At 63.6% G+C, this 56951-nt stretch carries 53 protein-coding genes (2 of these 53 cut by a window edge); 43 read left to right on the top strand and 10 right to left on the bottom strand.

Going from position 1 to position 56951, the window contains the following annotated elements; translation table 11 throughout:
* The 7 genes from AC1ROB_RS02050 to AC1ROB_RS02020 all read left to right on the top strand — a co-directional run.
* Window positions 1-717, top strand: partial view of an acyl-CoA carboxylase subunit beta gene (locus AC1ROB_RS02050; protein ID WP_492972421.1) — the 3' portion only. It extends 903 nt beyond the left edge of the window; the window shows 717 of its 1620 coding nt (coding positions 904-1620); the start codon falls outside the window, past its left edge; its stop codon occupies window positions 715-717.
* A gap of 13 nt (window positions 718-730) precedes the next feature.
* Window positions 731-1891: an acyl-CoA dehydrogenase family protein gene (locus AC1ROB_RS02045; RefSeq protein WP_492972422.1), complete on the top strand. Its 1161-nt coding sequence runs from the start codon at window positions 731-733 to the stop codon at window positions 1889-1891.
* Window positions 1892-3850 carry an acetyl/propionyl/methylcrotonyl-CoA carboxylase subunit alpha gene (locus tag AC1ROB_RS02040; protein WP_492972423.1) on the top strand — a complete coding sequence of 653 codons (1959 nt, stop codon included), beginning with the start codon at window positions 1892-1894 and terminating at the stop codon, window positions 3848-3850.
* 4 nt (window positions 3851-3854) lie between these two features.
* Window positions 3855-4418 carry a GNAT family N-acetyltransferase gene (locus tag AC1ROB_RS02035; protein ID WP_492972424.1) on the top strand — a complete coding sequence of 188 codons (564 nt, stop codon included), beginning with the start codon at window positions 3855-3857 and terminating at the stop codon, window positions 4416-4418.
* Between the two features lie 2 nt (window positions 4419-4420).
* Window positions 4421-5563 carry an acyl-CoA dehydrogenase family protein gene (locus AC1ROB_RS02030; protein WP_492972425.1) on the top strand — a complete coding sequence of 381 codons (1143 nt, stop codon included), beginning with the start codon at window positions 4421-4423 and terminating at the stop codon, window positions 5561-5563.
* A gap of 79 nt (window positions 5564-5642) precedes the next feature.
* Window positions 5643-5972 (top strand): DHCW motif cupin fold protein, encoded by a 330-nt coding sequence (locus AC1ROB_RS02025; protein WP_492972426.1) that lies wholly within the window; start codon window positions 5643-5645, stop codon window positions 5970-5972.
* 41 nt (window positions 5973-6013) lie between these two features.
* Window positions 6014-7252 (top strand): MFS transporter, encoded by a 1239-nt coding sequence (locus tag AC1ROB_RS02020; RefSeq protein ID WP_492972427.1) that lies wholly within the window; start codon window positions 6014-6016, stop codon window positions 7250-7252.
* A 9-nt stretch (window positions 7253-7261) separates the two neighbouring features.
* On the opposite strand, the gene AC1ROB_RS02015 is transcribed toward AC1ROB_RS02020, so the two are convergent.
* Window positions 7262-8989, bottom strand: a complete 1728-nt coding sequence (locus AC1ROB_RS02015; RefSeq protein WP_492972428.1) for a Na/Pi cotransporter family protein — start codon at window positions 8987-8989, stop codon at window positions 7262-7264.
* A gap of 505 nt (window positions 8990-9494) precedes the next feature.
* Here AC1ROB_RS02015 and AC1ROB_RS02010 point away from each other — a divergent pair.
* Together AC1ROB_RS02010 and AC1ROB_RS02005 are read left to right on the top strand one after the other, a co-directional pair.
* Window positions 9495-10235: a carboxymuconolactone decarboxylase family protein gene (locus AC1ROB_RS02010; RefSeq protein ID WP_492972429.1), complete on the top strand. Its 741-nt coding sequence runs from the start codon at window positions 9495-9497 to the stop codon at window positions 10233-10235.
* Entirely contained in the window at window positions 10236-11282 is a 1047-nt protein-coding gene (locus AC1ROB_RS02005) for an alpha/beta hydrolase (RefSeq protein ID WP_492972430.1), read from the top strand.
* 29 nt (window positions 11283-11311) lie between these two features.
* Here the strand turns inward: AC1ROB_RS02005 and AC1ROB_RS02000 are convergent, their stop codons facing one another.
* On the bottom strand, window positions 11312-12211 hold the full coding sequence (locus AC1ROB_RS02000) for a LysR family transcriptional regulator (RefSeq protein WP_492972432.1): 900 nt from the start codon (window positions 12209-12211) through the stop codon (window positions 11312-11314).
* Window positions 12212-12325: 114 nt separating this feature from the next.
* On the opposite strand from AC1ROB_RS02000, the gene AC1ROB_RS01995 reads away from it, so the two are divergent.
* From AC1ROB_RS01995 to AC1ROB_RS01975, 5 genes are all read left to right on the top strand, one after another.
* Window positions 12326-12811 (top strand): (R)-mandelonitrile lyase, encoded by a 486-nt coding sequence (locus tag AC1ROB_RS01995; RefSeq protein ID WP_492972433.1) that lies wholly within the window; start codon window positions 12326-12328, stop codon window positions 12809-12811.
* Window positions 12812-13585: 774 nt separating this feature from the next.
* The gene (locus AC1ROB_RS01990; protein ID WP_492972434.1) at window positions 13586-14482 is read left to right on the top strand and encodes a beta-keto acid cleavage family enzyme; all 897 of its coding nucleotides are present in this window, start codon (window positions 13586-13588) and stop codon (window positions 14480-14482) included.
* Between the two features lie 52 nt (window positions 14483-14534).
* Window positions 14535-15503: a Bug family tripartite tricarboxylate transporter substrate binding protein gene (locus AC1ROB_RS01985; RefSeq protein ID WP_492972435.1), complete on the top strand. Its 969-nt coding sequence runs from the start codon at window positions 14535-14537 to the stop codon at window positions 15501-15503.
* Window positions 15504-15567: 64 nt separating this feature from the next.
* Window positions 15568-16329 (top strand): SDR family NAD(P)-dependent oxidoreductase, encoded by a 762-nt coding sequence (locus AC1ROB_RS01980; protein WP_492972436.1) that lies wholly within the window; start codon window positions 15568-15570, stop codon window positions 16327-16329.
* Between the two features lie 13 nt (window positions 16330-16342).
* Window positions 16343-17761: an aldehyde dehydrogenase family protein gene (locus AC1ROB_RS01975; protein ID WP_492972437.1), complete on the top strand. Its 1419-nt coding sequence runs from the start codon at window positions 16343-16345 to the stop codon at window positions 17759-17761.
* Between the two features lie 104 nt (window positions 17762-17865).
* Here the strand turns inward: AC1ROB_RS01975 and AC1ROB_RS01970 are convergent, their stop codons facing one another.
* Entirely contained in the window at window positions 17866-18933 is a 1068-nt protein-coding gene (locus AC1ROB_RS01970) for an alpha/beta hydrolase (protein WP_492972438.1), read from the bottom strand.
* 180 nt (window positions 18934-19113) lie between these two features.
* Here AC1ROB_RS01970 and AC1ROB_RS01965 point away from each other — a divergent pair, with 180 nt between their 5' ends.
* The 5 genes from AC1ROB_RS01965 to AC1ROB_RS01945 all read left to right on the top strand — a co-directional run bounded on the left by AC1ROB_RS01965 (window position 19114) and on the right by AC1ROB_RS01945 (window position 23352).
* Window positions 19114-19899, top strand: coding sequence for a DNA-binding transcriptional regulator (locus AC1ROB_RS01965; protein WP_492972439.1), 786 nt, complete (start codon window positions 19114-19116; stop codon window positions 19897-19899).
* A gap of 105 nt (window positions 19900-20004) precedes the next feature.
* The gene (locus AC1ROB_RS01960) at window positions 20005-20913 is read left to right on the top strand and encodes a cupin domain-containing protein (RefSeq protein WP_492972440.1); all 909 of its coding nucleotides are present in this window, start codon (window positions 20005-20007) and stop codon (window positions 20911-20913) included.
* A gap of 20 nt (window positions 20914-20933) precedes the next feature.
* Window positions 20934-21698, top strand: a complete 765-nt coding sequence (locus AC1ROB_RS01955) for an HpcH/HpaI aldolase family protein (RefSeq protein ID WP_492972441.1) — start codon at window positions 20934-20936, stop codon at window positions 21696-21698.
* 5 nt (window positions 21699-21703) lie between these two features.
* On the top strand, window positions 21704-22348 hold the full coding sequence (locus AC1ROB_RS01950) for a flavin reductase family protein (protein ID WP_492972827.1): 645 nt from the start codon (window positions 21704-21706) through the stop codon (window positions 22346-22348).
* Between the two features lie 32 nt (window positions 22349-22380).
* A complete protein-coding gene (locus AC1ROB_RS01945; protein ID WP_492972442.1) occupies window positions 22381-23352 on the top strand; it encodes a DUF6282 family protein in 972 nt (323 codons plus the stop codon).
* A gap of 6 nt (window positions 23353-23358) precedes the next feature.
* Here AC1ROB_RS01945 and AC1ROB_RS01940 read toward each other — a convergent pair whose 3' ends face one another.
* Window positions 23359-24606: a BaiN/RdsA family NAD(P)/FAD-dependent oxidoreductase gene (locus tag AC1ROB_RS01940; RefSeq protein WP_492972443.1), complete on the bottom strand. Its 1248-nt coding sequence runs from the start codon at window positions 24604-24606 to the stop codon at window positions 23359-23361.
* A 53-nt stretch (window positions 24607-24659) separates the two neighbouring features.
* Window positions 24660-25274, bottom strand: coding sequence for a cyclic nucleotide-binding domain-containing protein (locus AC1ROB_RS01935; protein ID WP_493031369.1), 615 nt, complete (start codon window positions 25272-25274; stop codon window positions 24660-24662).
* A 272-nt stretch (window positions 25275-25546) separates the two neighbouring features.
* On the opposite strand from AC1ROB_RS01935, the gene AC1ROB_RS01930 reads away from it, so the two are divergent.
* Window positions 25547-26134 (top strand): TetR/AcrR family transcriptional regulator, encoded by a 588-nt coding sequence (locus tag AC1ROB_RS01930; protein ID WP_492972445.1) that lies wholly within the window; start codon window positions 25547-25549, stop codon window positions 26132-26134.
* A 6-nt stretch (window positions 26135-26140) separates the two neighbouring features.
* Here the strand turns inward: AC1ROB_RS01930 and AC1ROB_RS01925 are convergent, their stop codons facing one another.
* Complete coding sequence (locus tag AC1ROB_RS01925) at window positions 26141-27088, bottom strand: fatty acid desaturase (RefSeq protein ID WP_492972446.1); 948 nt, start codon at window positions 27086-27088, stop codon at window positions 26141-26143.
* A 207-nt stretch (window positions 27089-27295) separates the two neighbouring features.
* Between AC1ROB_RS01925 and AC1ROB_RS01920 the strand changes: the two genes are divergently transcribed.
* The 8 genes from AC1ROB_RS01920 to AC1ROB_RS01885 all read left to right on the top strand — a co-directional run bounded on the left by AC1ROB_RS01920 (window position 27296) and on the right by AC1ROB_RS01885 (window position 36322).
* Entirely contained in the window at window positions 27296-27913 is a 618-nt protein-coding gene (locus AC1ROB_RS01920) for a response regulator transcription factor (RefSeq protein ID WP_492972447.1), read from the top strand.
* Window positions 27914-28027: 114 nt separating this feature from the next.
* A complete protein-coding gene (locus AC1ROB_RS01915; protein WP_492972448.1) occupies window positions 28028-28396 on the top strand; it encodes a response regulator transcription factor in 369 nt (122 codons plus the stop codon).
* A 78-nt stretch (window positions 28397-28474) separates the two neighbouring features.
* Window positions 28475-30538 (top strand): PAS domain-containing sensor histidine kinase, encoded by a 2064-nt coding sequence (locus tag AC1ROB_RS01910; protein ID WP_492972449.1) that lies wholly within the window; start codon window positions 28475-28477, stop codon window positions 30536-30538.
* A 196-nt stretch (window positions 30539-30734) separates the two neighbouring features.
* Complete coding sequence (locus tag AC1ROB_RS01905) at window positions 30735-31730, top strand: alpha/beta fold hydrolase (RefSeq protein ID WP_492972450.1); 996 nt, start codon at window positions 30735-30737, stop codon at window positions 31728-31730.
* A 76-nt stretch (window positions 31731-31806) separates the two neighbouring features.
* Window positions 31807-32502, top strand: a complete 696-nt coding sequence (locus AC1ROB_RS01900) for a dienelactone hydrolase family protein (protein WP_492972451.1) — start codon at window positions 31807-31809, stop codon at window positions 32500-32502.
* 121 nt (window positions 32503-32623) lie between these two features.
* Entirely contained in the window at window positions 32624-34090 is a 1467-nt protein-coding gene (locus tag AC1ROB_RS01895; protein ID WP_492972452.1) for a catalase, read from the top strand.
* A 161-nt stretch (window positions 34091-34251) separates the two neighbouring features.
* Complete coding sequence (locus AC1ROB_RS01890; protein WP_492972453.1) at window positions 34252-34680, top strand: response regulator; 429 nt, start codon at window positions 34252-34254, stop codon at window positions 34678-34680.
* Window positions 34681-34750: 70 nt separating this feature from the next.
* Window positions 34751-36322, top strand: coding sequence for a sensor histidine kinase (locus AC1ROB_RS01885; RefSeq protein ID WP_492972454.1), 1572 nt, complete (start codon window positions 34751-34753; stop codon window positions 36320-36322).
* A 10-nt stretch (window positions 36323-36332) separates the two neighbouring features.
* Here AC1ROB_RS01885 and AC1ROB_RS01880 read toward each other — a convergent pair whose 3' ends face one another.
* Together AC1ROB_RS01880 and AC1ROB_RS01875 are read right to left on the bottom strand one after the other, a co-directional pair.
* A complete protein-coding gene (locus AC1ROB_RS01880; RefSeq protein ID WP_492972828.1) occupies window positions 36333-36419 on the bottom strand; it encodes a small membrane protein YohP in 87 nt (28 codons plus the stop codon).
* A gap of 59 nt (window positions 36420-36478) precedes the next feature.
* Window positions 36479-37387 carry a LysR family transcriptional regulator gene (locus AC1ROB_RS01875; RefSeq protein ID WP_492972455.1) on the bottom strand — a complete coding sequence of 303 codons (909 nt, stop codon included), beginning with the start codon at window positions 37385-37387 and terminating at the stop codon, window positions 36479-36481.
* A 114-nt stretch (window positions 37388-37501) separates the two neighbouring features.
* Between AC1ROB_RS01875 and AC1ROB_RS01870 the strand changes: the two genes are divergently transcribed.
* Entirely contained in the window at window positions 37502-39646 is a 2145-nt protein-coding gene (locus AC1ROB_RS01870) for a malate synthase G (RefSeq protein ID WP_492972456.1), read from the top strand.
* 20 nt (window positions 39647-39666) lie between these two features.
* Here the strand turns inward: AC1ROB_RS01870 and AC1ROB_RS01865 are convergent, their stop codons facing one another.
* Window positions 39667-40605 carry a LysR substrate-binding domain-containing protein gene (locus AC1ROB_RS01865; protein WP_492972457.1) on the bottom strand — a complete coding sequence of 313 codons (939 nt, stop codon included), beginning with the start codon at window positions 40603-40605 and terminating at the stop codon, window positions 39667-39669.
* A gap of 122 nt (window positions 40606-40727) precedes the next feature.
* Here AC1ROB_RS01865 and speB point away from each other — a divergent pair, with 122 nt between their 5' ends.
* From speB to AC1ROB_RS01800, 13 genes are all read left to right on the top strand, one after another.
* The gene (gene speB, locus AC1ROB_RS01860) at window positions 40728-41780 is read left to right on the top strand and encodes an agmatinase (RefSeq protein ID WP_492972458.1); all 1053 of its coding nucleotides are present in this window, start codon (window positions 40728-40730) and stop codon (window positions 41778-41780) included.
* Entirely contained in the window at window positions 41777-43213 is a 1437-nt protein-coding gene (gene argH, locus AC1ROB_RS01855; protein WP_492972459.1) for an argininosuccinate lyase, read from the top strand. The genes speB and argH overlap by 4 nt, the downstream gene beginning before the upstream one ends.
* A 54-nt stretch (window positions 43214-43267) precedes the next feature.
* Window positions 43268-44167: an amino acid ABC transporter permease gene (locus AC1ROB_RS01850; protein ID WP_492972460.1), complete on the top strand. Its 900-nt coding sequence runs from the start codon at window positions 43268-43270 to the stop codon at window positions 44165-44167.
* Window positions 44164-44946: an amino acid ABC transporter ATP-binding protein gene (locus tag AC1ROB_RS01845; RefSeq protein WP_492972461.1), complete on the top strand. Its 783-nt coding sequence runs from the start codon at window positions 44164-44166 to the stop codon at window positions 44944-44946. The genes AC1ROB_RS01850 and AC1ROB_RS01845 overlap by 4 nt, the downstream gene beginning before the upstream one ends.
* 23 nt (window positions 44947-44969) lie before the next feature.
* Window positions 44970-45797 (top strand): ABC transporter substrate-binding protein, encoded by an 828-nt coding sequence (locus AC1ROB_RS01840; RefSeq protein WP_492972462.1) that lies wholly within the window; start codon window positions 44970-44972, stop codon window positions 45795-45797.
* A gap of 6 nt (window positions 45798-45803) precedes the next feature.
* A complete protein-coding gene (locus tag AC1ROB_RS01835) occupies window positions 45804-46403 on the top strand; it encodes a DJ-1/PfpI family protein (RefSeq protein WP_492972463.1) in 600 nt (199 codons plus the stop codon).
* A 65-nt stretch (window positions 46404-46468) separates the two neighbouring features.
* The gene (locus AC1ROB_RS01830) at window positions 46469-47779 is read left to right on the top strand and encodes an Hsp70 family protein (RefSeq protein WP_492972464.1); all 1311 of its coding nucleotides are present in this window, start codon (window positions 46469-46471) and stop codon (window positions 47777-47779) included.
* A gap of 163 nt (window positions 47780-47942) precedes the next feature.
* A complete protein-coding gene (locus AC1ROB_RS01825; protein ID WP_492972465.1) occupies window positions 47943-49577 on the top strand; it encodes an ABC transporter substrate-binding protein in 1635 nt (544 codons plus the stop codon).
* Between the two features lie 65 nt (window positions 49578-49642).
* A complete protein-coding gene (locus tag AC1ROB_RS01820) occupies window positions 49643-50695 on the top strand; it encodes an ABC transporter ATP-binding protein (protein ID WP_492972466.1) in 1053 nt (350 codons plus the stop codon).
* Window positions 50692-51699 carry an ABC transporter ATP-binding protein gene (locus AC1ROB_RS01815; protein WP_492972467.1) on the top strand — a complete coding sequence of 336 codons (1008 nt, stop codon included), beginning with the start codon at window positions 50692-50694 and terminating at the stop codon, window positions 51697-51699. Before AC1ROB_RS01820 ends, AC1ROB_RS01815 begins: the two co-directional genes overlap by 4 nt.
* 18 nt (window positions 51700-51717) lie before the next feature.
* Entirely contained in the window at window positions 51718-52647 is a 930-nt protein-coding gene (locus tag AC1ROB_RS01810) for an ABC transporter permease (RefSeq protein ID WP_492972468.1), read from the top strand.
* Window positions 52648-52656: 9 nt separating this feature from the next.
* Window positions 52657-53550, top strand: a complete 894-nt coding sequence (locus AC1ROB_RS01805) for an ABC transporter permease (RefSeq protein WP_492972469.1) — start codon at window positions 52657-52659, stop codon at window positions 53548-53550.
* A 16-nt stretch (window positions 53551-53566) separates the two neighbouring features.
* On the top strand, window positions 53567-55102 hold the full coding sequence (locus tag AC1ROB_RS01800; protein ID WP_492972470.1) for an alkaline phosphatase family protein: 1536 nt from the start codon (window positions 53567-53569) through the stop codon (window positions 55100-55102).
* 96 nt (window positions 55103-55198) lie between these two features.
* On the opposite strand, the gene AC1ROB_RS01795 is transcribed toward AC1ROB_RS01800, so the two are convergent.
* Window positions 55199-55771, bottom strand: a complete 573-nt coding sequence (locus AC1ROB_RS01795; RefSeq protein WP_492972471.1) for a PilZ domain-containing protein — start codon at window positions 55769-55771, stop codon at window positions 55199-55201.
* Between the two features lie 207 nt (window positions 55772-55978).
* On the opposite strand from AC1ROB_RS01795, the gene AC1ROB_RS01790 reads away from it, so the two are divergent.
* On the top strand, window positions 55979-56951 hold the 5' portion of the coding sequence (locus AC1ROB_RS01790) for a pentapeptide repeat-containing protein (protein ID WP_492972472.1). 233 nt of this gene lie beyond the right edge of the window; the window shows 973 of its 1206 coding nt (coding positions 1-973); its start codon is at window positions 55979-55981; the stop codon falls past the right edge of the window.

Below are 56951 nucleotides of genomic sequence, written 5' to 3'. Positions count from 1 at the left end.
TATGATGTGCGTGAGGTGATCGCGCGCCTGGTCGATGCCAGCGACTTCACCGATTTCAAGGCGTCCTACGGCGTTCATACCGTCTGCGGCCAAGCCAGCATCGAGGGCGAGGCCATCGGCCTGATCGGCAATAACGGCCCCATCGATACCGAAGGCGCCGTGAAGGCGGCGCAGTTCATCCAGCTCTGCGACCAGGCCGATATGCCGATCGTGTTCCTGCAGAACACCACCGGCTACATGGTGGGCAAGGAGGCCGAGCGCGGCGGCATCGTCAAGCACGGCTCAAAGATGATCCAGGCGGTGACCAATGCGCGCGTGCCAAAGCTGACGCTGCATATCGGCGCCAGTTTCGGGGCGGGCAATTACGGCATGTGCGGCCGGGCCTACGATCCGCGCTTCATCTTCGCCTGGCCCAACAATCGCATCGCCGTGATGGGGCCGGAACAGGCCGCCGGCGTGCTGGGCATTGTGGCGGAAGAAAAATTCCGCCGCGCCGGGGCCGAGCCCGATATGGCGGCGCTGGAGAAAATGAAAGCCAAGGTGGTGGCCAAGATGGAAGCGGAATCGACCGCTTATTTCGCCACCGCGCGGCTGTGGGACGACGGCCTGATCGATCCGCGCGACAGCCGTCGCGTGCTCGCGCTGTGCCTCGATATCTGTCGTGACGCGGATGCCCGCGTCACCAAGCCGAATACCTTCGGCATCGCCCGCATGTGAGGAGGATCTAGCCATGGAATTCACCCAGGAACATGAAGGTCTGCGCCGCAACCTGATCAAGTTCATCGACGCGGAGGTCAATCCCCATGTCGAGGAATGGGAGCGTGATGGCGCCTTTCCGGCCCATGAGCTGTTCAAGAAGATGGGCAATCTCGGATTCCTCGGTATCAACAAGCCGGTGGAATATGGCGGCCTCGGCCTCGATTACTCCTACCAGCTGGTGATGATCGAAGCGCTCGGCCATATGAATTGCGGCGGTGTGCCGATGGGCATCGGCGTGCAGACCGATATGGGTACGCCGGCGCTCAGCCGCTTCGGCTCGGATGAATTGCGGAAAGAGTTTCTCGCGCCGGCGATTGCCGGTGACCAGGTGGTCTGCCTCGGCGTGTCGGAAGTCGGCGCCGGTTCCGATGTGGCCGGCATCAAGACCACGGCCAGAAAAGACGGCGGCGATTACGTCATCAACGGCGGCAAGATGTGGACCACCAATGGCACCCAGGCCGACTGGATGTGCCTGCTCGCCAATACCGGCGAGGGCCCGATCCATCAGAACAAGTCGCTGCTCTGCCTGCCGATGAAGACCAAGGGCGTGTCGATCGCCCGCAAGCTCGACAAGATGGGCATGCGCAGCTCGGATACCGCGCAGGTCTATCTTGATGACGTGCGCATCCCGCAGCGCTATCTGATCGGCCAGGAAGGCCATGGCTTCGTCTACCAGATGCAGCAGTTCCAGGAGGAGCGGCTGTGGTGCGCCTTCTCCTCGCTGTTGGCCTTCGACCGCCATATCGACGAGACGATTGAGTATACCCGCCAGCGCAAGGCCTTCGGCCAGTCCATCCTCGACAACCAAGTGGTGCATTTCCGCCTGGCCGAGCTGCGCACCGAGGTTGAGCTGCTGCGTTCGATCAGCTATCGCGCCGCCGATCTCATGCTCAAGGGTGAGGACGTCACCATGCTGGCCTCGATGGCCAAGCTGAAGGCCGGCCGGCTGGCGCGCGAGATCACTGATGCCTGCCTGCAGTATTTCGGCGGCATGGGCTTCATGAACGAAACGCCGATCAGCCGCGCCTATCGCGACAGCCGGCTGGCCTCCATCGGCGGCGGCGCCGACGAGGTGATGCTGGGGATCATCTCGAAATACATGGGCATTCTGCCGGGCAAGAAGAAGTCGTAAGTGGCGTCTTTCACCACCATCCTGATCGCCAATCGCGGCGAGATCGCCTGCCGGGTGATCCGTTCGGCCCGTGCGCTCGGGTATCGCACGGTGGCGGTCTATTCCGAGGCCGATGCCGGTGCGCTGCACACGCAGATGGCCGATGCGGCAGTCTGCATCGGCTCCTCTGATGCGAAGCAGAGCTATCTCAATATCGATGCGATCCTGGCCGCGGCAAAGCAGAGTGGTGCGCAGGCCGTGCATCCGGGCTATGGCTTCCTGTCGGAGAATGCGGAGTTCGCCAAAACCTGCGCCGATGCCGGGCTGGTCTTCATCGGGCCGCCAGCCGCAGCCATTGCCGCCATGGGCAACAAGGCGGCGGCGAAGCAGCGCATGATCGCGGCCAATGTCCCCTGCGTGCCGGGCTATCAGGGCGCGGATCAAAGCGATGCCGCGCTGGTCGCGGAAGCGGCAAAGATCGGCCTGCCGGTGATGGTGAAAGCAGCGGCCGGCGGTGGCGGACGCGGCATGCGTCTGGTAACGGACAAGGCCGACCTGCCCCATGCGATTGCCACCGCGCGTGCCGAAGCGGAAAACGCTTTCGGTTCCGGCGAGCTGATCCTGGAAAAAGCCGTGGTCGACGGCCGCCATGTCGAAATCCAGGTCTTTGCCGATACTAAAGGAAACACGATCCATCTGGGCGAGCGCGATTGCAGCGTGCAGCGCAGGCATCAGAAAGTTATCGAGGAAGCGCCCTCGCCGGCCGTGGATGCGGCCCTGAGGGAAAAGATGGGCGCCGCTGCGGTGGCGGCAGCGAAGGCGATTGGCTATGTCGGCGCCGGCACGGTGGAATTCCTGCTCGATGCCGACGGCCAGAGCTTCTACTTCCTGGAAATGAACACGCGGCTGCAGGTCGAGCATCCGGTCACCGAGATGGTGACGGGACTCGATCTTGTCGCCTTGCAGATTCAGGTCGCGGCCGGCCGGCCGCTGCCGCTGACACAGGCAGACGTGACATTCAACGGCCATGCCATCGAGGTGAGGCTTTATGCCGAGGCGCCCCATGCCGGCTTCCTGCCGCAGGCTGGGCAGTTGCTGCGCTGGCAGCCACCGGAAGGCGAGGGCCTGCGCACCGACCATGGCCTGCATGGCGATGGCCAGGCGATCACGCCGTTTTACGATCCGATGATCGCCAAGGTGATCGCCCATGGCGACAGCCGCGAGGAGGCCCGTCGCCGTCTGATCGCGGCGCTGGACCATACGGTGGTGCTGGGACTGGAGACCAACCGGGCCTTCCTGATCGACCTGCTGGCGCATCCGGTCTTTGCTGCCGGCGCAGCGACCACGCGGTTCATTCCGCAACATTTTGCAACCATCGCCGCGCCACAGCCCGATGAAACGCTGTTGCGTGCAGCCGCCCTGCTGTGGTTCGAGCGCTCGGCCGCTGCCAACGGTCATGATCCGGCAAAGGCCTGGTCCTCCACCGGCGCCTTTGACTGGCCGGTGCTGCTTGGCTGGGGCGAGAGCAGGCGCAGGCTCAGCGTCGGTGTGGCGGGGCCGGAGCGGTATCGTGTGGACGGCGTCGCCTGCACGATTACGCAACGAGAGTCGGGGACGATCCGTATTGGCGCCGAAGGCATAGAGCGCAGTATTGCCTTCGCTTTTGCCGGCGATGATCTGCACCTGTGTTGCGATGCGGCATCGCTGGCCTGCCGTGACCTGACCTGGGTGCCGCCGGCCGGAAACGAGGCGGCAGCCGAACGTGAGCTGCGGGCGCCGATGAACGGCAAGATCGTGGCCGTGCTGGCGGTCGAGGGCGAGAGGGTTGCGCGCGGCCAGCGTCTGGTGATCATGGAAGCCATGAAAATGCAGCATGAAATGGTGGCCCGCATCGACGGCCTGGTAGAGCGCCTGCCGGTCAAGGTGGGCGACCAGGTGGCGACACGGCAGTTGCTGGCCGCGCTGACGGCCGCGGATTAGCTCGATGAGCAAGATGGATGTCCTGCCGGCACGGGTGCGCCCTCTCTGCGAGGATGATGCCCCGTCTTATCGCGCCTGCCTCGATCAGGTGGCGCGCGAACGCCTGTTCATCGCCTTCACAGAGGCGCCGTCGGAACACGAGGCGCGTTTCTACATCAAGGCCATGTTGCAGCGGCAGCTGCCCTTCGTGGTGGCGGTCGATCCCATCGATACCGTGGTCGGCTGGTGCAACATCCATGTGGCGCCTGACAATCCGAACCGGCCTGGTTTCGGCCATGTCGGCATCCTCGGCATGGGCCTGGTCGAGCAGTATCGCGGCAAGGGCCTGGGTACCCAGATGATGCAGGCCTGTTTCGACTGGTCGGGCCGCGTCGGCCTCGAACGGATCGAGCTGCAGGTCTATGCCTCCAACACCGGCGCCATCGGGCTGTATCGCAAGTTCGGCTTCACCACCGAAGGCGTGAAGACCCGGGCCCGCAAGCTGGACGGCCATTACGACGATATCGTGCTCATGGCGCGTCTGCGGCCGCCCTCGGCCTCTCCTGCGGATAATGGCGGCGGGCGCTGACCATGCTGATGGCCTCGCCCTATTACACGGCCGATCATGAGGCCTTCCGCGACCAGCTCCGCCGTTTCGTGACGAAGGAGATCGCGCCTTTCGTCGATCAGTGGGACGAGGCCGGGGAATTTCCGCGCGCGCTCTATAAAAAAGCCGCCGGCGTCGGCATGCTGCAGCTTAATTTCCCCGAAGAGTATGGCGGCATCACCGCTGACCGTTTTTACGCGGTGATCCTCGGCCAGGAGCTGGCGCGCGCCGGCTCGGGCGGCGTGGCGGCGTCGCTGATGAGCCATACCATCGGCGCCCCGCCGATTGCCAAACTCGGGTCGGAGCATCTCAAGCGCCGGGTGCTGCCGGCGGTGCTGGCCGGCGAGAAGATTTCGGCGCTGGCGATCACCGAGCCTTCGGGGGGCTCTGATGTCGCCAACCTGAAGACCACGGCAAAGAAAGACGGCGACCATTACGTGGTGCGCGGCGAGAAAACCTTCATCACCTCCGGCATGCGTGCCGATTTCTACACCGTGGCGGTGCGTACCGGCGAGGCCGGCATGGGCGGCATCTCGCTGCTGCTGATCGAGCGCGACACACCGGGATTCAGCCGCACGCCGCTGAAAAAGATGGGCTGGTGGGCCTCGGATACCGCGACGCTGCATTTTGACGACTGCCGCGTGTCGGTCGAGAACCTTATCGGCGCGGAGAACCAAGGCTTCCGCGGAATCATGCTGAATTTCAACGACGAGCGGCTGGGACTTTCGGCCAGCGCCATCGGCTTCGCTCGCACGGCTTACGACGAGGCGCTGGACTATGCGCGCCAGCGCGAGGCCTTCGGCAAACGCCTGATCGGCCATCAGGTGCTGCGGCACAAGCTGGTCGACATGGCGCAGCGGATCGAGGCAAGCCAGGCGTTCCTCGAGCGCGTGGCCTGGGCGCTCGACCAGGGCGAAAGCCCGATTGCCGAATTGTGCATGCTGAAGAACCAGGCGACCCAGACCATGGCCTTCTGCGCCTCGGAAGCCGTGCAGATCCTCGGCGGCGCCGGCTTCATGCGCGGCGCCAAGTCCGAGCGCATCTATAGAGAAGTCAAAGTGAACGCCATCGGCGGCGGCACCGAGGAAATCATGAAGGACCTGGCGAGCCGGCAACTGGGCTGGTGATTGTCGCCCGACAATTCTGCGCTGGATTTCCGTGGAATGCAGGACTAGAAGCGGATTGATCCCGCCACGGAGCGTCCCCATGCAGATGTCCCAGATTCCCTTCGGCACCACCGACTGGTCGAAGATCGAGCCCACCCATCACAAGGGCGAAACCGGCAGCGCCACCTGGCGCACGCAGACCTTCGGCGGCATCCGGGTGCGCCGCGTCGATTACACGCCGGGCTACCTGGCCGACCACTGGTGCGTGAAGGGTCATATCCTCTTCGTGCTGGAAGGCGAGCTGGAGACCGAGCTTGAAGACGGCCGTGTTTTCACCATGACGGCCGGGCAGTCCTACCAGGTGGCTGACAATGCCGAGCCGCACCGCTCGCGCACCGCCACGGGAGCAAAGCTGTTCATCGTCGACTAGTCCGCGTCACTTTTCAGTCCAGGGCAGGAAACGTAAAAACAATGACCGTACAGACGGCGACCGCCGACGATATCGAATCCTCCTATGCCTGGATGCGTCTCGTCGTCGCCATGGTGATCGGCACCATCGGCGGCGTCGGCATGTGGTCGCCCGTCGTCGTTGTGCCGGCCGTACAGGCGGATTTCGGCATCACCCGCGCCGAGGCCGCGCTGCCTTACACGCTGACCATGATCGGCTTTGTCTTCGGCAGCATCCTGGCCGGACGGCTGGCCGACAAGCGCGGCATCATCTGGCCGGTGGTGCTGGCGACCTTGACCATGTCGGCGGGATATGTTGCCGCTGCGCAGGCGCCGAGCTTCCTGGTCTTCGCCGTGATCTGCGGCCTGATGGGCCTGATGGGCAGCGCGGCCTTCTTCGCACCGCTGCTGGCCGACACCTCGCTGTGGTTCGACAGGCGGAGAGGTCTGGCGATCGCGCTCTGCGCCAGCGGCAACTATGTCGCCGGCACGATCTGGCCGCCGGTGCTGGAGCATTTCATTTCCACCATCGGCTGGCGCGACACGCATTTCTATGTCGGCCTGTTCTGCCTGGTCACGCTGCTGCCGCTGGCGCTGCTGCTGCGCCGCCGGCCGCCGGCGCTGAAGGTGGCGACGGCTGCCGCCACGGCCGGCTTCGTGCGGCCGCTCGGCCTGCGGCCCAACATGCTGCAGGGCCTGATCATTCTCATGGGGCTGGGCTGCTGCGTCGCCATGTCGATGCCGCAGGTGCATATCGTCGCCTATTGCGTCGATTTGGGTTACGGCCCGGCGCGCGGCGCCGAGATGCTGTCGCTGATGCTGGGCTTCGGCATCGTCAGCCGTCTGGCGTCCGGCTGGATTTGCGACAAGATCGGCGGGCTGGCAACCCTGCTGCTCGGTTCGACCCTGCAGATGATCGCGCTGTCGCTCTACCTGCCGTTCGACGGGCTGATGTCGCTCTATGTGATTTCGGCGGTGTTCGGCCTGGTGCAAGGTGGCATCGTGCCGAGCTATGCCTTCATCGTGCGCGAGCTGTTTCCCGCTGGCCAGGCCGGCCTGCGCGTCAGCCTGGCGATTTCCTCGACGCTCGCCGGCATGGCGCTGGGCGGCTGGATGTCGGGCAAGATCTACGACTTCACCGGCTCGTACCAGGCAGCCCTGGTCAACGGGATCGGCTGGAACCTGGTGAATGTGCTGCTTGCCGCCTGGCTGCTGTGGCGGCTGACGCGGCAGCGGCCAACATCCATGGCCGCCGCCGCATAAACCGTCCGGTCAGGCCAGGCTGGCGCGGCCGGCCGATTTCGCCGTTTCGGTCGAGCTGCGATCCAGCCGCTCTTCGGCGCGCAGCCGCGTTGCCGACAGCTCGCCCGACTGTTCCAGGATCGGATAGGCCACCGCGGTCAGGTGGCTGTTGATGCGCTTGAGATCGCGGATCAGGTCGAGATGGATGGCGCTGGTCTCGATGCTTTCCGAGCGGCCGTCGCGGATGCGCTGGTAGTGATGCTCGGCGGCGATCTGCTCGGCCTCGCGCAGGTCGGCCTTTTCCTTCAGCAGCTGGCGCGCCAGTTTCACGTCGCCCGACATGAACAGGTTGCAGGCCATCTGCAGGTTGGCAGCGACGCGATGATGGAAGTCGGTCAGTTCGGCCAGGCCTTCCTTCGAGAAGGTCAGCTTGTTCTTGATCTTTTTCTGCGCCAGATCCATCAGGTTCTTGTCGATGATGTCGCCGATATGCTCCAGATTCGTCGTGAAGGTCAGCACCTCCACGTAACGCCGGCTCTCGGCCTCATCCAGGCCATGCTTGCTCAGCTCGGTAAGATACAGCTTGATCGCCTCATAGAGGCCATCCACCGCGTCGTCGGCCTGCTCCACGGCCTTTTTCAGCTTGGCATCGTCCTTGGTGAACACCGTCATGGTGTCGTCCAGCATGCGCGCCACAGCATCGCTTAAACGCAGCGTCTCGCGCGCCGCGCCGGCCAGGGCCGCAGTCGGCGTATCGAGTGCGGAATGATCCAGGTAACGCGGCTTGCTGCCGTCATCGACGGTGGGCAGGTCGGGCATGATGCGCCTGGCCAGCCGGTCCAGCGGTGTGGTCAGCGGCAGGAAGACCAGGGCGATGGCGATATTGAAGGCGGTATGGGCGTTCACCGCCATGCGCGCCGGATCGGCTCCGAAGACGCTCAGCCATTGCGGCAGCTGGGCGATGAAGGGCAGCACGGCCACGGTGGCGAGCACTCGGGTGATCAGATTGGCAAGCTGGGCGCGGCGGGCGGCGGGCGGTTCGCCACTGGAGGCCAGCAGCGGCGAGATCGCCGTGCCGAGATTGGCGCCGACGATCAGGGCGATCGCCAGACTGCCATCGACGGTGCCGGCTTTAGCCATGGCGGCGGCCAGCAACACGGTGGCGAGGCTGGCATGGCTGATCCAGGTCAGGATCGCGAACAGGATGATGGCGAGGATCGGTTCGCGCTCCAGCGGCGACATCACGATGCTGAGGCCGGGTGAATCGCGCAGCGGCGCGGAAGCGCCGATGATCATCTCCAGCGACAGCAGCATCAGGCCGAGGCCGATCAGCAGGCGGCCGCCATGGCGCAGCATGCCGCCTTCCGACGACAGGAAACCGATGACGCCGAAGACGATGCAGAGCGGCCCGAGCCAGTGCAGGTCGAGCGAGAGATACTGCGCGGTGATCGAGGTGCCGATGCCGGCGCCGAGCAGCACGGCAATCGCCGCCCCGCCGACGATCAGGCCGCGGCCGGCAAAGGAGGAAACGATCATCGCGGTGGCGGTGCTCGACTGCAGCAATGCCGTGACGCCGATGCCGGCGAGGAAGGCATGGACGCGGTTGCGCATGGCGCCGCTCAGGTAGCGGCGGAGCGAGGCGCCGAAGGCGCGCGTCATGCCGGTGCGCACCATGCGCACGCCCCAGAGCAGCAGCGCCACGCCGGCGGCCAGATTGAGGAGGAGTTCGGTCGCGCCTGGAGTGGTGGCAGGGTTCATTGCGCGGCCCCCCGGATATGGCGCGACGGGGAGACGGAGGGCGCGCCAGCGTCCAGCGCGGGAGAATCGGGATCGGGGTCCGGATCGCGGAAAATCGCCATTTTTACTGATACCTTAAGAGCCAAATCGGATTGTTACAGTTTAATTACACCTAGATGACACTAGGGCCAAGCGGTTAATCCCGGGTGTGCAGATCTTCTGAACTGAGTGTCGGGACACCCATATCCCGTAACAAGGCACCCATTTCCTGCAACGCTTTGACACGATAAGTGCAAAAGCGAAGTGGGGGACCTTAAGAGTCGGATATGGCTTTTTTTGGGGCGCGAATGAGATGCCCGTTTATTGCTGTCCGACAGATTGCACCAGCCTGCCTGCGGGGCACTTAATTTATAAGCAATACCTATAAGTCCTATAAGATTACCACCAATATTTTTGGATATAACTTCCTCGTAAAATCAGTGCCTGGACGTAAAACCTGCGTCCGCTGCTTTTAGAGGAATTGGACATGAAGACTCTTGTCGCGACACTCATCGCCGCCGTGCTGTTTGCCGCGCCTGTGAGCCATGCCGAGACCCGAACCGCCACCCCGGCCATCGGAGACTATGCCCAACGCACCTTGGTCAACGACCTGTGGAAGCGCCCGGGTCTCAGTCTGCGTGACCGCAGCATCGTCACTGTTGCTGCCCTTGTCGCGCGCAATCAGACGGCGGAACTGGCTCACTATATCAAGGGTGCACTCGACAATGGCGTGAAGCCCGGTGAAATTTCCGGACTTATCACGCATCTCGCTTTCTATTCAGGATGGGGGAATGCAGCTGGCGCATCGGCGATCGCCACTGCCGTCTTCAAAGAGCGGAAGATTCCGGCCAGCCAGATCCCACCGGCGCAGGTCAAATACATCGATCTTGACCAGAAGATAGAGGCGGATCGCGCAGCACAGGTCGTCCGCGTGATGGGCAGCGATTTCCCGGGGCTGGCCGACTACACCAATGGTGTCCTTTTCAATGATGTCTGGCGCCGTCCGGACCTTGAGCCGCGCGACCGCAGTCTTGTGACGGTCAGCGCCCTGATCGCGAACGGAAACTCCATTCAACTCGTCTCGCACTTGAACAGGGCGATGGACAGCGGCCTGACGGAAGAGCAGGCCAAAGAGGTTATTACCCATCTTGCATTCTACGCTGGCTGGCCGAATGCGGTGTCCGTCCTGCCGGTGGTCCGCGACATCTTTGCAAAGCGGCCGAAGTAAATGCTGGGTCGTCTGATGCTACTTGCGGGCTTGGCCGCGTCTTTCGGCGCGGGCGCCCAGCCGCTCACTATTGTGGAACAAGGCAGTTTTGCCGTCGGCGGAACGGTCATTACCGCGCCGGGTACTTTCGATTCCCGCACTCCGACGCCAGCGGGCCAGACCTATCATGGCGACCACGCCTATGTGTTCTATCAAAAGCCCGTCGGCGCGCGCCGGTTGCCGCTGGTCATGTGGCACGGCGCCGGACAGTTCTCAAAGACCTGGGAGACCACGGCAGATGGCCGCGAGGGATTCCAGACCATCTTCCTGCGTCGGCGTTTCAGCGTCTATCTGCTTGACCAGCCCCGTCGCGGCAACGCCGGGCGAAGCACGGTCGCAGCGACCATAAACCCCGCGCCCGATGAGCAGACCTGGTTCAACATTTTCCGCATTGGCATCTGGCCCGCTTATTTCGATAACGTGCAGTTCGACCGGCAACCGGAGACCCTGAATCAGTATTTCCGGTCAATGACGCCGAACACCGGGCCATTCGATGTTGGTGTCATCACAGATGCTGTTTCAGCTCTATTCAACAAGATTGGTCCAGGCGTGCTCGTCACGCACTCCCAAAGCGGCGGCCCGGGCTGGACGACGGTGATCAAAAACCAGAATATCCGTGCGGTCGTGGCATATGAGCCAGGCAGCAATTTCGTTTTCCCCGAAGGTGAAGTCCCGGCATCGATGCCGAGTGCTGCCGGGCCACTGGATGGTGTCGGAATCCCGCTTCAGGATTTCATGAAGCTGACCAGAATTCCCATCGTCATCTACTATGGCGACAACATCCCGGGCCAGCCGTCGCTGAATATGGGTCAGGACAATTGGCGCGTCAGGCTGGCGATGGCGAGGCTTTGGCGGGACGCCGTGAACAAGCGCGGCGGAGACGTCACGCTCATACATTTGCCGGAGATCGGCATTCGCGGAAATACGCATTTCCCCTTCTCCGACACGAATAATATCCAGATTGCCGACCTGATGTCGAAGTTCCTGCAAGACAAAGGGCTGGACTGAAGTCACTGCCCGGCGACGTCTGTGCGGGGCTATTTCCGTTCCCGATACCGCAACGCCTCAACGAGAAGCGCGAAGGCGGGCGAGGACTGGCGACGGCTTGGGTAGTAGAGGTGGAAACCCGGCCAGACCGGGCACCAGTCCTCCAACACGCGCTTGAGCTGCCCCTTGGCGATATACTGCTCGACCAGGTTCTCCGGCGCATAAGCCACGCCCAAGCCACCTGCGGCGGCTTTGACACACTGGAAGATGCCGTTGAAGGTGGCCTGGCCTTCGACGCGGACTTTCAACTCGCGGCCATTCTTCTCGAACTCCCATGGCCAGACGCCGCCCAGCGTGGGCAGCAGGATGTTGATGCAGTTGTGGCCGACGAGATCCTGCGGCGTCTTTGGAGTCGGGTTCTTCTCGAAATACGCCTTGGATGCGACGACAGCGAAGCGGACATCGGGACCGATGCGGACCGCAATCATGTCCTTGGCGACCTGCTCACCGAGCCGGACACCCGCGTCGTAGCGCTCGCTGACGATATTGGTGAGGCCATGATCAATCATGAGCTCGACTTTAATATCGGGATACTTGGGAAGAAACCTCTCGAGCTTCGGCCTGATCAGCACATCGGCAGGATGTTCGCCCGTGGTGATGCGAATGGTGCCTGCGGGCTTCTCGCGCAGGTCACGCAGTGAATTCAGTTCGGCCTCGATTTCGTCCAACCGGGGTGCGGCGGTGTTGAATAGGCGCTCGCCAGCGTCCGTCAGCGCAACGCTTCGTGTGGTGCGCGTCAACAGACGGACCCCGAGACGTTCTTCCAATGCACGCACTGTGTAACTGAGGGCCGCTTGCGACACGCCCAGCTTTCCTGCCGCCTTGGTGAAGCTCTGCTCCCGGGCCACTGCCAGGAATGCAAACAGGTCGTTCACGTTGCCGCGTGGCATTCATAAGGCCTCTTTATGGGTGCATACGAATTATACCATCTAATCCTGGCGCGGCGCTTCTCTAAATTTACGGGGAAGCTATAGCCCCCTAGCAGCCGTTCAGGATTCTGAAAAATGAACAGACTTGCAGCCGCCATCATGTCGTTCGGAATGCTTGCGACGCTCACGGCGGCCGAATCTGCTGTGGCCGATGATATTCAGCCGGTCACAGTCACCCGAAATGGCAGCACACCCTCCGCCAAAGGCCCCGAGGCAAACTTCACCGGATCGGTTCGTGTCGATTCTCGCTTTCAGGCAAAGGACCCTGCACGCGTTGGTGGCGGACTGGTCACCTTCGAGCCTGGCGCCCGCACGGCCTGGCATACTCATCCACTCGGGCAGACCCTGATCGTCACATCCGGCGTCGGTCTGGTGCAGCACTGGGGTGGCCCAATCCAGGAAATCCGCCCGGGCGATGTCGTCTGGATTCCGCCAGGAACCAAGCATTGGCATGGCGCCTCCGCGACCCATGCGATGGCCCATTTTGCCATTGCGGAGTCTCTGAACGGTACCGCCGTTGAATGGCTGGAAAAGGTCTCAGACGAGCAATATCGCCAATGAGCACAGCCCGATCTTGTAGCCGCAGAACACGATGCTATGAGAGAGAATATCCAACGGTCATCGGTAAATGAACTTCTCAACATGCTTGGCCATCAGGAACGCACTAGGCAAAGCCGAAATTCTCAAGCTCGAAATCTACCACCGAATGGAGGATACAAATTCTGGATAGAGTTAGAATCATCTCCCGAGATTTTGGGCAGATGAACTGTCATTTTTTGCGATTTCAGGCTTTATAATGCTTTGAGCAATTTCAACGACTTACTTTGCAAATTTGTGCAGAGCTAAAAACATCTCAGACAGATTTGGGCCCTCACCTGCACAATGTGCACAAGAGAGGCTGGCGAGGTGTCATTGAGAAATGACACGTAATGCGGAAATCTGTTCGGAACTGGGCTGTCATCGGCCAGTGGCCGCGGATGCCTGCTCCGGGGGGCGGTCATGCGGTGGGATCGGCGCCGCTGTTTTGGGTGCAAGACCCCGACAGACATAAGGCATTGCCGCCCCGCCTCGGCCAAAGCGGCGGAAGACCGAAGCAGCGAAGGCTCCTGCCGGCGTGGCGCGGGAATGCCTGGCATCGCCGGACGGGCGCGTTGCCCATGTTTCCGATCACCTCTGTGGCTCGACAGGAATCTGGCCCGGGTCACAGGCATTCCGTATTGCGGAATGGCAGCACATTGCCCAGCCACTGCCGCCGCTTCCATTGTAGAACCCGGAGCAAGGGATGCCGTCGAAAGAGGGCAACAGGATACGCCCAGGGGGGAGTGAGGCCAGCCGATGCAATCGCGCGTCATCATCACGTGTGCCGTGACCGGCAACCAGACCACGCCGGAGATGACACCGCATCTGCCGATCACGCCTGAACAGATTGCCGAAGCCTGCCTGGGTGCGGCCGAGGCCGGCGCCGCCAGTGTGCATATCCATGTGCGCGACCCGCAGACCGGTCGCCCCTCCATGGCGCTCGACTATTATCGCGACGTGATGAATCGCATCCGCGCCAGGGACAAACAGCTCATTATCAATCTCACCACCGGACCGGGCGGCCGTTTCGTGCCGGACGCAGATGACCCCAAGGTCGCCGCGCCCGGTACCACGCTGATGCGACCCGAAGACCGGGTGGAGCATATTGCGCGCCTCAAGCCGGATATCGCCACCCTCGATCTCAACACCATGAATTCGGGCAAGCAGGTCGTCATCAATACGCCAGACAACGTCCGCCGCATGGCTGCGGTGATTAACAGTGCGGGCGTGAAGCCGGAGATTGAACTCTTCGACTCTGGTGACATCGCGCTCTGCCGCGACCTGGTCAGCGACGGCACCCTGAAGGGTCCGGTCCTGTGCTCGGTGGTCATGGGCGTGAAATACGGTTTCCAGCCGTCGCCGGAAACGGTGCTGTATGCGCGCAGCCAGCTTCCGCCCGGCACCCAGTGGACCGCGTTCGGCACTGGCCGCTCGTCCTTTCCGATGGTGGCGCAATCCTATCTGGCCGGTGGCCATGTTCGCGTCGGGCTGGAGGATGCGGTCTATCTCGAAAAGGGCGTGCTGGCCGAATCCAATGCCGCCATGGTGGAGAAGGCACGCGACATCGTCGAGTTTCTGGGCGGAGAAATCGCAACCGCGCGGCAGGCGCGCGAAATGCTGGCTCTGCCGATATACGAAAAAACAATGGCCTGACGGACTCAAACAACACGTGCAGGAAAACCTGCGCAGAAAATCGGAGGAAACCATGCGTCTGTTCTCTCTTGCCCTCTTCGGCCTCGGGCTTGCCCTTGCTCCCTGTCATGGCGCCGTTGCGCAGGGATGGCCGGATCGTCCGGTCACCCTGATCGTGCCATTCCCGGCAGGCTCCGCGATCGATTTCCTCGCCCGAGCCACCGGCAGCGAACTGGCCGACAAGCTGGGCAAGCCGTTCATCGTCGAAAACCGCACGGGAGCGGGCGGCAATATCGGCGGCGCCGCGGTGGCCAAGGCGCCGGCCGATGGCTACATGCTGCTGTTCGGGACGCCGTCGCCGATTGCGATCAACAAGCTGATGTACAAGGGCCTGTCTTATGATTCGGATAAGGATTTTACACCGGTCGTTCTCGTGGCCAAGTCGCCGCTGATCATCACGACGCGGCTCGGCTTTCCGGCCAAGACCTTCGAGGAGCTGATCGCTTATGCCAAGAAAAACCCTGGCAAGGTCAACGTCGGCAATCCCGGCAATGGCACGCTCGGGCATATCACCGCGGAACTGATCCAGCAGTTTACCGGTGTGACGATGACGAACGTGCCTTATCGCGGCACCGTGCCTCTGATGACCGATCTTCTGGGCGGCCAGGTGGATGTTGCCATGGATTTTATGCCGACCTATGTGCCGCAGGTGACCGAACGCAAGATTCAGGCCCTGGCGGTAACCACCAGCCAGCGCAGCAAGCAGCTGCCTGATGTGCCGACCGTACAGGAAGCAGGCTTCAAGGGCTTCGAGGCCTCTGCGTGGTACGCGATGGTCGCGCCAACCGGCACGCCGCGCGACATCATCAACAAGCTGAACAAGGTGGTGAACGACTTCGTGAAAAGCGACAAGGGCAGAACCCTTCTGGAGCAGAATACCCTGGAGCCCGTCGGCGGGTCTCCGGAAGACCTCAAGGCCTTTATCGCCAGCGAGCTTGCCAAGTGGAAGCCGGTGATCGAGGCGGCAAAGATCGAGATGTAATGGATCGAGGCCGCCATCAGGCGGCCTCGCCCGAACCGCCCCAGATTTCACAAGAGTGTACGCGATGACCGGTATTGAAATTCCCGTGCTGCCGATTGCAAAGGTCGCGCTTGTCACGGGCGCCAGCAGCGGGATCGGCAAGGCCACCGCGGCGCGCCTTGCTGCCATGGGATCCATGGTCGTGGTCGGCTACAACAGTCGCCGCGAAATGGCGGAAGACGTGGTGAGCGGGCTGCAGGGCAGCGGGCATATGGCACTGCGCATTGCGATCGACGACTCCGCGTCCATCGCGGCAGCCGTGAAGGTCGTGGAGGAGCGCTACGGGCGGCTCGATGCCCTGGTCAATTGCGGCGGCGCGACCACACCCGTGCCCGCCAATGATCTGGACAGCCTGACGGATGATATCTTCGACCGGACCGTGACGATCAATCTGCGTGGGCCCTTCGCCATGATCCGTGCCTTCCGCCCCTTGCTGGAGCGCGGCAGTCAGGCGGCCATCGTGAATATTTCGTCCATCGCGGCTCGTACGGGTCTGGGCAGCAGCCTGGCCTATCTGTCTGCCAAGGCGGGTGTCGATGCTCTGACCATTGCGCTTGCCAAGGTGCTCGCGCCGCGCATTCGCGTGTTCTCTGTCTCGCCAGCGGGCGTGGACACGGATTTTGTTCCCGGCCGTACCCGTGAGCAACTGCTGAAAGTTGCCGAAAGATTGCCGCTGGCTCATGTCACCACACCGGATGATGTCGCAAGAGCCGTGATTGCCTGTATCGTCAACCTGACCAGTTCGACGGGCATCGTGGTGCCGGTGGACGAAGGCCGGCATCTGTGAAGGATCGACAGGCATGACGGACAAGCTGAAATTCTACATCGACGGCACCTGGGTGGACCCGGCCGCGCCCTCGACACTCGGCGTGCAGAATCCGGCCACCGAAGAGATTTTCGCGCGGATCAGCCTGGGTTCGGCCCAGGATATCGACCGCGCCGTGAAGGCCGCACGCCGCGCCTTCACGACCTATTCCGAAACGAGCGTCGAAGAGCGTCTCTCGTATCTCCACAAGATCATTGCGGGCTTCAAGGCACGTCTGCCTGAGCTGGCGCGGACCATGACGTTGGAAATGGGCGCACCGATCACCTTTGCGACCGAGCGCCAGGCCACCGTCGCGCTGTTCCATTTCGAAGAAGCCGCCCGCGTTCTGGCGTCATACCAGTTCGAGGAACCGATGGCGCCGGGCATGATCCGCCGTGAGCCGATCGGCGTCTGCGGTCTGATCACGCCGTGGAACTGGCCGCTGAACCAGGTCGCCTCCAAGGTCGCACCGGCGCTCGCCACCGGCTGTACCGTCGTGCTCAAGCCCAGCGAGGTCGCGCCACTGTCTGCCATGCTGTTCGCCGAGATTGTCCATGACGCCGGACTTCCCGCCGGTGTCTTCAATCTGGTGAACGGCGACGGCCCCACGGTGGGCGAGGCCATTGCCGCGCATCCGGGGATCGACATGGTGTCCTTCACCGGCTCGACGGCTGCCGGCATCCGCGTGGCAAAGCTCGCGGCGGATACGGTCAAGCGCGTCGCCCAGGAGCTGGGCGGTAAGTCCGCGAACATCATCCTGCCGGATGCCGACCTGAAGGCGGCCGTGATCCAGGGCGTTCATGCCTGCTATACGAATGGTGGCCAGAACTGCCAGTCCCCGACGCGCATGCTGATCCCGCGCGAACAACGCGAGGCCGCTTTTGCAGCGGCGCGCCAGGCTGTCGATGGCATCCGTCTCGGCGATCCTCTCGATCCGGCCACCACCATGGGGCCGATGGTGAGCCAATCGCAGTATGAAAAAATCCAGGCCCTGATTCAGTCCGGCCTCGATGAGGGGGCCACCCTAGTGGCCGGCGGCACAGGGCGACCGGCAGACCTCAATCGCGGCTATTACGTGCGTCCGACCGTTTTCGGCGATGTGACGCCACAGATGAAAATCGCGCGCGAGGAGATCTTCGGCCCCGTGCTGTCGATCCTGAGTTATGACAGCGAGGACGAGGCGGTCGAGATCGCCAACGACACACCATTCGGCCTGGCGGGCTTCGTGCAGTCGAAGGATCGCGACCATGCCCGCCGGGTGGCCAACCGCATCCGCGCCGGGCGCGTCTATCTCAACGGCGCGCCGTTCGATCGCAGCCTGCCGTTCGGTGGCTACAAGCAGTCGGGCAACGGGCGCGAATTCGGCGTCTTCGGCTTTGAGGAATATCTCGAAGTGAAAGCTGTTCTCGGCTAGCGCCATTCTCAGCTAGCGCCATTCTTGGCTAGCGGCGGACATAACCGTTAGAACCTCCCACTGAAAACGCCGGCGCCTCGATGAAGCGCCGGCGTCTTTTTTTGTCAGTTGGCGAACTTGTCCAAGCCCTTGCGGCCCAGCCATTTGGAAAGCTCGTCACCCACGGCTTCGTTGTTGAGGTCGGCAAAGGGGATATGCGAATTGCCGCGCAGGCCGGTATCCGGAAGCAGCAGGACCTCGCAGTCGCCACCATGCTTGTTGACGATGCCGCAGAAGGTCTTTGCCATTTCGGCCGAGTTTTTCCAGATGGCGCGTGTGTCGGTGTAGTCGCCGAACACCAGCTGGATCGGGAACTTTGTCAGCTTCATGAACTCCGCCATCGGTACGGAATGCGGACCATAGGGCGCCTTGGGCTGGGGTTCCGGGCCTTCGCCGATCGGGAAGACGAAGCCCGGGGTTTCATAGGCCACAATGCCTTTCATGCTGCTGCTATTCGCCTTGAGCGCCGACAGCAGGGCGCGCCAGCCGCCGGCGGAATTGGTGAGAGCGACGACAGGTCCGATCCTGTCGATGGCCTGGCCACCGGCTTCGGCCTGCAGCAAGGCATTTTCGAGGGTGTCGTACTCGTCGTAACGGGCGCGGGTTGCCTGGTTCCAGGCTTCCTTGTCGGCAGTCGGGAATTGCAGGCCGGGATGCCAGTTGGGGTAGGTGACACCGAACCGCCAGGCGGCGAAATTGCGCTGGTCGAAATACTCCGGGGTGTAGGTGATCGGTTCGCAGCTCCAGTTCGCGCGGCCGACGCGCGGGCCGTCCCACAGATACACGGGATAGCCTTTGCGCAGGAACATGCTTTTGTAGCCTTCCCCGCCATCCCAGCGGGTTTCCCACACCTTGGTGCTGGAACTGTGCCACATGATCAGGCCGGTCTGACGGCGCTTTTGCGGGATGAAGTATTCAACGTAGCCGTGATCGCAGGAGAGGGTTTCGTTGGGGTTGGCGGGATTGGCGATCATCTTGCCGCCCACCTCATACGCGCCTGTCGAATCCAGGATAATCGGCGGCTTTGATGTGCCCTGCGCGAAGGCCGTGTGGCTGAGTCCGGCCAACAACACTGCGCCGGCCAGCAGCTTCAACGGCCCCCAGACTTTAAAACGGTTTTCCATATACGTCATGATGCGCCTCCCTTCGGCTTTTCTTGTGCGGGAGACGCTACAGGTGCGGTTTACCGACCGGCACAGGAAGTTCTGTCCATTTCACGATCCGAAATGAAGTGACGGCATGACAGTCGTCGGCTTGCGTTTTGGCGGGCTGCATTTCACAATACGGAATAAACAGCGTATCGAGGAAACGCCATGCCGGATGCCGCCCACGTCCAATCGGTCACGCGCGCGCTGGATCTTCTGCAGGCTCTGAACCGCCAGAAGGTCGCTTCGATCAAGCAATTGCATGACACGACGGGCTTGCCCAAGCCGACCATTGTGCGTCTGCTCAAGACGCTGACGGCACGGGGCTATGTCGTCAACGATCACCGGCAGGGCGGCTATTCCGTGACCTCGCAAGTGCGCGCGCTCAGCTGCGGCTTCCATGGCGATCCGCTCGTGGTCGAGGCCGGGCGGGCCTGGGCGATCGATCTGACCCGACGATTCAAGTGGCCGGCAGCGATCGCGGTGCTGGATGAAGATGCGATGACGGTGCGTTTCAGCACCATTCCCGAAAGCCCGATTTCGCCGTTTCACGGTACCGTTGGCATGCGCCTGAGCCTGCTGTCGCGCAGCCTGGGCCGGGCCTATCTCGCGTTTTGTCCCGCTGCCGAGCGCAACATTCTGCTGCAGATGCTGTCGTCGTCGAAAGATCCCGAAGATGCCTCGGCACGCCGGCCGGCCGCGCTGTTGCGCAGCCTGCAGTCCATCCGCAGCCAGGGTTTTGCCGAGCGCGATCCGCATGTCGAGCCGAAATCATCCGCCACGCTGGGCGTCCCGGTGATGGATGGCGACCGTGTGCTGGCGACGCTGGGGCTGACGTATTTCACCTCGGCCATGAAGCGCGCCCAGGCGGTCGAACTTCTGGTGCCGCATCTGCGGTCTGCAGCCGAGAATATTGCGCGCAGCATCAGCCGTCTGGGCGGCGACATCCGGTAGTCGCCATTCCGCATTACGAAACGCGCGCGGATATTTCATCCCGCGGCGGCACGCCTTCCTTATGATCCGGCCCAATCGACCGGCAAATGATCAGGGAGGAGTGCCGTGTATAACCCCAGCGACCCGCGCGCGGGTCTGGCCGCCAGGCCGGCCGGCGCATCGGCCACGCCTGTCACGGCTTACGGCGCCTGCGAATATGTCCGCTTCTATCAGGAGCCGCCGCAGGATAGCGGACCCGAGGGTAAGACCTGGTATGCGCGCGGCCAGAATTTTCTGATCGCCATCACCGAGCCGGCCGTGGGAGCCGTGCTGGCGCGTGAAGCGCAGCCGGATGAATACGCGATCATCCTGGACGACCCGAAGCTCGAGGTGGAGATCACCACCAGGGACGGCACGCAGGTGGTGAAGGGCAATTCGCTGGCCTTCATTCCGCCCGGTAAATCCAGCGTCAAGGTGCTGAAGCCCGGCCGCATCGTGCGTATGTTCACCACGCAATCGACCGATCTCTTGGCCGAGTGCATCAACGCGGCCTCCTATAAGGAGCCGAAGCCGGCTGTCGCAGCGGCCAAGCCGTGGCCGATGCCGAAGGATGGCCTCAAGCTTCGTGTCTATTCGCTCGATGTGCCGCCGGAGAAGGGTCGTTTCGGGCGCATCTGGCGTTGCACGACCCTGATGATCAATTACATCGATCCCCGTCAGGGCCCGCGCGATCCGACCACGCTCTCACCGCATCATCACGATGATTTCGAGCAGGGTTCTCTCGCGCTGGAAGGTGATTTCGTTCACCACATACGCTGGCCCTGGACACCCAACAAGCATATCTGGCGCGACGACCAGCACGAATTTCTGGGCAGCCCCTCTATCGCCGTCATCCCGCCGCCCTCGGTGCATACGACCGAAGCCATCGGCAAGGGCCTGAACCAGCTGGTCGACCTGTTCTGCCCGCCGCGCATGGATTTCTCGCTGAAGCCCGGCTGGGTGTTGAATGCCGACGATTATCCGATGCCGGAATAGAGCATGGCTGGGTTCTGAATATGACAGAGACGCGTACTTTCCGGCAGCGGATGCTTGCCGGTGACAAGCTGGTCGGCACATTCCTCAAGACACCGACCAGTCACGGCACCGAAATCATTGCAGGTCTTGGCTTCGATTTCGTGGTCATCGACCAGGAACATGCGCCGTTCGACCGCACCACCACCGACATCGCATTGATGGCGGCGCGCGGCAGCAATATTCCGGCGCTCGTGCGGGTGTCGGGTCCGGATGCGGTCCTGTCTGTGTTCGATTGCGGGGCGACCGGCATTCTGATGCCGCATGTGACGAGTGCGGCCTATGCACGCGAAGTGGCGGCGCTGTGCCGCTATCGCGGCGGTCGTCGCGGTTTTGCCACCAGCACCCGCGCCGGCGGTTATACGGCTGTGCCGATGTGGAAGCATATCCGTGCATCGGACGACGGCATGGCCGTCATCGCGCAGATCGAAGATCCCGAGGCCCTCGACCAGATCGAGGAGATCGCCGCGGTCGAGGGGATCGACTCGCTGTTCATCGGGCGCGGCGACCTGACGGCGGCTTTCGGTGATGAGACGCCCAATCCGCCCGCCGTCCGTGCGGCGGTAGAGAAGATTGCGGCGGCGGCGCGCAAGGCGAACAAGCCGGTCAGTGTTTATGTCGGCGGCAAACCTGACGCCGAATGGCTCCGCGACCAGGGTGCGACCACCTTCATCTGCAATTCCGACCAGGGCTTCCTGCGCCAGGCGGCGATGAGGGGCCTTGCCGAGATGCGCGAGACGCTGGCGTGAGTCGCATGCAGGAAATCCGCCCCGCCGATCTCACGGGCGATGCGGCCTACAAGCTGCTCTGCGGCATTGTCGTGCCGCGGCCGATCGCCTGGGTCAGCACGCTCTCGGCCTCGGGGCAGTCGAATCTCGCTCCGTTCAGCTGTTTCACCTTCGTGTCGCATCGTCCGCCGATGCTGGGCGTCAGCATCGGCCGGCGACCGAATGGTTTTAAAGACACGGCGCGCAACATCCACGAGACGCGGGAATTCGTAGTCCACATCGGCGATGAGACGCTGCTCGATCCGCTGCATCGTTCCGGCGCGGAGTTTCCGCCCGAGGTCAGCGAGGCCGATCTGCTCGGACTCGAGTTGCTGCCGAGCAAAATGGTGGCGCCGCTGCGAGTGGCGCGGGCGCCGGTCGCCATGGAATGCCGCCTGCACAAGGTGGTCGATTTCGGCAACAACCAGTTCTTCGTCGGCGAGATCGACCTGTTCCACATCCGCGAGGGTCTTGCGGTGGGCAACAAGGTCGATTCCGGACAGCTGCGGCCCATCGCCCGGCTGGGCGGTCCGAATTACGCCACGCTGGGCGAAATCATCGGCATGACGCCCCAGAGCGAACAGGCGGAGCAGGCGGCTCCACAACAGAAAAGCGCCGCCCAGGCGGGCTAGGCGCATTTGGCACATCACCAGGAGGCACGGCGATGACTGATCCAATCCTTATGTTTTCCAAGACCGTCGAGGAATATTCCGACGCGCCCGAGTCGGTGATCGCGGATATCCTGCGCGGCGCCGTCGACCTGCATTGCCACAGCGGCCCCTCGGTGATGCCGCGCTCGCTGAACCACCTGCAGGCGATCCTGGAAGCCCAGGATGCCGGCATGCATGCGGTGCTGTTCAAGGACCACTACTACTCGGTGACGCCGGTGGCGAAGTACATCGAGGAGACGATGCCCGACCTGCGCATCAACCTGCTGAGTGGCGTGGCGCTCAACAACACGGTCGGCGGTCTCAATGTTTACGCCGTCGATCATATGCTCAAGCTTGGCGGGCATATCGTGTGGATGCCCACTTTCAGCGCCGCCAACCATCTGCGCCATGGCCATCGCCATGTCATCCTGCCGACCAAGGAACAGATGCTGAAGCCGACCGGCCTGTCGGTGGTGGATGACAAGGGCGACCTCAAGGACGAGGTCAAGCCGATCCTCGATATCATCGCCGAGACCGACACGGTTTTGTCGGCCGGCCATTTGCATATCAGCGAGATCTGGCCGCTGTTCGACGAGGCCAAGAAGCGGGGCGTGAAACGGCTGCTGGTCAATCATCCAACCTTCGTGATCGATGCGACGCTGCGCGACATTAAGGAGCTGGTCGATATGGGCGCCTATATCGAACATTCCTTCTGCATGTTCATCAACGAAACCTACAACAAGAAATTCACCGGAGAGCAGCTCAAGCAATTGATCGAGGCGGCCGGCGTGGACCGCACCATCCTTGGTTCAGATCTTGGTCAGGCCAAGAACCCGCATCCGGTCGCAGGCTTCCGTGCCGTCATCCGGCTCTGCCTGGGGCTCGGCTATAACGAAACTGAAATCCGCAAGATGATCGGCCTGAATGCCTGCCATCTGATGGGCCTTCCGGAGCCGCAGTTGGCGGCATCGGCGGCTGCCGGCTGAATCACACTAGCCGCCATCGCGGCGGGATTGTTCGGCCAGCCAGTCGAGCACACCCTGTCCGGCGGCGACGCCGGTTGCCAGGCAGCCCTGCAGCAGATAGCCGCCGGTCGGCGCTTCCCAATCCAGCATCTCGCCTGCGGCAAACACGCCCGGCCGGCGGCGCAGCATCAGACGCTCGTCCAGTTCCGTCAGCGCGATGCCGCCGGCCGTGGAGATCGCCCGCGCCAGACTGAACGGCGCCGTCAGCCGCACCGGCAGGGCTTTCACCAGCGCCGCCAGGGCCGCAGCTTCCGTGGCGGTATATCCGGCATGCAGGGCCTCCTGCACCAGACCGATGGCGACAGGCGGCAGGCCGATCCGCTTGCGCAGGAAATTCGACAGCGAAGCACCGCGACGCGGCTGATTCAGCAGCCCGGTCAATGCCGCGATGGTCAGGTCCGGGCGCAGGTCGACATGCAGCAGGGCATATCCATGGCTTGCGATCGCGTCACGGGCCGGCGTTGCCAGCGCATAGACGGCCCCGCCCTCGATACCTTCTGCGGTGATCATGGCCTCGCCGCGCAGGCTCTGGTCGCCCAGCGACAGGGCGATACGCTTCAGCGGTGCCCCGGCATGGCGATTGCGAAAAGGCTCCGACCACTCGACAGTGAAGCCGCAATTGGCGGGTTGCAGCGGCGCCATCGCGATATCGGGCAGCAGCGCAGTCCAGCTGCCATCGGCGCCCAGCCGCGGCCAGGAGGCGCCGCCCAGCGCCAGCACCACCGCATCGGCGGCATAGCTCGTGCCATCCATGAAACTGAGCGCGCCCGCGGCGTTCCAGCCGGTCCAGTGGGCCCGTGGCACCAGGCGAACGCCCATCTCGTTCAGCCGCGCAAGCCAGGCGCGCAGCAGCGGGCTGGCCTTCATGGCCTGCGGGAAAACGCGACCGCTGCTGCCGATGAAGGTTGACTGGCCCAGCGTCTCGCACCAGGCCATGAGAGCAGAAGGCGGAAAGGTCTCCAGATAGCGGCTCATCCAGTCCGAAGCCGTGCCGTATCGTGTGCGGAAGCGTTCAGCCGGTTCGGAATGCGTGATGTTGAGGCCGCCGCGTCCGGCCATCAGGAATTTGCGCCCCATGCTTGGCATGCGTTCGAACACGCTGACCGCGATGCGGCTGCCACCGGCGTTGCCACGGGCAATGACCTCGGCGGCCATCAGTCCGGCCGGACCGCCACCGATGATGGCGACGCGGAGCTGTTCAGGGGCGGTGTTCATGCCCTCTTATGGACGGTCGAACAAGCGGCTGTCCAGCCGGATGGCGGGCCGGATCAAACCGGCTCGGCGAGCAGCCGCAGGCGTTCGGCCTGTTTGATCTGGACGCGATCCGGCGCCGGCAGGCCGATGAGATCCAGCGTCTTCAGCTTGGTGAAGCAGCGGCTGACGGTTTCAATGGTCAGACCCAGATAATCGGCCATTTCAGCCCTGGTCATCGGCAGGATCACCGGATTATCGGCCATGCCACGGGCTTTCAGGCGACGGGATTGTAGCAGCAGGAAGGAGGCGATGCGTTCCATCGCGGTCTTGCGCCCCAGCAGCAGAATCTGTTCCTGCGCGGCAACGATTTCGGTTTCCGCGTCAGCCAGCAGGCGATGCTCTAGCATGGGCAGCTGCCTCATCAGTCGCCGAAATCCCTGGCGCGGGAAACGGCAGACCCGGGTGGTGACCAGGGCTTCGGCGCTTACTGTATAGGCGCTTCTGGTGTTCAGGCCGAGAAAATCGCCAGCCCCGAGAAAACCTGTGATCTGGCGGCGGCCATCGGGCATGAATTTCGAGAGCGCCATGCTGCCGCAGGTGATGTTGTAGACATGATCGGCACTGTCATGTTCGCTGAACAGAACCTGATGCGGATCGAGTTTCACCGTGGTCGCCAGCACGCTCAGCATTGCCTGTTCTTTGGGACTGAGGACGGCACAGATCGTCAGGCTGCGTGCCGTGCAGGCGTTACAGGGTTCGGCGAGTCGGGCCGGCAGCGGCCCAGCCATTGTTCGTGCAGCACCGAGGATGTGAAGGTTGGCCATGCCTCAGCTTGTCAGATCGGCCGCTCGTCGTCGATCACGGCGGCTGGGCAGAATTGTCGCATCCGGTTCGGCCGGTTGAAGCTACAGGATCGGCCTCGGGCAATTGACATCCTGCGGTGCGGTTGCTTCGATGGGCTATGACAGATCGTTCGACGTCGCCGCCCCGTCGCGGTCGCCCGCGCTCGCTGGAACTCGAAACCGCTATCCTGGAAGCCACATACAAGCTCGCCGCAAACGAAGGCCTGAGCGCCACCACCATGGATGCGGTGGCGCGTGAATCGCAGGTCTCGAAGATGACTATCTACAAATGGTGGCCATCGCGTGAAGCTCTGTTGATCGACGCCTTCCTGCGCCAGGCCTCGCTGATGCTGCCATTGGCCGATGCGGGCGATCCGCTGGTCATCCTGCAAAGCCATGCCGCTGCCTATGCCAGGGCGCTGAATGGTGATTTCGGCAAGGTGCAGCTGGCCGTGATTGCCGAATGCGTGGCGAAGACCGGCTCCGGCGCGCTGTTTTTCGATCGCTACCTGAAGACGCGAAAAAGCATCGGCGTGCAGGTGATCCGCCGCGGCCAGGCGCTGGGGCAGTTCCGCCAGGCCGAAGCGGCCGGCGAACTCTACGACCGCATTTATGGTACGATCTACTACCAGTTCCTGTTCGGTTTGCGCCGTGTCACCCCGGCGCATGCTCGCAACCTGGTCGCCGCCGTCCTGATTGCCGACTGACGTCTGCTACGACGCGAGGGCGCGAGCCCGCAGGACGCGCCAAACTTCGCCGATGACCGCGCGATAACCGTGGCCTTTATGTACGATGCGGTGGTCGATCAGCGCGTTCAGCCTGGGCAGGGCGTGGAACGGCACCGAAGGATAGGCATGGTGCTCGGCGTGATAGGGCATGTTCCAGGCGAACCAGTGCATGAGTGCGTTGGTATAGGTGGTGCGGGTGTTTTCCAGCGCACTCGGCGTGGTGGCGCAGCCGGTATGTTCCGATAGCAGATACGGCCGCAGCATCAGCTGGCCGATGCAGAGCGGCAGCAGCCAGGTCCAGAGCAGCACCGCGGTCTGCAGCCAGATGGAGCCGGCCAGAAGCGCTAGGTAGAACAGAATATGCAGCCGGGCCTCGGTCACCACCAGGCCGCGCTTGCCTTCGGGAATCCAGGGCATGACAGCCCGGCCGGTCACTGCATGGCGCAGGGTCAGCAGCAGGCGCTTGAGCAGCTGTGACACGCCGGTGAAAGTGAACAGCAGCTTGAGCCGCGATGTCGGCACCGTCTTGAAGATCAGTTCCGGATCGCGCTCAGCATCCTGGGTGTAGCGATGATGATCCCAGTGGAACAGGGTGTAATATTCATAGGGCAGGGCGATCAGCACGCCTGAAACATGCCCAACCATGCCGTTCAGGCTGCGCGTCCGGAACGCCGTCTTATGGGCGGTCTCATGCACCGTCATGAACTGGAAGGCGATCAGATAGGCCTGCAGCAGCACCAGCGGCGCGGCCCAGACGATGCCGGCATGACGCGCGGTGTAATGGATGGCGACGCCGCCGGCGATAATGGTCGCATATTGCACCAGGATGCGGATGACAGCCGGACCATTGGTCTTGACGCACAGATCGCGCAGCTGCAGCGGCGTGATCGGCCGCTCCTGGGCGGTAAAGCTGGGGGCGGCGGCCTCGCTCATGGCATGTCTGTCCGATCCGCTGGGGGCGCGCGGCTGATATTGCGCCCGGATATAAATAGTGTACTAATGGTATAGTTTATCGGCACGACGTCAAGCGCCATTCCCGTCGCCGGCCTGATTCGACCGGGGGCCATTTCGACTAACGGAGGTGGCGGGTGCGGCCGCAAGCCACTTGCCGTCTTTTTCATCGGGAGCTAGCGTCTGGCCATGACCGAACCTGCGGTAGTCCATATCGTTGAAGACGACGCATCGCTGCGCGAGGCGCTGGACAGCCTGTTTCGTTCGGTCGGGCTGCAGACCCGCATCTATGGCGCGGTGCAGGATTTTCTCAATGCCAAACGGGACGATATGCCCGGCTGTCTGGTGCTGGATGTCCGGCTGCCGGGCATGAGCGGTCTCGATTTCCAGGCCCAGCTGGCCGAGCACAATATCCATCTGCCGGCCATCATGATGACCGGGCATGGCGATATCCCGATGACGGTGCGGGCCATGAAGGCCGGGGCCATCGATTTTCTGACCAAGCCGTTCCGAGATCAGGACATGCTGGATGCGGTGATGGCGGCTATCGAGAAGGATCGCGGTCGACGATCCGCCCAGCACAGCACCCTGATTATCAAGGAGCGGTTTCAGGCACTCAGCCCGCGCGAGCAGCAGGTCATGGCGCTGGTCACGGCCGGCAAGATGAACAAGCAGGTCGCCGGCGATCTGCACCTCAGCGAGATCACGGTGAAAATCCACCGCGGCTCGGCGATGCGCAAGATGGGAGCTCAGAGCCTGGCCGATCTTGTCCGCATGGCGCAGGCCCTGAATCTGCGCGCCAATTAGTCCGGAAACCGGTCATACCTGAGTATAATTCCGGGCGCGGCCGGGCCGCTTATATAACACCCTGACATTCACAGATGCCGGGCAGATCGCAGGCAGTTCAGGTCAGGGATGCCGGTGTCGGATCAGGCGCTTATTTCCATCATCGACGACGACGAGTCGCTCCGCCAGGCCCTGGTCGGCCTGGTGCGTTCGCTGGGTTACCGGGCCAGAGGCTTCGGTTCGGCCGAGGAATTCCTCGGCTCGGGCGAGATCGGCGCGTCCGATTGCCTGATTACCGACATCCAGATGCCAGGTCTGAGCGGGATCGAGCTCAAGCATCTGCTGGTCGAGCGCAACTACCGCCTGCCGGTCATCATGATCACCGCCCGGGCCGAATCCGACCTGCGCGACCGGGCCATGGCCGCCGGCGCCATCTGCCTGTTGAAAAAACCCTTCAAGGCCGACGATCTGGCGGGTTGCATCGAACGGGCCCTGGCGGCTTAGCCGGTCCGGGATTTTCGCACGGGCCGCGCCGCGGTTCGGGGTAGACTGCCGCGTGAATCGAGCCGGGGCCGCAACGGAATGAACGACGTCATTGCACAGGACCAGTCGAAGCTTCTGGACCTTGTCCATGAAGGTATTTTCGTGCGCGACCTGGATGGCCGCATCCTGTTCTGGAACCGCGCCTGCGAAGCGCTTTACGGCTGGCAGCGCGATGACGCGCTCGGCCGTCCGGCGCAGGCATTGCTGAAGTCGCGGCATGACGACGCACTGGAAACCATCGAAGCCCGCCTGAACGCCACCGGCATCTGGGAGGGTGAAATCACCCGCACCACCGCGGCAGGCGAGCAGGTGCAGATCGAGGCCCGCTGGTCGCTGCTGCCGGCCGTTGCTGGCCGGCCGCGGACCGTGGTGGAAACCGGCCGCGACATCACCGAGCGCAAGCGTACGGAAGAAGCCCTGCGCAAGAGCGAATACCGCTACCGCAACCTGTTCCAGGCGATGGCCGCTTCGTTCTGGGAGCTGGATTTTTCCCAGGTCGGCCAGATGCTGCAGGCCATGCATGCCGCGGGCGTCACCGACTTTGCCCGCCATTTCCGCGACAGTCCGGCTGTCGTCCGCGACATGATGCGCGCCACCCGTGTCATCGATGTCAACGACCAGACGGTGGCCCTGTATGGCCGCGGCAACAAGGCTGAGCTGCTGCAGAGCGTCGAGCCGTTCTGGCCCGAGGCCAGCAGCCCCGTCTATGCCGCCGCCGTGGTGGCGACGCTGGAGCGCAAGCCATATTATGTGGCGGAGACGCGGCTGCGACGGATCGACGGCAGCGAATTTGACGCCTTGTTCACCGCCTGCTTCCCGCCCGAAACCATGGGCAAGGGCACCCTGCTGGTCGGCGTGATCGACATCTCCGAACGCAAGCACGCCTTTGCCGATCTGGAGCGCAGCGAGCTGCGCTACCGCAACCTGTTCAATTCGATGGGCGTCTCGTGCTTCCAGATGGATTCGCGCGGCCTGAATGCCTTGTTCAGCGAGTTGCGCCAGGCTGGCGTGACCGATCTCGACACCTATATCGAGCAAAATCCCGGCTTCATCGCCACCGCCATGCAGGCTTCCATCGTCACCGAGGTCAACGATCGCGCCATGCAGCTGTTGGGCGCAAAAAACCGCGATGACCTGCTGGGGCCTGTTACGCGCTACTGGCCGCCGGACGATCACGCTGCGTTCCGCGGCAGCATAGTGGCCGGTTTCAACCGCAAATCCGGCTTCGAGGCGGAAGCCCGCCAGCGCACGGTTGATGGTCGCATCATCGATGTGCTGTTCACCATGGCGGCGCCACCGGCAATGCGCGATGCGGGCATCGTGCTGTGCAGCATGCTGGATATCAGCGCGCGGGTGCGTGCCGAGGAGGCCCTGCACCGGCTGCAGGCCGATTTCGCCCATGCCACCCGCGTGTCGATGCTGGGGGAGCTGACCGCTTCGCTGGCCCATGAGGTGAACCAGCCGCTGGCGGCGATTGCCACCAATGGCGAGGCCGGCCTGCGCTGGCTGTCGCGTTCGGAACCCGATGTGGCAGAAGTGCTGACGCTGACGCGCCGCATGGTCGCCGATGCACGCCGCGCTGCCGATATCATTGCCCGCATCCGCACCATGGCGACCCGTCGGGCACCGGAAACGGCCCCGATCGCCATCAATGACGTGATCGAGGAGGCGATGGTGTTCCTTCGCCATGAAATGCAGGCCCAGGGCGTGGCCCTGACGCTCGATCTGGCGCGCGATCTGCCGCCGGTGCCGGGTGATCGCACCCAGTTACAGCAGGTCGTGGTCAATCTGGTGCTGAATGCGGTGCAGGCGATGATACAGGCGCAGAGTCCGCATCGCACGATTACGGTTACGAGCCGGCTCTCGCGTCCGGATACGGTTCTCGTCAGTGTCGAAGACAGCGGACCGGGGATAACGGCTGCGCATCGCGACAAGCTGTTCGAAAGCTTTTTCACGACCAAGGATAGCGGCATGGGCATGGGCCTGCCGATCTGCCGCTCGATCATCGAGGGCCATGGCGGCCATATCTGGGCCGATGTTTCGGAGGCCGGCGCTGGCGCACGGTTCTGCTGCAGCCTGCCGGTGGCTGGGCCCGGATTATAATTCGGTCATAGACCCGTCACACGGGGCTGTCAGAAACGGCTTTCATGTGAGGGCCGATCCGTATGATGGCTCATACCTAAATATAATTCCCCGCACCCTAGGTCTGATGGCTTCGGTGCAGCGGCATCGGCAAACTGTGATCACCCGCACAGATCGGCGGGATGCAAACGGAACTGCCGGGAAAGGACGCGTGGCGATGACCAGCCAGAACAGCAAGCCCTGTACGACCGCCTCGCGCCGGGACATCCTGATCGGGAGCGCCAGCGCGGCCCTTGTTGCCGGCCTGCCGGCGCTGCCCTTCGCCACCGATGCGGCGGCAGCCACCAATTCTCCCACGGCCAATAAAGGAATGACGACCATGAGCAGCTACGTGACGATGAAGGACGGCACCGAGATCTTCTACAAGGACTGGGGCCCGAAGACGGCGCAGCCGGTCATGTTCCATCACGGCTGGCCGCTGAGCGCCGACGACTGGGATGCCCAGATGATGTTCTTCCTCGACAAGGGCTATCGCGTGCTCGCCCATGACCGTCGCGGTCATGGCCGTTCGACCCAGACCGCCACTGGCAACGAGATGGACACCTATGCCGCCGATCTGATCGAACTGGCCAAGGCACTGGATCTGAAGAACGCCATCCATGTCGGCCATTCCACCGGCGGCGGCGAAGTGGCGCATTATGTCGCCCGCGCTGAAAAGGGCCGCGTCGCCAAGGCTGTTCTGATTGGCGCCGTGCCGCCGGTCATGGTCAAGTCCGACAAGAATCCCGGCGGTCTGCCGCTTGAGGTGTTCGACGGTTTCCGTGCGGCTTTGGTGGCCAATCGCGCCCAGTTCTTCCTGGATATTCCGACCGGGCCCTTCTATGGCTTCAACCGCCCGGGCGCGAAGGTTTCCCAGGGCGTCATCGACAACTGGTGGCGTCAGGGCATGATGGGCGGCGCCAAGGCGCATTACGACTGCATCAAGGCCTTCTCGGAAACCGATTTCACCGATGATCTGAAGAAGATCGATGTGCCTGTGCTGATCATGCATGGCGATGATGACCAGATTGTGCCGATCGCCGATTCCGCCCATCTGGCCATCAAGCTGGTGAAGAACGGCACGCTGAAGGTCTATCCGGGCCTCCCGCATGGCATGGCGACGACCCATGCCGATGTGATCAACGCCGACCTGCTCGCCTTCTTCAAGGCCTGATCCGGTCTGCCGGCGCCGTCAGCGATGGCGGCGCCGGGCTCCTTCCGCACCCTCCCCCCCTACAGCAGGCCATGCCATGAGCGAGACGATCACCATCACCACACCGGACGGCAGCTTTTCGGCCTATCTGGCGCAACCCGCCGTTACGCCGGCCCCCGCTATTGTCGTGATCCAGGAAATCTTCGGCGTGAATGCCGACATGCGTACAACCTGCGACGACCTTGCCGCCCGAGGCTATATCGCCATCTGCCCTGATCTCTACTGGCGGCAGGAGCCGAATGTCGAGCTGTTCGACAAGACGGAAGCCGACTGGAAAAAGGCGCTGGCGCTCTACACGGCTTTCGATGTCGATGCCGGTGTGAAAGATATCGATGCCACCCTGCAGTATGTCCGTGGCCTCAAAGGTGCTTCGGGCAAGGTCGGCGCCATGGGTTACTGTCTCGGCGGCATGCTGGCCTACCTGACCGCCACCCGCACCGATGCCAATGCTAGCGTCGCCTATTATGGCGTCGGCATCGACAAGCTGGTCGCAGAGGCGGACCGGATTGCGCATCCGCTGCTGGTGCATATCGCCGAGGAAGACGAATTCGTATCCAAGGACGCCCAGAAGGTGGTGCGCGATGCGCTGTCGCCGCGGCCCCAGGTGGATGTCCACAGCTATCCCGGCATGAGCCATGCCTTTGCCCGCAACAACGGCATCCATTACGACGCCGCCAATGCCCAGAAGGCCAATGACCGTACGTTTGCGTTTTTCCACAAAACACTCGCCTGATTCCATCCCCCCGGGGTGATGCTCCCCAGCCATCCCGCAAGGCCGCCCTCCGGCACGCCCCTCTCCGGAGGGCGGTCTCCCCATCCAGCCAGCGACGGGCATGACGCCAAGGACCGCGACGATGACCGATACCCCACGCAGCAAAACCCTCACCAATGCCACCGGTGCACCGGTGGCCGACAACCAGAATATCCTCACCGCCGGCCCGCGCGGCCCTGCCCTGCTGCAGGATGTCTGGCTGCTTGAAAAGCTGGCACATTTCGACCGCGAGGTGATCCCGGAGCGCCGCATGCATGCCAAGGGCTCGGGGGCCTATGGCCGCTTCACTGTCACCCATGACATCTCGCGCTATACGAAGGCGAAGATCTTCTCCCAGATCGGCAAGCAGACCGACCTGTTCGTACGATTCTCGACGGTGGCCGGCGAGCGCGGTGCCGCCGATGCCGAGCGCGACATCCGCGGTTTCGCCATCAAGTTCTACACCGAGGAAGGCAACTGGGACCTGGTGGGCAACAACACCCCGGTGTTCTTCTTCCGCGACCCGCTGCGCTTCCCCGACCTCAACCATGCCGTGAAGCGCGATCCGCGCACCGGCATGCGCAGCGCCAACAACAACTGGGATTTCTGGACCCTGCTGCCGGAAGCGCTGCACCAGGTCACCATTGTGATGAGCGACCGCGGCATTCCGCGCACCTATCGCCATATGCATGGCTTCGGCAGCCATACCTTCAGCTTCATCAATGCCGATAACGAACGGTTCTGGGTGAAATTCACCCTGAAGACCCAGCAGGGTATCGAGAACCTGACCGATGCCGAGGCGGGCGCCGTCATCGGCGCCGACCGCGAGTCGCACCAGCGCGATCTGTTCGGCAGCATCGAGTCCGGCGATTTCCCGCGCTGGACCCTGTTCGTGCAGGTCATGCCGGAAAAGGATGCGCTGACCTATCGCCTCAACCCCTTCGACCTGACCAAGGTCTGGCCGCGCAAGGACTATCCGCTGATCGAGGTTGGCGTGATGGAGCTGAACCGCAATCCCGACAATGTCTTCGCCGAAGTCGAACAGGCCGCCTTCTCGCCGGCCAATGTGGTGCCCGGCATCAGCTTCTCGCCCGACAAGATGCTGCAGGCGCGGCTGTTCTCCTATGGCGATGCCCAGCGCTATCGCCTGGGTGTCAACTTCAACCATATCCCGGTCAATGCACCGAAATGCCCCTTCCACAGTTACCACCGCGACGGCGCCATGCGCACGGACGGCAACAAGGGCGCGACGCTCACCTATGTGCCGAACGGCCGGGGCGAGTGGCAGGACGATCAGGCTTTTGCCGAGCCGCCGCTGGCAGTCCGCGGCGATGCGGCCCATTGGGACCACCGCCTGGACGAGGATTATTATTCTCAGCCGGGCGACCTGTTCCGCCTGATGACCCCGGCGCAACAGCAGGTGCTGTTCGAGAATACCGCCCGGGGCATGGGCGATGCGGCACCCGAGATCAAGGCGCGCCATATCGCCAACTGCGCCAAGGCCGATCCTGCCTACGGGGCGGGAGTGGCCCGGGCGCTGGGCATGGCCATGCCGGTCGCGGCCGAGTAACCCGTCACGGTCAAGGTCACAAAAATATCCTAACCCGGCTGTGCCGGCCCGTGCGAAAAACCGATTCTCCTGATTCCAGGAGGGGGTAAACGGACGGCGCTGCCGGTGTTTTGGGCCGCTTCTGCCATCCTCCGACGCCCCGCTTCCGCGAGTTCTGTCCGATGATGTCACCGGCTCAAGAAAATCCCCCCGGCGAGGACGCCGAGAGCAAACCCGTCATCCTGATCGCGGAAGACGAGGTGCTGGTGCGCATGGTGATTGCGGATCACCTGCGCGATTGCGGCTATACGGTCATCGAGGCCGGAAACGCACGCGATGCGATTTCATTGTTTGAAGCCTCTGTCCATGTCGATGTCGTGTTTTCCGATGTGCAGATGCCGGGCGACCTGGACGGCTTCGGTCTGGCGCGCTGGTTGCGTGCGAACCGGCCGGCGGTGCAGGTGCTTCTGACCTCGGGCGTGTGGAAAGCGGCTGATGTTGCGGCCGAGCTGTCCGAAGACCGGCCGTTGTTGCCCAAACCCTACGAGCTCGAAGAAGTGGAGCGCCGCATCGGCATGTTTCTCTCGGCGCAGAAGCAGTCGAAAGCATAGTCCGTAAAGGAAGTCGATGGTGTGGCGTAACGGCACATATGCGCCGCCCCTGTGGTGGCTCCGGATCGGCATGGGTCTGCTGCCCCTGCTGGTCGGCGCCATCTGGGCCTGGCAGACCTGGACGCAGAAAGAAGCGGCAGCAATCGAGAATTCACGCCAGAATGCCGCTCTCGTCAGCGAATATGTGCAGCGGATCGTGCAGACCCAGAAACTGCTGCTCAACCAGACCGGCCGTATCATGGCCGAGAATCCGGCGATCGACCCGCTCACATTGCATGAACGGCTGCGCGCGCTGGATACCGGCATGAACTTCACCACCAGCCTCGGCGTCATCAATGCCAGCGGCCATCTGATTGCCGGCAGCCGCACCTTTCCGCTTTTTATGGACTTCAGTCAGCGCGACTATTTCATCCAGCTGCGCGACCGCGATCTCCCGCTGTTCATCGACCGCATCGTGCTGCAACCGGCCGGCCGTGACTCGCTGACGGTGGCCACCCGGCTGCCGGGCGAAGGATTCCAGGGTCTGGCGACCACATCCACCGATATCACGCAGTTCACGGCTTTCCTGTCCCATATCAGTACGGCGCAGGATTCCGCAGCCTTCCTGATGCGCGAGGATGGCAAACTGCTGGTGCGTCCCGATCCCGCGGCGCCGCCCGTGCAGATGGTGGCTGACGGCGCGGCCATGAAGGCGATTTCCACCGCCCCGTCCGGCGTCTTCGATGCGCCGGGCCGCATGGATGGCACGCGCCGCATTTATGCCTATCAGAAGATCGGCGATCTGCCGCTGTTTGCCATGCATGGCTTTGCCTATGCGGGCCTGGTCTCCGATGTGGCGATCGAAATGCTGCCGATCAGCCTGTTTCTGCTGGCCTGCTCCGTGCTGGGTTATATCGCGCTGAGCAGTGCCATGAAGCAGATGGAGGCCGAGCGTGCCCGTGGCGCCGCCGAGTTCGACCGCAAGCTTCTGGATGAGGCGCAGCAGACGGCCGCGCTCAAGGAGGCGCTGCTGAAGGAGATGAATCACCGCATTCACAATAACCTGCAGATGATCCAATCACTGATCCATATGCGCAGCCGGTCGCCGGGGGATCCCGGCACGGTGCTCAAGGAGATCGGCAAGCGTGTCTGGGCGATCTCGGAAGTGCATAATCTGCTCTACAACAGCGCCGAATATTCGCATCTCGATCTCGGCGCTTTCATCCGTACCATGGCCAACAGCCCGGGTATCGTGCCGCCGGAACAGGGCATCTCGGTGCGCTGCGATACCGACCGCGTTGATGTCGAGATTCAACAGGCCGTGCCGGTGGCGCTGATCGTGCTGGAATGCCTGACCAACGCGCTCAAGCACGCGTTCCCGGACGAGCGCCTGGGCATGGTGACCATCACCCTGCGTCAGTATGACAATGAGGCCGAGGTGGTGGTGTCTGATGACGGCGTCGGCACGCCCAGCATCCGCAACCGCAATTCAGGCATGAAACTGTCGCAGGCGCTGGCCGAACAGATTCACGCCCGCATGGAGATGGAGAGCGTCGTCAATGGCGGCACCACCATCCGTCTGCGCTTTCCGCTGCTGAGCGGCGAGCAGCGGCCGCATCTGAAAGTCGTGGAGCCGGGGTCCGACCCCGTGGCGGCGGCCTGAGGGCAGAACTTCAGAAGATCAGCTTGAAGAAGCCGACCACGACCAGCAGGCCGATCAGGAAGATGATCAGCACGCTCCATCCGATAAATTTCAGCATGTCGCCTCGTCTCCGACGGTAGGCATCAGAAACGGCCGATCGGCAGTCGAGTTCCGGGGTCAGGCCGGCTGACGGTCCCAGTCCGGCTCCGGCCCGAAGGCTGTACGCAGATGGGCGATGAAAGCGCCGACGCTGGCCGGCACGAAATTGCCGGCCGGATGGACGGCGAAGACGCTGACATCGGTGGCGCCGGGATGCCCGGGCAGGATGATGCGGAGTGCACCCGATCGCAGCTCGGCACCGATATCCCAGGTCGAGCGCAGCGCGATGCCCAGTCCGGCCACCGCCAGTTCGCGCACCACCTCGCTGGAATTGGTCCGCACCGCGCTTTCGCCCGGCACCGTCACCACCTTGCCAGCGCTGTCCTGCACCCGCCAGGGCAGTTGCGCCGCGGCCGCCAGCAGTGTGTGCTGCGCCAGGTCAGTCAGGTTTTTCGGCACGCCATGCTGCGCCAGATAAGTGGGGCTGGCGCAGAGCACGCGGCGATTGGGCGCCAGGCGATGGCCTACAAGTCCCGGCTCGATGGCTGGCGCGATACGGATGGCCAGGTCGATCCGCTCGGCCAGCAGGTCGACGTAAGAATCCGTCAAGTCGAGTTCGATCTGCAGGCGCGGCCAGCGGTCGAGGAAGCTCTTCACATGCGGCGCCACATGCAGGCGGCCGAAGGAGGTCGGCGCCGACAGCCGCAAACGTCCCGATGGTGCGCCGGCGACGCCCGCCACCTGGGCTTCGGCCTCCCGCGAGGCCGAGAGAATCTCGATCACGCGCTCATAGAAGCGTTGTCCGGCTTCGGTGGTGGCCAGCTTGCGGGTGGTCCGGTGCAGCAGCCGTGCTCCCAGCCGTTCCTCCAGCCGGGCAATGCGTTTCGACACCATGGCCGGCGACAGGTTGAGCGTGCGGCCGGCGGCGGCCAGGCTGCCGGTCTCGATCACCCGGGCGAAAAGCTCGTATTCGCGATCCATTGTCATTCATTCCCATAAAGAACGACTACGTTCAATTCTTTTCATCTACAGAATGAATGGCGGCTCTGGTATCCTTACCTGCAATCAGATTTAACCATTTGGAATCATTTGGGAAATGCCATGACCAAGACCGTAGACAAGGCCGGCCTCAAGGTTGCCGCCACGCTTGCCGAGTTTATCGACCGTCAGGCGCTGCCCGGCACCGGTCTGGATGCGACGGCCTTCTGGGCCGGCGTCGCCGATCTCTATGCCCGTTTCACACCGGAGAACCGCGCGCTGCTCAAGAAGCGCGATGATCTGCAGGCGAAGATCGACGTCTGGCACCAGCAGCGCAAAGGCCAGGCCTTCGATGCCGGGGCCTACCAGGCTTTTCTGAAAGAGATCGGCTATCTGGTGCCCCAGCCGGCGCCGTTCAAAATCGCCAGCGGGAATGTCGATGCCGAGATCGCGCGTATGGCCGGCCCGCAGCTGGTCGTGCCGGTGCTGAATGCCCGCTTCCTGCTGAATGCGGCGAATGCGCGCTGGGGCAGCCTCTACGATGCCTATTACGGCACCGATGCGATCCCGCATGAGCCGAATGAGAAGAAGGGCTACGATCCGGCACGCGGCGCCAAGGTGATCGCCAAGGCGAAAGCCTTCCTCGATTCAGCCGTGCCATTGGCCGCAGGCAGCCATGCGGATGTGAAGGGCTGGTCGATCAGGGACGGCGTGCTCACGCCGGCGCTCAAGGATCCGGCCGCCTTTGTCGGCTATCGCGGCGATGCGGCGAACCCTTCGGCAGTGTTGCTGCAGCATAACGGCCTGCATATCGAACTGGTGATCGACCGCGCCCATCCCATCGGCAAGACCGATCCCGCTGGCCTGGCCGATGTGATTCTGGAAGCCGCGCTCACCACCATCGTCGATCTGGAGGATTCGGTCGCCGCTGTGGACGCCGAAGACAAGGCGGCGGCCTATGCCAACTGGCTCGGCCTGATGAAGGGCGATCTGGAAGCCAGCTTCGACAAGGGCGGCAAAACCATGACCCGCGCGCTGGAGGCCGATCGCGACTATACCGCCGCGAAGGGCGGTAAGCTCACGCTGGCCGGCCGCAGCCTGCTGTTCGTGCGCAATGTCGGCCATCTGATGACCAATCCGGCGATCCATCTGCCCGACGGCTCGGAAGCCTTCGAGGGCATTCTCGATGGCATCGTCACCAGCCTGATCGCCATGCATGACCTGCAGAAGAAGGGCCGCTTCACCAACAGTCGCGCCGGCTCGGTCTATATCGTCAAGCCCAAGATGCATGGGCCGGAAGAGGCGGCTTTCACAAACCGCCTGTTCGATGCCATCGAGGATCTGCTCGGCCTGCCGCGCTTCACCGTCAAGGTCGGCGTGATGGATGAGGAGCGCCGCACCTCGGCGAATCTCGCTGCCTGCATCCATGCCGTGAAGGACCGCATCGTCTTCATCAATACCGGTTTCCTCGACCGCACTGGCGACGAGATGCATACCGCCATGCAGGCCGGTCCGATGGTGCGCAAGGCGCAGATGCGTTCTAGCGCCTGGATCAAGGCTTACGAGGAGCGCAACGTCGCCATCGGCATTGCCTGCGGTCTTTCGGGCAAGGCGCAGATCGGCAAGGGCATGTGGGCGGCGCCCGACCGCATGGCTGACATGCTGGAGCAGAAGATCGGCCACCCGAAAACCGGCGCCAACACCGCCTGGGTGCCGAGCCCGACGGCGGCCACCCTGCATGCCACGCATTATCACACCGTGGATGTCTTCGCCCGCCAGGCCGAGGTGGCGAAGCAGGCTGTACCGCCGCTGGGCGACTTGCTGACGATTCCGCTCAGCGCAGGGCAGAATTTCTCCGAGCAGGATGTGAAGGACGAGCTCGACAACAACGCGCAGGGGATTCTCGGCTATGTCGTGCGCTGGGTCGACCAGGGTGTCGGCTGCTCCAAGGTGCCCGATATCCACGATATCGGCCTGATGGAAGATCGCGCGACCTTGCGTATTTCCTCGCAGCATATGGCCAACTGGCTGCTGCACGGCATCTGCACCAGGGAACAGGCCGAAGCGGCACTCAAGCGCATGGCCGCCAAGGTGGATGCGCAGAATGCCGGCGATCCGCTCTATCGGCCGATGGCGACGGACCCCGATGCCAGCCTGGCCTATCAGGCAGCGCGGGCCCTGGTCTTCGAGGGCGTGGCGCAGCCCAACGGCTATACCGAGCCGCTGCTGCATGCCTTCCGCCAGAAGGTGAAACTAGCGGCCGGCTAACGTCATCCCCACCGGTCGCTTTAGCGACCGGCAAGAGTCATCGCCGCGAAGCTGTCGCGGATCCACTGTCGCAGCAGGATCACTGCCGGCCGGCTCTGCGATTCCGGCCGCACCGCCAGGTAGAAGCTGTTGGCGGCGCGTGTGCTGTGCTGGATCGGACAGACCAGGCGGCCGTCAGTCAGGTAGCGGGACGTGGTGACATTGTCGCCGATGGCAATGCCGAAACCGGCGGCGCTCATCTCGATGGCGGTCAGCGCATTGCCCAGATAATGCCGCGGCCCCGAGGCCAGCCGGGCGCGGCCGCTGCTGGCCAGCCATTTGTCCCATTCGTCGCCATTGTCGGCGCAGAGCAGCGGGGCATTGTCCAGCAGCGCGAAGTCATCCTGGCGCAGGCCGCGCCCGGCCAGCAGGTCGGGACTGCAGACCGGCATCAGATGCACATCGCTTAAGTGCTCGACGATCTGCGCCGGCCAGCGGCCGTCGCCATAGCGGATCGCCAGATCGATCGGTGCGGCGCGGGCCGGCCGTGTGTCGCTGCCGGAGACCAGGCGCAACTGCAGGGCCGGATACTGGGCCAGCAGCGTACCGGCCTGCCGCACCAGCCACAGGGTGGTCAGGGCCGGCGGGGCGCTGATCACCACCTCGCCGCCGGTTTCGCCGGTGGTGATCTGCCGGGTCGCCTCTGACAGCAGGTCGAAGGCCTGCCGCAGCGGCTGCAGCAGGGCGATGCCAGCCGGGGTCAGGCGCAGGCGGTTGCCGCTGCGCTCGAACAGGGCCGCGCCGGTGATGGCCTCCAGCTGCCGCACATGCTGGCTCACCGCGCCATGGGTGACATTCAGTTCTTCGGCCGCCCGGGTCATGGAGAGATGCCGGGCGGCGGTTTCGAAGGCGCGGAGCGCGTTCAGGGGCGGCAGGCGGGAAGCGGGACTGTTCCGAGAGTTTTTCTCACGCTGGACCATGCCGATAAACTCGCTTGTCCAACTGTGGCCGTCCAGCGCAAAGTTGTCATGAAAACGGAAAACAGGGCCGTTTGAGAGAATTCCTCCCGTAAATGGGATATCCGTCAGGAGGCGAGGGGCCGATGGACACCGTTAAGCTGCAGGCCTTGCGCGCAAAATACGGCGACGCCAAGGGCGGCGACATTTTCGACCCGCATTTCGCTGCCGTCGCCACCCAGATCTTCCTCGATCCGGAACGGCGCAAATGGCCGTTCGCCGATGTCGCCACCTTCGTCAGTGCGCCCTACCGGCCGATCCAGTCCGATGCCGATTTTGCCGGGCTGGACTGCTGCATCGTCGGCGTGCCGATGGATCTGGGCGTCACCAACCGCGCCGGTGCCCGCCTGGGCCCGCGCGCGGTGCGCAATATCGAGCGTATCGGGCCGTATGAGCATGTGCTGAAGCGTGCGCCGCTGGGTGAGATCAAGGCTGCCGATATCGGCGACGTGCCGATGCAGAGCCGCTTCAGCCTCGATCGCTGCCATGCCGATATCGAAGGCTTCTACCGCCGCATCCAGGCGGCTGGCGTGATTCCGCTTTCGGTCGGCGGCGATCATTCGATCACGCTGCCGATCATGCGCGCGCTCGGCAAAGACAGGCCGCTCGGCATGGTGCATATCGATGCCCATTGCGACACCAGCGGCGAATACGAAGGCGCCAAGTTCCATCACGGCGGCCCGTTCCGCCAGGCGGTGCTGGATGGCGTGCTGGATCCGGACCGCTGCATCCAGATCGGCATCCGCGGCGCCGCCGAATATCTGTGGGAATTCTCGGTCGAGAGCGGCATGACCGTGATCCATGCCGAAGAGGTGGATGCTATCGGCATCCCCGCCGTGATCGCGAAGGCGCGCGCGGTGATCGGCGACGGGCCGCTCTATGTCACCTTCGATGTCGATGGCCTCGATCCGGCCTATGCGCCGGGTACCGGCACGCCCGAGGTAGGTGGTCTCACGCCGCGCGAGGCGCTGGCGATCCTGCGCGGCCTCTCTGGCCTCGATATCGTCGGCGGCGATGTGGTGGAGGTGGCGCCGCAGTATGACGCCAATACCGTGACGGCGCAGACCGCGGCACAGATGCTGTTCACCATGCTCTGCCTGGTGTCGATCAAAAAGACCGGCCCGCTGGTGACGCCATGAGCAAGAATACCGAAGACACCACGCGGCTCTGGGGTGCCCGCTTCCGCTCGCCGCCCGATCCTGCGCTGATGGCGCTGTCGCGCTCGCCGCAGAGCCATCATCGTCTGATCCCCTATGACATCACATCCTCGATGGCCCATGCGCGCGAATTGCAGCGCGCCGGACTGTTGACCGATGCGGAATGCGCCGAGATCACCGCATCCCTGCAGGGCATCCTGGCCGACCAGCAGGCCGGCCGCATCGCGCCGAGCGAAAAGGACGAGGATATCCACACCTTCGTCGAGCGCGTGATGACCGAGCGGCTCGGGCCGCTGGGCGGCAAGCTGCGCGCCGGTCGTTCGCGCAACGACCAGGCCGCCAACGATCTGCGGCTTTACCTGCGTGATTACGCCCGCCGCCTGGCGCGCGGCATGCTCGGCCTGCAGCAGGCCCTGATGACGCAGGCCGAAGCGAATATCACCGCCATCGTGCCGGGCTTCACCCATCTGCAGCCGGCGCAGCCGGTGCTGTTCGCCCATCAGCTGCTGGCCCATGCCCAGGCCATCGCCCGTGACATCGCGCGGCTGCAGGACTGGGACAAACGCTTTGCCCGCTCACCGCTGGGCGCGGCCGCCATGGCCGGATCGGCGATTGCCATGCATCCGGAACTGGCTGCCGTCGAACTGGGCTACGAGGCGGCGACCGAGAATTCCATCGACGCCGTGGGCAACCGCGACCATGTGGCGGAATTCCTGTTCGCACTCGCCATGCATGGCGTGCATCTGTCGCGCCTGTCCGAGGAAATCGTGCTGTGGTGCTCGCGCCAGTTTCGCTGGATCGAGCTGGACGATGCCTTCGCCACCGGCTCGTCGATCATGCCGCAGAAAAAGAATGCCGATATCGCCGAGATCACCCGCGGTCGGTCGGCCCGCCTGATCGGCGATCTCAACACCATCATGATCGCCCTGAAAGGCCTGCCGCTCGCCTATAACCGCGACCTGATCGAGGACAAGGCGGCCGCCTTCGATGCCATAGATGGCTTGATGCTGGTGCAGCCGGCGCTGGCCGGTCTGGTCCGCACCATGACCGTCCGGGTCGAGGAGATGCATCGGCAGTCGACCGAGGGCTTCACGCTGGCCACCGAAGTGGCCGACTGGCTGTCGCGTCGCGGCGTGCCCTTTGCCCAGGCCCATGAGATTACCGGCGCCGTGGTGCGGCTCTGCGAAGAGCGCGGCATCGGCCTGGAAGATGTAACCGCCGCCGATCTGGCGCTGGTCGATCCGCGGCTGGATATCTCGATCAAGGCGGCGCTGACGCCGGAAGCGGCGGTCGCGGCGCGGCAGGGCTATGGCGGTACGGCGCCGGACCGGGTGCGGGAACAGCTGGTACGGTTGCAGGCCATCTGCACCGCGCAGGCACAGTGGTGCGACACCTACAAGGGGCCGATGCCGTAAGTCGTTTGCATCGTTCTTGCATACAAAAGTGACGACAGAGTCGGGGGACCAGTCATGAATGCAGAGCAATCGAAGGATATGCCGCGCGACCGTTACGATATCGCGCGTCTGCCCATCGTGGCGCCGCGCCATTACGGCCGCTGGCTGGCCGCTGCTGCAATTATCGCCATCCTGCTGTTCATCGTGAAGGCATTCGCCGATGGCCAGATCGCCTGGCGCATCGTCGGCCAGTTTTTCACCGCGCCGGCGATCCTGAGCGGTCTGGTCAACACCATCATCATGACCGCCTGCGCCATGCTGCTCGGTATCACACTGGGCGTGCTGTTCGCCATCATGGTGATGTCGCCCAATCCGGTGCTGAAGAGCGTCGCCGTTTTCTACATCTGGTTCTTCCGCGGCACGCCGCTGATCCTACAGTTATTGCTGTGGTTCAACCTGGCGCTGGTCTTCCCACGTCTCGGCATCCCCGATGTGTTTTCGGTGCGCACGGTGGATGTGATCACGCCCTTCGTCGCCACCCTGCTGGGCATGGGCATCAACCAGGGTGCCTATACGGCTGAAGTCGTGCGCTCAGGGATTCTCTCGGTCGATGCCGGCCAGACCGAAGCGGCCCAGGCCATCGGCATGACCCGGCTGACTGTGCTGCGCCGTATCGTCATGCCGCAATCCATGCGCGTGATTATCCCGCCGGTGGGCAACGAGGTGATCAGCATGGTCAAGCTCACCTCGATCGCCAGCGTGATCCAGTATTCCGAAATCCTGCGCAACGCGCAGACGATTTATTACGCCAACAACTTCGTCATCGAGATGCTGTTCGTCGCTGCCATCTGGTATCTGGCCGTGGTCACCGTGCTCAGCATCGGCCAGCATTTCCTCGAACGCTATTTCGCCAAGGGCCATCGCCGGCCGGAGGCGGCGCGCAAGGCTGCCGAAGCGGCGGGAGTGCCGGCATGAGCGAGCCCGTACTGAGCGAACCGATGCTGGTCGCGCGCGACGTGCGCAAGACCTTTGGCAGCTTTACGGCCCTGCAGGGCGTATCGCTGGATATCCATCATGGCGAGGTGCTCTGCATCATCGGGCCATCGGGCTCGGGCAAGAGCACCTTCCTGCGCTGCCTCAATCAATTGGAGCGGCTGGATGGCGGCGGCATCTGGATCGACGGCGAACTGATCGGCTACCGTCGCACCGGCGACAAGCTTTATCCGCTGCCCGACAAGGATGTGGCGCGGCAGCGGCTCGCCACCGGCATGGTGTTCCAGCGCTTCAACCTGTTCCAGCATATGACGGCGCTGCAGAATATCATCGAAGGTCCGGTCACCGTGCAGAAGCGCCGCAGGGCCGAGGTGATCGAAGAGGCGATGACCCTGCTCGAGCGCGTCGGCCTGGCCGACAAGCGCGATGCCTATCCGGCCCAGCTGTCGGGCGGCCAGCAGCAGCGCGTGGCGATTGCCCGCGCGCTGGCGATGAAGCCGAAGCTGATGCTGTTCGACGAGCCGACCTCGGCGCTCGATCCCGAATTGGTGGGCGAGGTGCTGCAGGTGATGCGCGGCCTGGCCGGCAGCGGCATGACCATGATCGTGGTGACCCATGAGCTGGGCTTCGCCCGCGAGGTCGCCCATCGCGTCGTCTTCATGGATCGCGGCGCCATTGTCGAAACCGGTACGCCCCAGGACATCCTGGGCAATCCGCAGCAAACCCGCACCCGCGATTTCATTGCCGCCGTTCTGAACTGACAGCCCCTGAAGGAGATCCACCCATGTCGCTTATCAAGCATTTCACTCTCGGCCTGCTGGCCGCCGCGATTGCGCTGCCGGCCGCAGCCGCCGACCTGCCTGACCGCATCAAGGCCGCCGGCAAAGTGGTGATCGCCACCATGCCGAACTATCCGCCGATCACCTTCAAGGACCCAGCGACCAATACGCTCAAGGGCTTCGACATCGAGCTTGGGGCCGCGCTGGCCAAGGAGATGGGCGTCGCGGTCGAATGGCAGGAGATCGCCTTCGCCCAGATGCTGCCGTCCCTGCAGACCGGCCGCGTCGACATGGTGATGGCCGGCATGACCGATCTGCCGACCCGTCGCGACCAGCAGGATTTCGTCAACTACCTGAAGACCGGCGCGCAGTTCTATACCTCCACCGCGATGTCGAAGGAGATCAAGTCGCAGGCCGATCTCTGCGGCAAGAAGGTCGGCGCCAGCCGTTCGACCAACTGGCCGAAGCAGATCGAGGCCTGGAGCGAGGTCAACTGCGTGGCCAAGGGCAAGCCGGCGATCACCGTGGTCGGCACCGAAGGCTCGATCGATGCCCGCACCCAGCTCAAGACCCAGCGTATCGATGCCGGTGCCCAGGGCAACGAGACGCTGCCCTATCTGCAGACCCAGGAGCCGAATACTTATGTGATTCTCGGCGACGCCTTCACCGTCACGCTGGCCGGCATCCCGGTGCTGAAGACCGAGCCCAAGCTGCGCGATGCCCTGCTGGAGGCGCTGGCCAGCCTGCAGAAGAAGGGTGAATATGATGCGCTGCTGGCCAAGTATGACCTCAAGGCCATGACCCTGCCGGCCAGCATCAACAAGGGCGAGTAGGCCGGCATGCGCGTCGCGCTCCTCATCCTGGAGGGGGCCAACGAACTCGACAGTTTCGTGGCCTTCACCATGCTGCGGCGCGTGACGCAGCCGGACTGGCAAGTGCAATTGGTGGCGCCGACGCCGACCATCACCTCCGGCGGCGGCGTGACCATTGCGGCCCAGGCCGGACTGGAGGCTGTGCAAGACGCCGATGCCGTTCTGATCGGCAGCGGCCGCTATACCGACCGTTATGCCGACGATCCGGAGTTTCTTGCACAGCTGCCGCTCGATCCACAACGGCAGGTGATCGGGGCGCAATGCTCCGGTGCCATGCTGCTGCAGGCCAAGGGGCTCCTCAAGGATGTGACCTGTACCGATCTGCTGACCGGGCCGGCACTGCAGGCGAGGGGACTGCAGGTTCTGGATCAGCCCTTTCATGCCGATGGTAATGTCGCCACTGCCGGCGGCTGTCTGGCGTCATCCTATCTCGCGGCCTGGACCATCATGCGCCTGACCGATGCCGCCACGGCGGCGGCGGTTTTGCAGCAGGTTGCTCCCGTAGGCGAGAAAGCAGCAGCCGTCGCCCATGCCTTGCAGGTGATCGGGGCGTCTGCCACGGCCTGATCGTCTGACCATTGCCGGAGTGGCTTCCGCACCCTATAAAGCCCGCCCCTCTCAGGGCCGGGACCATGGCACAGCAGACCCACGCAATCGGCGTTGATTTTGGCACCACCAATACGGTGGTGGCGATTGCGCGCGCCGATGGCAGCGTCACGCCGGTGACCTTCGATCATGCCGGACTGCTGCATGACATCTTCCGCTCGGCACTCTGCTTCTGGGACGAAACCGAAGGTCGCGCGCGCCGTATTGAGGTGGAAGCCGGTCCCTGGGCCATCGAGCAGTTCCTCGACAGCCCCTATGAACACCGCTTCATCCAGTCGTTCAAATCCTTTGCCGCCAGCCGCCTGTTCCAGTCGACGGTGATCTTTGGCAAGCGCTTTGGCTACGAAGACATCCTGAGCAACTTCCTCGGCCTGATGCGTCGTCATGCCGGCCCGTCGTTGGCGCAGATGGATGCGCCGGTGATTGCCGGGCGTCCGGTGGAATTCGTCGGCGCCAATCCCGATCCGTCCCTGGCGCTGCAGCGTATGGATGCGTCTTACGCGCGTGCCGGTTTTCCGCCGGTGCGCTATGCCTATGAACCGGTGGGCGCCGCCTACTTCTTCGCCCGTCGCCTGAAGACGGAGGCCACCGTGCTGGTGGCCGATTTCGGCGGCGGCACCAGCGACTTCTCGCTGATGCGGTTCCAAAAAGGCGCCCAGGGCCTGACCGCCACGCCGCTGGGTCATGCCGGTGTCGGCGTGGCCGGCGACGCTTTCGATTTCCGCATCATCGACAATGTCGTCTCGCCGCGGCTGGGCAAGGGCGGCAGCTATCGCAGCGATGGCAAGATCCTGCCGGTGCCGGGCCAGCATTATGCCAATTTCGCCCAGTGGCATCAGCTCGCCATGCTGAAGTCGCCACGCACCATGGCCGACCTGAAGGCGCTGGCCAAGGAAGCGGTGGAGTCCGGCCCGCTGCTGGATTTCATCACCGTGATCGAGAACGACCTCGGTTTCGGCCTCTATCGCGCGGTTTCGGCCACCAAGACGGCGCTGTCTGGCGCCGACAGCGCTGATCTGGTGTTCCAGGCCGAGGGCATCGATATCCGCGAAACCGTCACGCGCAAGGCGTTTGAAAGCTGGATCGCGCCGGAACTGGCGCAGATTGATGCAGCACTCGATCGCGTATTTGCCGAGTCCGGTTTGACGGCGGCGGATGTCGATCAGGTGTTTATGACCGGCGGTTCATCCTTCGTGCCGGCCCTGCGGCATCTGTTCGAAGCGCGGTTTTCCGCCGCTCGACTCGCCACCGGCGACCAGTTGCAGTCCATCGCTTCGGGCCTTGCGCTGATCGGTCTTGACCAGAATCCAGGCAGCTGGCTCGCGCCGCGCGACTGACGGCGAGAGTTCCGCAACTTCCCTGAACCAACCTCTGGCGTCAAAGGTCGAGCCGTTATGCCGGCGACTCGGCGCCTTCACGCATGGGTCATCGCAGCGTCACGCCGCGGTCATGCAGCCTGCCTAGCGTTTCCGCCTCAGTTCCAGAAACGGAGGGGAAGCCATGCTGGTTCATCGTCGTCATTTTCTCGTGGGCACCGGTCTTGCGGCCGGCAGCCTGGCGCTGCCGCGCTTTGCCATCGGCCAGTCTGATAACCGGCCGAGCATCACCATCGCCGTGCAGCAGATTTCCAACTCCGCCTCGCTGGAGCCGCTGCGCGAACAGTCCAATGTCGGCACGCGCACCTTCTCCTTCCTTTATGAGGGCCTGATCGGGCGCAACCTGATGAGCGAGCTGGAAGCCATGCCGGCGCTGGCGGAAAGCTGGAAGCGCATCGATTCCCGCACCGTCGAGCTTAATCTGCGCAAGGGTGTGAAATTCCATAACGGCGACGAAATGACCGCCGAGGACGTGGCTTTCACCTACAGCCGTGAACGCATGTTCGGCCCGGATTACGACATCAGCAGCAACAAGACGTTGTTCGCCAATGTGATGGTGCGCGACACCGTGCGCGGCAAGGAACTGCCGGCCGAAGTGCCAGCCGTCGCCAAGCGCAACTGGCCGGCGCTGGAAAAGATCGAGATTATCGACAAATACACCGTGCGCTTCGTCAACCGCACGCCCGACGTGACGCTGGAAGGCCGCATCGCCCGTTCGGGCAGCGAAATCATCTCGCGCCGCGGCTTCGAAGAGTCCAAGAGCTGGCTCGACTGGTCGGTCAAGCCGATCACCACCGGCCCCTACAAGGTGCGCGAATACAAGCCCGACCAGGAGCTGGTGCTCGAAGCCCATGACGAATACTGGGGCGGCCGTCCGCCGCTGAAGACCGTCCGCATCATGGTGGTGCCGGAAGTGGCTTCCCGCATCAACGGACTGCTGTCCGGCCAGTTCGATTTCGTCTGCGACATGCCGCCGGACCAGATTGCCGGCATCGAGAAGAATGCCAAGTTCGAAGTGAAGGGCGGCCTGATCGACAACCACCGCCTCACCGTCTTCGACAAGCATCATGCGCAACTGAAAGACCCGCGCGTGCGCCAGGCCTTCACCCATGCCATCGACCGCCAGGCCATCGTCGACAGCCTCTGGGCCGGTCGTACGCGCGTGCCCGCCGGCCTGCAGTGGGAATTCTACGGCCCGATGTTCGTCGAGGGCTGGAAGGTGCCGGAATACAATCCGGCCAAGGCGCGCGAGCTGCTCAAGGCGGCCGGCTACAAGGGCGATCCGATCCCCTATCGCCTGATCAACAACTACTACACCAACCAGAATGCCACCGCGCAGATCCTGGTCGAGATGTGGCGCCAGGCCGGTCTGAACGTGCAGATCGAGATGAAGGAAAACTGGCAGCAAATCTTCGAGAATAACGGCCAGCGCGCTGTGCGCGACTGGTCGAACAGCGCGCCCTTCACCGATCCGATCTCCTCCATCGTCAACCAGCATGGTCCGCAGGGTCAGCAGCAGCAGGTCCAGGAATGGACCAATGCCGAGATGAACAGCCTGTCCGACCAGATGGCGACCGAGATCGACATCCCGAAGCGCAAGGCGATGTTCGCCCGCATGCTGGAAATCTGCGAACGCGAAGACCCGGCCTATACGGTGCTGCACCAGAACGCCACCTTCACGGCCAAGCGCAAGGACATCCAGTGGAAGGCTTCGCCTTCCTTCGCGATGGAATTCCGCAGCAGCAACTTCAAGATCTGAGCAAGTGCCTGACGGCGGCGGTGATGAACCGCCGCCGTTTTCCTTTGCCCCATAAGGAGACTGGCATGACGTCACTGATAGAAATGCGTGGCCTGACTGTCGACTTCCCGCAAGGCAATCGTCTGATCCGCGCCCTGCGTGGCATCGACCTGACCGTCGGGGCTGGTGAGGCGGTCGGTCTGGTCGGCGAATCCGGCTCGGGCAAAAGCGTGACCTGGCTCGCGGCGCTCGGCCTGCTGCCGGGCAAGGCCTTGGTCAGGGGCAGCGTCATGCTGGAATCGCAGCAGCTGGTCGATGCCCCGCGCCGGGTGCTGGATGGCATTCGCGGTCGCCGCATTGCCATGATTTTCCAGGATCCGTCCTCCAGCCTCAATCCGGTGCTGAAGATCGGCCGCCAGATCGGCGAGGCGCTGGGCCTGCATCGCGGTCTTTCCGGTGCGGCTGCCGAGGCGGAAGCAAAACGTCTGCTGGATCGTGTCGGCATCGCCAATGCGGCGCAGCGCCTGCGCGATTATCCGCATGAACTGTCGGGTGGCATGAACCAGCGCGCCATGATCGCCATGGCGCTGGCCGGCGAGCCTGAGCTGCTGATCGCCGACGAGCCGACCACGGCGCTGGATGCGACGGTTCAGGCCCAGATTCTGACCCTGCTCCAGGACATTCGCCGTGACAGCGGCATGGGTATGGTGCTGATCAGCCACGATCTCGGCGTGGTGGCCGAGAATGTCGACCGCGTCTGCGTCATGTATGCCGGCCGCCTGGTCGAGGAAGCGCCGGCCGACACCATGTTCGACCGCCCGCGCCATCCCTATACGCGCGGCCTGCTGGCCGCCCTGCCGGCGCTGGAGGGCCCGCGCCGCCGTCTCGCCGCCATTCCCGGTACGGTGCCCGAACCCTGGAACCTGCCGCAGGGTTGTGCCTTCGCGCCGCGCTGCGGCGAGGCGGAAGAAAGCTGCCACCGCACCGCACCGCCGCAGCTGGCGATCAGTGCCAGCGAGCGCGTGTTGTGTTTCCACGGCCGCTATCATGCCGAACCGGTGCATAAGGATGCGCCCGTGCCGGCATCCGTACCGCATGTTGCGATATCCGGCCATGCCGTTGCTGTGATCGCACGATGAGCGCTTTGCTTGAAGCGCGCAACCTGACGCGTCATTTCACCATCCGCCAGAAGGGGCCGGGCCTCGATGGCCTGTTCGGCCGCAAGGCGCTGCTGCGCGCGGTCGATGGCATCTCGCTCAGCGTGCAGCCCGGCCGTACGCTCGGCCTGGTCGGCGAATCCGGTTGCGGCAAGTCCACCACCGGCCGCCTGCTGCTCGGCTTGATGGCGCCGACGGCCGGCAGCGTGCAGTTCGGCGGCGTGCCGCTGGAACAGCCCCGCACCGCCGGCTGGCGCTCGCAGCGCCAGGCCATGCAGATGGTCTACCAGGATCCGCTCGGCGCGCTGGACCGCCGGCTCACGGTCGGCCGCCAGGTTGCCGAACCGCTTGACATTCACCACCCGAAAATGCCGGAGGCCGAACGGCAGGCGCGCGTTGCCGAACAGATGAATGCCGTCGGCCTGCAGCCACATCATGCCGAGCGCTATCCGCATGAACTGTCGGGCGGCCAGCGCCAGCGCGTGGTTCTGGCCCGCGCCCTGATCCTGAATCCGCAACTGCTGGTCTGCGACGAACCGATCTCGGCGCTGGATGTCTCGATCCAGGCCCAGGTGGTCAATCTGCTGCTCGATCTGCAGGAACAGCGCGGCCTGGCCTATGTCTTCATCAGCCATGACCTTAAGGTCGTGCGCCAGATCAGCCATGATGTCGCCGTGATGTATCTCGGCCGCATCGTCGAATACGGTGAAGCCGAAAGCCTGTTCCGCGATCCGCAGCATCCCTATACCCGCGCGCTGCTGGCGGCGATCCCCACCATCGCCCGCCAGGGCGGCGTCAGGCCGACGCCGATCCAGGGCGATCCGCCCGATCCGGCCAACCCGCCCACCGGCTGCGCCTTCCGCACCCGCTGTCCGCAGGCCACCGGGCTGTGCGCCGAGATCGCGCCATCCCTGCGCCGCCTTGCCGATGGGCGCGATGTTGCCTGTCATTTCGTTACGCCGGAGACCGACCGTGTCGCGGCCTGATTTGTCCGGAGTCCTGTGATGCTGGCTTTTGTCGCCTCGCGTCTGGCGCGCGCCGCGCTGACCATCGCCTTTGTCGTCACCTTCGCCTTCGTGGTGCTGCGACTGTCGGGCGATCCGGCGCTGCTGATCATGTCGGTGGATGCGCCGCCCGAGGCCATTGCTGCCTTCCGCAAGTCCTGGGGCCTTGATCAGCCGATCTGGGAGCAGTATCTGGCCTATGCCGCCAATGCCCTGAGCGGCGATTTCGGCAATTCGATGCGCGATGGCCGTCCGGCGATCCAGCTGGTGATGGAGCGCGTGCCGATGACGCTGGCCATCACCATCCCCGCCTTCATCATCAAACTGGGCCTCGGCATACCCGCCGGCATTTTTGCCGCCCTGCATCGCAACTCGCTGCTCGACCGCCTGACCATGACAGCCTCGGTGGCCGGTTTCACGGTGCCCAGCTTCGTGCTGGCGCTGCTCTTGGTGCTGGTCTTTTCGGTGCAGCTCGGCTGGCTGCCCTCCAGCGGCAATGACGGCTGGCGCTCGGGCATCCTGCCGGTCTTCACGCTGGGCATTTCCGGCGCCGCCATCCTGGCGCGCTTCACCCGTTCGGCCATGCTGGAAGTGCTGGGCCAGCCCTATATCCGCACGGCCTCGGCCAAGGGCGTGCCGTGGCGCCGGGTGATCGTCGATCACGCCCTGCCCAATGCGGCGATCCCCACCGTCACCATCGTCGGCTTCATGGTCGGCAGCCTGATCGCCGGCGCCGTGGTGGTGGAAAGCGTCTTTGCCTGGCCGGGCGTCGGCCGCCTGCTGGTCTCGGCGGTGGCCAATCGCGACCTCGCCGTGGTGCAGGCCATCCTGCTCGCCATCGCGCTGTCGATGGTCGTGGCCAATCTCTGCGTCGACCTCGCCTATGGCTGGCTCGATCCCCGCCTGCGGCGCGGCCGGGCGCAGGCCTGAGGAAGCACCATGACCGACATCGCCTCACCATCGCCCGCCAATGTGTCCCGTCCGGATCGCCCCGCGCTGAAGCGGTTCTTCACGGCATTCCCGCCCGGTGTGCTTCTGGCGCTGGGCTGGATCCTGCTGATGCTGCTGGTGGCGTTCGCTGCAGACCAGATTGTGCCCTACAGCTTCACGGCTTTCGATCTCAAGGCACGCCTGCAGCCGCCGATCGGCATGGGCGGGCCATGGAACCATGCCCTTGGGACCGACGAGCTCGGCCGCGATGTGCTGTCGCGTCTCATCATGTCGATCCGCCTCAGCCTGCTGATCGCTTTCTTCGGCACGCTGATCGCGGCCACGCTGGGCACCACGCTGGGGCTGGCGGCGGCGCATTTTCGCGGTCGCGTCGAATCGTTGATCCTGGTGCTGATCGACTTCCAGGCCAGCATGCCCTTCATGATCATCGCGCTCTCGGTGCTGGCCTTCTTCGGCAATTCGCTCACCCTGTTCGTGGTGCTGATGGGCTTCCACAGCTGGGAGCGTTACGCCCGCATCTCGCGCGGCCTGGCGCTCGCAGCCAACGAGCAGGGCTATGCCGCCGCCGTGCGCCAGCTCGGCGCCGGCAGCTTCCGTATCTACGGCCGCCATGTGCTGCCGAACATTGCCTCCACGCTGATCGTGTCGATGACGCTGACCTTCCCGGAAATCATCCTGCTCGAAAGCGGGCTGTCCTTCCTCGGGCTCGGCGTGCAGCCGCCGCTCACCTCGCTGGGCAACATGGTCGGCTACGGCCGCGAATACATCACCCGCGCGCCCTGGATCATGCTGGCGCCCAGCGCCGTCATCGTCCTCACGACTCTCTCGATCAGCATGCTGGGCGACTGGCTGCGCGATCGCCTCGATCCCACACTCCGCTAAACGAAGAAGACCGCACATGACCGACAAAGCCCGCAAGAACATCCTGCTCATCGTCGTCGACCAGTGGCGCGGCGACATCATGCCTTATCTGGGCACCCCGGGGTTGAAGACGCCCAACCTGGATTTCCTCTGCAGCCAGGGCGTCACCTTCCGCAACCATTTCACCACCGCCGTGCCCTGCGGCCCGGCGCGCGCCTCGCTGCTCACCGGCCTTTACCAGATGACCCATCGCGCGGTGCAGAACACCATCCCGCTCGATTCCCGCTTCACCAATCTGGGTCATGAACTGCGCAAGTCCGGCTACGATCCGGCGCTGATCGGCTATACGACCACCACGCCCGATCCGCGCACCACCGGGCCGAACGATCCGCGCTTCTTCGTGCTGGGCGATATCATGGATGGCTTCCGTCCGGTCGGCGTCTTCGAACCCTACAAGGAAGCCTATTTCGCCTGGATGGCATCCAAGGGCTACAAGCTGCCCGACAATCCGGAAGACATCTGGCGTCCGAAGGAAGGCAAGCCCGGCGCCACCCGCTCGGCCAGCCCGATCCCCACTGAGCTGTCGGACACCGCCTGGTTCACCGAGCGGGCGCTCACTTACATGAACGGCGCCAGCAACCGCAACTGGTTCCTGCATCTGGGTTATTACCGGCCGCATCCGCCCTATATCGCGCCCGAGCCCTATAACAGCATGTACGATCCGGCCGACATGGCGCCGCCGGTGCGCCATGCCACGGTAGAAGAAGCCTCGACCTCGCATCCGCTGCACAAATACTACATCGACCACGTGAACCAGCGCGGCTTCTTCCAGGGCGCCGATGCGCTCGGCTCGGCGATGAGCGATGACGAGGTGCGCCAGATGCGCGCCACCTATTTCGGCCTGATGACCGAGATCGACGATCATCTCGGCCGCGTTTTCCAGTTCCTGAAAGACAGCGGCCAGTGGGACGATACGCTGATCGTCTTCACCTGCGATCATGGCGAACAGTTGGGCGACCACTATCTGCTGGGCAAGCTGGCCTATTTCGACGGCAGCTTCCGCATCCCGATGGTGATCTACAATCCGGACCGCGCCGCCGATGCCACGCGCGGCAGGATCGTGGAAGACTTCACCGAGACCGTCGACACCATGCCCACCATCCTGGACTGGATCGGCGCGCCGGTGCCACGCCAGTGCGACGGCCGCTCGCTTCTCGATTTCACCTACGGCGACGCGCCGGCCGACTGGCGCACCGAAGTGCATTACGAGTTCGATTTTCGCGACATCTTCTATTCAAAGCCCGAAGGTGTGCTGGGGACGGCGATGGACCAGAGCTCGCTCGCCGTCGTGCAGGACGACAAATACAAGTATGTGCATTTCGCCGCCCTGCCGCCGTTGTTCTTCGATCTGAAGAAAGACCCCGGCCAGCTGAACAATGTCGCCCATGATCTGGCCTATGCGCCGAAGATCATGGAATACGCGCAGAAGATGCTGAACTGGCGGCTGGCCCATGCCGACAAGACGCTCACCGGCTATCGCGCCAGTCCGCAGGGCCTGCAGGAGCGTCGCTGATCCCGCAGCACTGCGGACAGGGGGTGTGGATACGGAAACGGGGCGGGTGGTGACACCCGCCCCGTTTATTGGGGCCGGATTATTTGGACCGGAGAGTTACTTCGCGCTCTTGCGCGGCTTGGCGGCCGGTGCGGCGATGTCATGCGGGCGCCCCGCATTCAGCATCAGCAGCGCCATATCGTCCAGATCGGCCGACAGGCGGCCGAGGGTGACGCCGCCGGCATGCAGCAGGCAGTGCACGCCGCGGTCGCTGACGCCCTTTACCGTGGCGGCCACCGGCGTTTCGCCGGCCAGCTTCAGCTTGACGCGGGCGCCGACGGCGACATTCACCTTCGGCGCGAACAGGCAGCCGGCGAGCGACAGGTTGGTCACGGTGCCCTTGACGGCGGTGCCGCCATGATCCAGCTCGGCGGTGATTTTGGTATCGCGACGGTCGAACTGGCGGCGATTGGCTTCAGCCTTGGCTTTGGCCTTTTTGGCTTTTACAGCCGGCTTCGCTTTGGCGACGGCTTTCGGCTTGGCTGCAGGCTTCGATTTCGCGGCCGGCTTCGCCTTGGTTTTCACGGCGGCCTTGGGCTTGGCGGCGGGTTTGGACTTGGCAGGGGCTTTTGGCTTCACGGCGACTTTCGGCTTGGCCGCTTTGACCGATTTACGCTTCTTCGACGCCATTGCTGCTTTTCCCCTGCTGAATACAGCAACACTAGCGATCCGGCCGGATTCTGGGAAGGGTGAATAAGGTCTTGATCCAATGACAAAAGCGTGGCGATAGCGGAGGCTTTTCCTTACAATGCGTCAGGTCTGTTACTTCACGCCACGCCCGAATCACAAAGCATCGCCATGTCCGCGCGGATACCGCCGGAGCCCGTCCTCTGGGCCTTGTCGCGTCATAATGCCTATCTGAACAGCCGCCCGGGCGGGACCCGTCTGCAGCGGCGTGGAGACGACTTTGCCGATTTGCGCCTGGATGGCGTGACGCTGGACGATGCCATTCTGCCGGGCTGCAGCTTTGCCGGGTCTTCCCTGATTTCCGCTCAGTTTCTGCGCGCCGATCTGTTCGGGGCCGATTTCACCCGCAGCGACCTGACCAAGACGCTGTTCGATCGCGCCGATCTGCGCGGTGCCAATTTCGTCATGGCGATCCTGAAAAAGACGTCGTTCCGCCAGGCCGATCTGCGGCCGGGCCAGATCGTGCAGCATGTGACGGACGATCAAGGCGGCGAGAAAGAGAAAAAGCAGGATGTGCCGGTGAATCTCACCGGCGCGAATCTGGAAGAGGCCAATCTGGGCCACGCGCATATGGATCATGCCAACATGACCAATGCCAAGGCGGCTCATGCCGCCTTCACCGGCGCTTCGCTGTTTGCGGTCAATCTCACCGGCGCCGATCTGTCGGGTGCGGATTTCTCCGGCGCCAAGCTGAAGGACACCACCTTCGTCGGGGCCAATCTGGAAGGCGCCAAACTGGCCAACTGCGATCTGCGCGGCGCCAATCTGCGCAGCGTCGATCTCAGCAGCGCCGATCTCAGCGGCGCCATGATGCAGGGTGCGATCTATCGCGGCGCCCAGTTGCCGGTCGAGATCGAGGCGAGGCTGGCCAGCCATGGCAAATGGATCGCCTCCAATGGCGAGTCGGGGGAGCGCGCGGTGTTCACCGGGATGAAATTGCCCGGCATTGATTTTTCCAGCTGCGATCTGCGCGCGGCGGTGTTTCACGATACCAACCTGGCCGGCGCGCATTTCTCGCGCAGCCAGCTGCTGTTCACCAGCTTTGTCGGCGCCGATCTGCGCAAGGCCAATTTCGACCAGGCCAGTCTCGGCGGCGCCAATCTCTCGGGCGCGCTGGTGATGG

The organism is Ferrovibrio sp. GW821-FHT12F09, from assembly GCF_058806775.1.
This window is presented reverse-complemented; position numbering and strand designations above follow the sequence as displayed.

Excerpts from the sequence above, each read along its gene's own strand:
- AC1ROB_RS02035 (WP_492972424.1), top strand. The coding sequence starts at position 3,855 with ATGAGCAAGATGGATGTCCTGCCGGCACGGGTGCGCCCTCTCTGCGAG.
- AC1ROB_RS01865 (WP_492972457.1), bottom strand. The coding sequence starts at position 40,605 with ATGGTCCAGCGTGAGAAAAACTCTCGGAACAGTCCCGCTTCCCGCCTG.
- AC1ROB_RS01995 (WP_492972433.1), top strand. The coding sequence starts at position 12,326 with ATGAACAGACTTGCAGCCGCCATCATGTCGTTCGGAATGCTTGCGACG.
- AC1ROB_RS01940 (WP_492972443.1), bottom strand. The coding sequence starts at position 24,606 with ATGAACACCGCCCCTGAACAGCTCCGCGTCGCCATCATCGGTGGCGGT.
- AC1ROB_RS01880 (WP_492972828.1), bottom strand. The coding sequence starts at position 36,419 with ATGCTGAAATTTATCGGATGGAGCGTGCTGATCATCTTCCTGATCGGC.
- AC1ROB_RS01965 (WP_492972439.1), top strand. The coding sequence starts at position 19,114 with ATGCCGGATGCCGCCCACGTCCAATCGGTCACGCGCGCGCTGGATCTT.
- AC1ROB_RS01905 (WP_492972450.1), top strand. The coding sequence starts at position 30,735 with ATGACCAGCCAGAACAGCAAGCCCTGTACGACCGCCTCGCGCCGGGAC.
- AC1ROB_RS01950 (WP_492972827.1), top strand. The coding sequence starts at position 21,704 with ATGCAGGAAATCCGCCCCGCCGATCTCACGGGCGATGCGGCCTACAAG.
- AC1ROB_RS01850 (WP_492972460.1), top strand. The coding sequence starts at position 43,268 with ATGAATGCAGAGCAATCGAAGGATATGCCGCGCGACCGTTACGATATC.
- AC1ROB_RS01810 (WP_492972468.1), top strand. The coding sequence starts at position 51,718 with ATGCTGGCTTTTGTCGCCTCGCGTCTGGCGCGCGCCGCGCTGACCATC.
- AC1ROB_RS01985 (WP_492972435.1), top strand. The coding sequence starts at position 14,535 with ATGCGTCTGTTCTCTCTTGCCCTCTTCGGCCTCGGGCTTGCCCTTGCT.
- AC1ROB_RS01885 (WP_492972454.1), top strand. The coding sequence starts at position 34,751 with ATGGGTCTGCTGCCCCTGCTGGTCGGCGCCATCTGGGCCTGGCAGACC.
- argH (WP_492972459.1), top strand. The coding sequence starts at position 41,777 with ATGAGCAAGAATACCGAAGACACCACGCGGCTCTGGGGTGCCCGCTTC.
- AC1ROB_RS01830 (WP_492972464.1), top strand. The coding sequence starts at position 46,469 with ATGGCACAGCAGACCCACGCAATCGGCGTTGATTTTGGCACCACCAAT.
- AC1ROB_RS02005 (WP_492972430.1), top strand. The coding sequence starts at position 10,236 with ATGCTGGGTCGTCTGATGCTACTTGCGGGCTTGGCCGCGTCTTTCGGC.
- AC1ROB_RS01935 (WP_493031369.1), bottom strand. The coding sequence starts at position 25,274 with ATGCTGAGCGTGCTGGCGACCACGGTGAAACTCGATCCGCATCAGGTT.
- AC1ROB_RS01795 (WP_492972471.1), bottom strand. The coding sequence starts at position 55,771 with ATGGCGTCGAAGAAGCGTAAATCGGTCAAAGCGGCCAAGCCGAAAGTC.
- AC1ROB_RS01800 (WP_492972470.1), top strand. The coding sequence starts at position 53,567 with ATGACCGACAAAGCCCGCAAGAACATCCTGCTCATCGTCGTCGACCAG.
- AC1ROB_RS01930 (WP_492972445.1), top strand. The coding sequence starts at position 25,547 with ATGACAGATCGTTCGACGTCGCCGCCCCGTCGCGGTCGCCCGCGCTCG.
- AC1ROB_RS01920 (WP_492972447.1), top strand. The coding sequence starts at position 27,296 with ATGACCGAACCTGCGGTAGTCCATATCGTTGAAGACGACGCATCGCTG.
- AC1ROB_RS02010 (WP_492972429.1), top strand. The coding sequence starts at position 9,495 with ATGAAGACTCTTGTCGCGACACTCATCGCCGCCGTGCTGTTTGCCGCG.
- AC1ROB_RS01840 (WP_492972462.1), top strand. The coding sequence starts at position 44,970 with ATGTCGCTTATCAAGCATTTCACTCTCGGCCTGCTGGCCGCCGCGATT.
- AC1ROB_RS01805 (WP_492972469.1), top strand. The coding sequence starts at position 52,657 with ATGACCGACATCGCCTCACCATCGCCCGCCAATGTGTCCCGTCCGGAT.
- AC1ROB_RS02030 (WP_492972425.1), top strand. The coding sequence starts at position 4,421 with ATGCTGATGGCCTCGCCCTATTACACGGCCGATCATGAGGCCTTCCGC.
- AC1ROB_RS01970 (WP_492972438.1), bottom strand. The coding sequence starts at position 18,933 with ATGACGTATATGGAAAACCGTTTTAAAGTCTGGGGGCCGTTGAAGCTG.
- AC1ROB_RS01990 (WP_492972434.1), top strand. The coding sequence starts at position 13,586 with ATGCAATCGCGCGTCATCATCACGTGTGCCGTGACCGGCAACCAGACC.
- AC1ROB_RS01895 (WP_492972452.1), top strand. The coding sequence starts at position 32,624 with ATGACCGATACCCCACGCAGCAAAACCCTCACCAATGCCACCGGTGCA.
- AC1ROB_RS01825 (WP_492972465.1), top strand. The coding sequence starts at position 47,943 with ATGCTGGTTCATCGTCGTCATTTTCTCGTGGGCACCGGTCTTGCGGCC.
- AC1ROB_RS01945 (WP_492972442.1), top strand. The coding sequence starts at position 22,381 with ATGACTGATCCAATCCTTATGTTTTCCAAGACCGTCGAGGAATATTCC.
- AC1ROB_RS01815 (WP_492972467.1), top strand. The coding sequence starts at position 50,692 with ATGAGCGCTTTGCTTGAAGCGCGCAACCTGACGCGTCATTTCACCATC.
- AC1ROB_RS01980 (WP_492972436.1), top strand. The coding sequence starts at position 15,568 with ATGACCGGTATTGAAATTCCCGTGCTGCCGATTGCAAAGGTCGCGCTT.
- AC1ROB_RS02000 (WP_492972432.1), bottom strand. The coding sequence starts at position 12,211 with ATGCCACGCGGCAACGTGAACGACCTGTTTGCATTCCTGGCAGTGGCC.
- AC1ROB_RS01975 (WP_492972437.1), top strand. The coding sequence starts at position 16,343 with ATGACGGACAAGCTGAAATTCTACATCGACGGCACCTGGGTGGACCCG.
- AC1ROB_RS01820 (WP_492972466.1), top strand. The coding sequence starts at position 49,643 with ATGACGTCACTGATAGAAATGCGTGGCCTGACTGTCGACTTCCCGCAA.
- AC1ROB_RS01835 (WP_492972463.1), top strand. The coding sequence starts at position 45,804 with ATGCGCGTCGCGCTCCTCATCCTGGAGGGGGCCAACGAACTCGACAGT.
- AC1ROB_RS01870 (WP_492972456.1), top strand. The coding sequence starts at position 37,502 with ATGACCAAGACCGTAGACAAGGCCGGCCTCAAGGTTGCCGCCACGCTT.
- speB (WP_492972458.1), top strand. The coding sequence starts at position 40,728 with ATGGACACCGTTAAGCTGCAGGCCTTGCGCGCAAAATACGGCGACGCC.
- AC1ROB_RS02025 (WP_492972426.1), top strand. The coding sequence starts at position 5,643 with ATGCAGATGTCCCAGATTCCCTTCGGCACCACCGACTGGTCGAAGATC.
- AC1ROB_RS01925 (WP_492972446.1), bottom strand. The coding sequence starts at position 27,088 with ATGAGCGAGGCCGCCGCCCCCAGCTTTACCGCCCAGGAGCGGCCGATC.
- AC1ROB_RS01875 (WP_492972455.1), bottom strand. The coding sequence starts at position 37,387 with ATGACAATGGATCGCGAATACGAGCTTTTCGCCCGGGTGATCGAGACC.
- AC1ROB_RS01900 (WP_492972451.1), top strand. The coding sequence starts at position 31,807 with ATGAGCGAGACGATCACCATCACCACACCGGACGGCAGCTTTTCGGCC.
- AC1ROB_RS01955 (WP_492972441.1), top strand. The coding sequence starts at position 20,934 with ATGACAGAGACGCGTACTTTCCGGCAGCGGATGCTTGCCGGTGACAAG.
- AC1ROB_RS01910 (WP_492972449.1), top strand. The coding sequence starts at position 28,475 with ATGAACGACGTCATTGCACAGGACCAGTCGAAGCTTCTGGACCTTGTC.
- AC1ROB_RS01845 (WP_492972461.1), top strand. The coding sequence starts at position 44,164 with ATGAGCGAGCCCGTACTGAGCGAACCGATGCTGGTCGCGCGCGACGTG.
- AC1ROB_RS02020 (WP_492972427.1), top strand. The coding sequence starts at position 6,014 with ATGACCGTACAGACGGCGACCGCCGACGATATCGAATCCTCCTATGCC.
- AC1ROB_RS02015 (WP_492972428.1), bottom strand. The coding sequence starts at position 8,989 with ATGAACCCTGCCACCACTCCAGGCGCGACCGAACTCCTCCTCAATCTG.
- AC1ROB_RS02045 (WP_492972422.1), top strand. The coding sequence starts at position 731 with ATGGAATTCACCCAGGAACATGAAGGTCTGCGCCGCAACCTGATCAAG.
- AC1ROB_RS01890 (WP_492972453.1), top strand. The coding sequence starts at position 34,252 with ATGATGTCACCGGCTCAAGAAAATCCCCCCGGCGAGGACGCCGAGAGC.